This is a genomic window from Stenotrophomonas maltophilia group sp. RNC7 (genome assembly GCF_030910085.1).
GTDB lineage: Bacteria > Pseudomonadota > Gammaproteobacteria > Xanthomonadales > Xanthomonadaceae > Stenotrophomonas > Stenotrophomonas sepilia.
The window spans coordinates 1-43,797 of the sequence record NZ_JAVFVN010000667.1 but is presented as its reverse complement, the minus strand read 5'-3'; the positions used below and the strand labels follow the sequence as shown (position 1 = coordinate 43,797).

41 protein-coding genes, 2 pseudogenes and 1 riboswitch are annotated in these 43,797 nt (G+C 67.6%); of the genes and pseudogenes, 23 read left to right on the top strand and 20 right to left on the bottom strand.

Annotation, left to right across the window (positions count from 1 at the left end; all coding sequences use genetic code 11):
• Nucleotides 1–132: 132 nt before the first annotated feature.
• Nucleotides 133–2,982, bottom strand: a complete 2,850-nt coding sequence (locus RCF13_RS13845) for a pitrilysin family protein (RefSeq protein ID WP_134969144.1) — start codon at nt 2,980–2,982, stop codon at nt 133–135.
• A gap of 417 nt (nt 2,983–3,399) precedes the next feature.
• Between RCF13_RS13845 and RCF13_RS13840 the strand changes: the two genes are divergently transcribed.
• The gene (locus RCF13_RS13840) at nt 3,400–3,876 is read left to right on the top strand and encodes a hypothetical protein (RefSeq protein WP_126928900.1); all 477 of its coding nucleotides are present in this window, start codon (nt 3,400–3,402) and stop codon (nt 3,874–3,876) included.
• Between the two features lie 69 nt (nt 3,877–3,945).
• Nucleotides 3,946–4,425 carry a tRNA (cytidine(34)-2'-O)-methyltransferase gene (locus RCF13_RS13835; RefSeq protein WP_061479351.1) on the top strand — a complete coding sequence of 160 codons (480 nt, stop codon included), beginning with the start codon at nt 3,946–3,948 and terminating at the stop codon, nt 4,423–4,425.
• Nucleotides 4,426–4,598: 173 nt separating this feature from the next.
• Here RCF13_RS13835 and RCF13_RS13830 read toward each other — a convergent pair whose 3' ends face one another.
• Nucleotides 4,599–5,084, bottom strand: a complete 486-nt coding sequence (locus RCF13_RS13830) for a hypothetical protein (RefSeq protein ID WP_134969143.1) — start codon at nt 5,082–5,084, stop codon at nt 4,599–4,601.
• Between the two features lie 82 nt (nt 5,085–5,166).
• Entirely contained in the window at nt 5,167–6,330 is a 1,164-nt protein-coding gene (locus RCF13_RS13825) for an acyl-CoA dehydrogenase family protein (RefSeq protein ID WP_024956299.1), read from the bottom strand.
• Nucleotides 6,331–6,587: 257 nt separating this feature from the next.
• Between RCF13_RS13825 and RCF13_RS13820 the strand changes: the two genes are divergently transcribed.
• The gene (locus RCF13_RS13820) at nt 6,588–8,264 is read left to right on the top strand and encodes an electron transfer flavoprotein-ubiquinone oxidoreductase (RefSeq protein ID WP_134969142.1); all 1,677 of its coding nucleotides are present in this window, start codon (nt 6,588–6,590) and stop codon (nt 8,262–8,264) included.
• 65 nt (nt 8,265–8,329) lie between these two features.
• Nucleotides 8,330–8,731: a c-type cytochrome gene (locus RCF13_RS13815; RefSeq protein WP_231352449.1), complete on the top strand. Its 402-nt coding sequence runs from the start codon at nt 8,330–8,332 to the stop codon at nt 8,729–8,731.
• Here RCF13_RS13815 and RCF13_RS13810 read toward each other — a convergent pair.
• Nucleotides 8,725–12,324 (bottom strand): transporter substrate-binding domain-containing protein, encoded by a 3,600-nt coding sequence (locus RCF13_RS13810; protein ID WP_231352447.1) that lies wholly within the window; start codon nt 12,322–12,324, stop codon nt 8,725–8,727. The genes RCF13_RS13815 and RCF13_RS13810 overlap by 7 nt on opposite strands.
• A 75-nt stretch (nt 12,325–12,399) precedes the next feature.
• On the opposite strand from RCF13_RS13810, the gene RCF13_RS13805 reads away from it, so the two are divergent.
• The 5 genes from RCF13_RS13805 (at nt 12,400) to pnuC (ending at nt 18,130) form a co-directional block, all read left to right on the top strand.
• The gene (locus RCF13_RS13805; RefSeq protein WP_005420808.1) at nt 12,400–13,038 is read left to right on the top strand and encodes a response regulator transcription factor; all 639 of its coding nucleotides are present in this window, start codon (nt 12,400–12,402) and stop codon (nt 13,036–13,038) included.
• A 466-nt stretch (nt 13,039–13,504) separates the two neighbouring features.
• Complete coding sequence (locus RCF13_RS13800; RefSeq protein ID WP_053497758.1) at nt 13,505–13,897, top strand: glycine zipper 2TM domain-containing protein; 393 nt, start codon at nt 13,505–13,507, stop codon at nt 13,895–13,897.
• Between the two features lie 128 nt (nt 13,898–14,025).
• On the top strand, nt 14,026–15,150 hold the full coding sequence (locus tag RCF13_RS13795) for a phosphotransferase (protein ID WP_134968521.1): 1,125 nt from the start codon (nt 14,026–14,028) through the stop codon (nt 15,148–15,150).
• A gap of 43 nt (nt 15,151–15,193) precedes the next feature.
• A riboswitch (TPP riboswitch) is annotated at nt 15,194–15,289 on the top strand.
• 70 nt (nt 15,290–15,359) lie between these two features.
• The gene (locus RCF13_RS13790; RefSeq protein ID WP_134968522.1) at nt 15,360–17,549 is read left to right on the top strand and encodes a TonB-dependent siderophore receptor; all 2,190 of its coding nucleotides are present in this window, start codon (nt 15,360–15,362) and stop codon (nt 17,547–17,549) included.
• Nucleotides 17,550–17,557: 8 nt separating this feature from the next.
• Nucleotides 17,558–18,130 (top strand): nicotinamide riboside transporter PnuC, encoded by a 573-nt coding sequence (pnuC, locus tag RCF13_RS13785; protein WP_072167431.1) that lies wholly within the window; start codon nt 17,558–17,560, stop codon nt 18,128–18,130.
• A gap of 96 nt (nt 18,131–18,226) precedes the next feature.
• On the opposite strand, the gene RCF13_RS13780 is transcribed toward pnuC, so the two are convergent.
• From RCF13_RS13780 to RCF13_RS13770, 3 genes are all read right to left on the bottom strand, one after another.
• A complete protein-coding gene (locus RCF13_RS13780) occupies nt 18,227–18,643 on the bottom strand; it encodes a hypothetical protein (protein ID WP_061479358.1) in 417 nt (138 codons plus the stop codon).
• An 86-nt stretch (nt 18,644–18,729) separates the two neighbouring features.
• Nucleotides 18,730–19,704 carry a Dyp-type peroxidase gene (locus RCF13_RS13775; RefSeq protein WP_088496696.1) on the bottom strand — a complete coding sequence of 325 codons (975 nt, stop codon included), beginning with the start codon at nt 19,702–19,704 and terminating at the stop codon, nt 18,730–18,732.
• A 266-nt stretch (nt 19,705–19,970) separates the two neighbouring features.
• Nucleotides 19,971–20,546, bottom strand: coding sequence for an Ax21 family protein (locus tag RCF13_RS13770; protein WP_049416584.1), 576 nt, complete (start codon nt 20,544–20,546; stop codon nt 19,971–19,973).
• 161 nt (nt 20,547–20,707) lie between these two features.
• On the opposite strand from RCF13_RS13770, the gene RCF13_RS13765 reads away from it, so the two are divergent.
• The 4 genes from RCF13_RS13765 to RCF13_RS13750 all read left to right on the top strand — a co-directional run bounded on the left by RCF13_RS13765 (nt 20,708) and on the right by RCF13_RS13750 (nt 23,556).
• Nucleotides 20,708–21,703 carry a DUF2268 domain-containing putative Zn-dependent protease gene (locus RCF13_RS13765; RefSeq protein WP_231352445.1) on the top strand — a complete coding sequence of 332 codons (996 nt, stop codon included), beginning with the start codon at nt 20,708–20,710 and terminating at the stop codon, nt 21,701–21,703.
• A gap of 212 nt (nt 21,704–21,915) precedes the next feature.
• Nucleotides 21,916–22,188: a hypothetical protein gene (locus tag RCF13_RS13760; RefSeq protein ID WP_005420910.1), complete on the top strand. Its 273-nt coding sequence runs from the start codon at nt 21,916–21,918 to the stop codon at nt 22,186–22,188.
• A 156-nt stretch (nt 22,189–22,344) separates the two neighbouring features.
• Nucleotides 22,345–23,031, top strand: a complete 687-nt coding sequence (locus tag RCF13_RS13755; protein WP_134968523.1) for a hypothetical protein — start codon at nt 22,345–22,347, stop codon at nt 23,029–23,031.
• Between the two features lie 192 nt (nt 23,032–23,223).
• The gene (locus RCF13_RS13750) at nt 23,224–23,556 is read left to right on the top strand and encodes a hypothetical protein (RefSeq protein WP_231352443.1); all 333 of its coding nucleotides are present in this window, start codon (nt 23,224–23,226) and stop codon (nt 23,554–23,556) included.
• 28 nt (nt 23,557–23,584) lie between these two features.
• Here the strand turns inward: RCF13_RS13750 and arsH are convergent, their stop codons facing one another.
• Nucleotides 23,585–24,313 carry an arsenical resistance protein ArsH gene (arsH, locus tag RCF13_RS13745; RefSeq protein ID WP_134968524.1) on the bottom strand — a complete coding sequence of 243 codons (729 nt, stop codon included), beginning with the start codon at nt 24,311–24,313 and terminating at the stop codon, nt 23,585–23,587.
• Nucleotides 24,314–24,330: 17 nt separating this feature from the next.
• On the opposite strand from arsH, the gene RCF13_RS13740 reads away from it, so the two are divergent.
• The 5 genes and pseudogenes from RCF13_RS13740 to RCF13_RS13720 all read left to right on the top strand — a co-directional run bounded on the left by RCF13_RS13740 (nt 24,331) and on the right by RCF13_RS13720 (nt 27,528).
• Nucleotides 24,331–24,660 (top strand): metalloregulator ArsR/SmtB family transcription factor, encoded by a 330-nt coding sequence (locus RCF13_RS13740; protein WP_134968525.1) that lies wholly within the window; start codon nt 24,331–24,333, stop codon nt 24,658–24,660.
• A pseudogene (gene arsN2, locus RCF13_RS13735) lies at nt 24,620–25,081 on the top strand (arsenic resistance N-acetyltransferase ArsN2); the annotation flags it as partial. The gene RCF13_RS13740 and the pseudogene arsN2, both read left to right, overlap by 41 nt.
• A 36-nt stretch (nt 25,082–25,117) precedes the next feature.
• Nucleotides 25,118–25,621, top strand: a complete 504-nt coding sequence (locus RCF13_RS13730; RefSeq protein WP_231352772.1) for an arsenate reductase ArsC — start codon at nt 25,118–25,120, stop codon at nt 25,619–25,621.
• Between the two features lie 13 nt (nt 25,622–25,634).
• Complete coding sequence (gene arsB / locus RCF13_RS13725; protein ID WP_134968527.1) at nt 25,635–26,666, top strand: ACR3 family arsenite efflux transporter; 1,032 nt, start codon at nt 25,635–25,637, stop codon at nt 26,664–26,666.
• A 487-nt stretch (nt 26,667–27,153) separates the two neighbouring features.
• Nucleotides 27,154–27,528 (top strand): hypothetical protein, encoded by a 375-nt coding sequence (locus RCF13_RS13720; protein WP_061479364.1) that lies wholly within the window; start codon nt 27,154–27,156, stop codon nt 27,526–27,528.
• A 13-nt stretch (nt 27,529–27,541) separates the two neighbouring features.
• Here the strand turns inward: RCF13_RS13720 and RCF13_RS13715 are convergent, their stop codons facing one another.
• Complete coding sequence (locus RCF13_RS13715; protein WP_134968528.1) at nt 27,542–28,216, bottom strand: Ivy family c-type lysozyme inhibitor; 675 nt, start codon at nt 28,214–28,216, stop codon at nt 27,542–27,544.
• Between the two features lie 59 nt (nt 28,217–28,275).
• On the opposite strand from RCF13_RS13715, the pseudogene RCF13_RS13710 reads away from it, so the two are divergent.
• Nucleotides 28,276–28,562 (top strand): annotated as a pseudogene (locus RCF13_RS13710) (DUF4440 domain-containing protein); the annotation flags it as partial.
• Between the two features lie 142 nt (nt 28,563–28,704).
• Here the strand turns inward: RCF13_RS13710 and RCF13_RS13705 are convergent.
• From RCF13_RS13705 to RCF13_RS13685, 5 genes are all read right to left on the bottom strand, one after another.
• Nucleotides 28,705–29,730 carry an NAD(P)H-dependent glycerol-3-phosphate dehydrogenase gene (locus RCF13_RS13705; protein ID WP_061479367.1) on the bottom strand — a complete coding sequence of 342 codons (1,026 nt, stop codon included), beginning with the start codon at nt 29,728–29,730 and terminating at the stop codon, nt 28,705–28,707.
• Nucleotides 29,731–29,750: 20 nt separating this feature from the next.
• Nucleotides 29,751–30,269 carry a protein-export chaperone SecB gene (secB, locus tag RCF13_RS13700; RefSeq protein WP_005407596.1) on the bottom strand — a complete coding sequence of 173 codons (519 nt, stop codon included), beginning with the start codon at nt 30,267–30,269 and terminating at the stop codon, nt 29,751–29,753.
• Between the two features lie 100 nt (nt 30,270–30,369).
• Nucleotides 30,370–30,807, bottom strand: a complete 438-nt coding sequence (locus RCF13_RS13695; RefSeq protein ID WP_134968529.1) for a rhodanese-like domain-containing protein — start codon at nt 30,805–30,807, stop codon at nt 30,370–30,372.
• A 57-nt stretch (nt 30,808–30,864) separates the two neighbouring features.
• The gene (locus RCF13_RS13690) at nt 30,865–31,290 is read right to left on the bottom strand and encodes a hypothetical protein (protein ID WP_061479368.1); all 426 of its coding nucleotides are present in this window, start codon (nt 31,288–31,290) and stop codon (nt 30,865–30,867) included.
• 32 nt (nt 31,291–31,322) lie between these two features.
• On the bottom strand, nt 31,323–31,790 hold the full coding sequence (locus tag RCF13_RS13685; protein WP_061479369.1) for a YiiD C-terminal domain-containing protein: 468 nt from the start codon (nt 31,788–31,790) through the stop codon (nt 31,323–31,325).
• Nucleotides 31,791–31,825: 35 nt separating this feature from the next.
• On the opposite strand from RCF13_RS13685, the gene RCF13_RS13680 reads away from it, so the two are divergent.
• From RCF13_RS13680 to RCF13_RS13670, 3 genes are all read left to right on the top strand, one after another.
• Nucleotides 31,826–32,635: a uroporphyrinogen-III synthase gene (locus RCF13_RS13680; protein ID WP_231352441.1), complete on the top strand. Its 810-nt coding sequence runs from the start codon at nt 31,826–31,828 to the stop codon at nt 32,633–32,635.
• Between the two features lie 105 nt (nt 32,636–32,740).
• A complete protein-coding gene (locus RCF13_RS13675) occupies nt 32,741–33,718 on the top strand; it encodes a uroporphyrinogen-III C-methyltransferase (protein ID WP_134969523.1) in 978 nt (325 codons plus the stop codon).
• A 6-nt stretch (nt 33,719–33,724) separates the two neighbouring features.
• Nucleotides 33,725–35,020 (top strand): heme biosynthesis HemY N-terminal domain-containing protein, encoded by a 1,296-nt coding sequence (locus RCF13_RS13670; RefSeq protein ID WP_231352436.1) that lies wholly within the window; start codon nt 33,725–33,727, stop codon nt 35,018–35,020.
• A 121-nt stretch (nt 35,021–35,141) separates the two neighbouring features.
• Here RCF13_RS13670 and RCF13_RS13665 read toward each other — a convergent pair whose 3' ends face one another.
• Nucleotides 35,142–36,437, bottom strand: coding sequence for an acetyl-CoA C-acetyltransferase (locus RCF13_RS13665; RefSeq protein ID WP_152908679.1), 1,296 nt, complete (start codon nt 36,435–36,437; stop codon nt 35,142–35,144).
• A gap of 93 nt (nt 36,438–36,530) precedes the next feature.
• On the opposite strand from RCF13_RS13665, the gene RCF13_RS13660 reads away from it, so the two are divergent.
• A complete protein-coding gene (locus tag RCF13_RS13660; protein ID WP_134969467.1) occupies nt 36,531–37,418 on the top strand; it encodes a hypothetical protein in 888 nt (295 codons plus the stop codon).
• Between the two features lie 198 nt (nt 37,419–37,616).
• On the opposite strand, the gene RCF13_RS13655 is transcribed toward RCF13_RS13660, so the two are convergent.
• From RCF13_RS13655 to RCF13_RS13635, 5 genes are all read right to left on the bottom strand, one after another.
• Nucleotides 37,617–38,243: a superoxide dismutase family protein gene (locus RCF13_RS13655; RefSeq protein WP_053497798.1), complete on the bottom strand. Its 627-nt coding sequence runs from the start codon at nt 38,241–38,243 to the stop codon at nt 37,617–37,619.
• Between the two features lie 32 nt (nt 38,244–38,275).
• Nucleotides 38,276–38,845 (bottom strand): superoxide dismutase family protein, encoded by a 570-nt coding sequence (locus RCF13_RS13650; protein ID WP_049439225.1) that lies wholly within the window; start codon nt 38,843–38,845, stop codon nt 38,276–38,278.
• A gap of 93 nt (nt 38,846–38,938) precedes the next feature.
• Entirely contained in the window at nt 38,939–40,387 is a 1,449-nt protein-coding gene (ntrC, locus tag RCF13_RS13645; protein ID WP_134969483.1) for a nitrogen regulation protein NR(I), read from the bottom strand.
• Nucleotides 40,380–41,441 (bottom strand): ATP-binding protein, encoded by a 1,062-nt coding sequence (locus RCF13_RS13640; protein ID WP_061479397.1) that lies wholly within the window; start codon nt 41,439–41,441, stop codon nt 40,380–40,382. The genes ntrC and RCF13_RS13640 overlap by 8 nt, the downstream gene beginning before the upstream one ends.
• Nucleotides 41,442–41,612: 171 nt before the next feature.
• The gene (locus tag RCF13_RS13635) at nt 41,613–43,658 is read right to left on the bottom strand and encodes a TonB-dependent receptor (RefSeq protein ID WP_134968129.1); all 2,046 of its coding nucleotides are present in this window, start codon (nt 43,656–43,658) and stop codon (nt 41,613–41,615) included.
• Nucleotides 43,659–43,797 lie beyond the last annotated feature (139 nt).

Here is a 43,797-nt window from a genome sequence, read left to right as displayed (position 1 = left end):
CGGGGGGGGGGCGCGGGGCGGGGCCGCGCCCGGCGGGCCCCCCGCGGGGTTTGGGGGGCCGGCTCACCGCGGCGGGGCGGCCCCCGCCGCTACCACGGGAGACCTGCCCGCCGTGGCGGGCAGGCACATCCCTTATTTCTTGACCGGGTTGCCTTCGGCGTCGATCACCGTCACCTCGCCCAGGTTCAGCGCGCGAACGGCCGCTTCGGTCTGCTTGAGGTCACCCACCACCACCCAGGTCAGGGCCTGCGGCTTGATCTCGGCGGCGGCCAGCTGCACCTGCGCCGGGGTCATCGCTTCGATCTCGGCCTTGCGCCGCAGCACGTAATCGTCCGGGCGCTTGAACTGCACGATCGAACCGATGGTCGACGCCACCGCACTGGCGGTCTCGTAGGCACCGGGCAGGCTCAGGGTCTGGATGTTGCGGATGCGGTTGACCTCGGCAGCGGTGGCCGGCTTGCTGCCATCGGCGAACGCGGCGATTTCCTTGCGCATTTCCGCCAGCGCCGGGCCGGTCTTGTCGATCTGCACCGGCGCGCTGGCCATCCACGGGCGCTGGCCCACCGAATTGACCGCGCTGCTGCGCGCACCGTACGACCAGTGCTTGTCCTCGCGCAGGTTCATGTTCAGGCGCGAGGTGAAGTCGCCGCCGATCACGCCGTTGGCGATGTCGAAGCGGGTCGAACTGGTGGCGCTGGAAGGTGCCACCACCTGGCCGGCAAACAGGTTGGCCTGTACCGCGCCCGGCTGGTCGATCAGGAACACGCGCGGGCCCTTCGGCAGCGCAACGTCGGTGGCCGCCTTCACCTGCGGGGCCTCGCCACTGGCCTTCCAGTCGCCCAGCTGCTTGTCCAGCAGCGGCACGATCTCGGCCAGGGTGGTGTCGCCGACCACGATCAAGGTGCCGTTCTGCGGGCGCAGCCAGTCGTGGTGGAAGTCGACCAGGTCCTCGCGGGTCAGGCCGTTGATCGCCGCCTCGTCACCGCTACCGGTAAACGGAATGGCATACGGGTGGCCCTTGCCGTACAGCAGCGGGGGCAGCACGCGCATTGCCACCGCACCCGGGTTGACCTTCTCCTGCTGGATGCCAGCGATCCAGCTCGCCTTGACCCGGTCGATCTCGCCCTGCTCGAAGCGCGGCTCGCGCAGCAGGTCGCGGTACAGCGCCAGCGACGGCACCAGGTTCTCCTTCAGCGCCGACAGGTCCACGCTCATCGAGTCCAGGCCGGCCGAGGCATCCAGGCTGGCGCCCAGCGCATCCGCGGCGTCGGCGAAGGCCAGCGAGCCCAGCTTGCCGGCGCCTTCGGTCATCAGGCTCATGGTGAAGTTGGCGGTGCCCGGCTTGCGGCCCTGGTCGGCACTGAAGCCGCCCGGGAACTGGTAGCTGAACTGCACCACCGGAATCTCGTGGCGCTCGGCCAGGATCACCTGGGTGCCGTTCTTCAGCGTGGCGCGCTGCAGCGCCGGGAACTTCAGCTGCGGGAACTCGCGGGTCTGCGGCACGCCGGCCTTGCGGTCGACCTGCTCGGGCAGGGTGCTGTACTTCGGGTCCACCGCCGGCACGGTGAACGGCTTCGGCGCCTGGCTCGGGTCTTCCTTCAGCGCCACGCGCTCACCCGGTGCGATCACCAGGGTGTGGCTGCCCTTGTCCAGCCACTGCGCGCCGAGCCGGCTCAGATCAGCAGCACTGGCCTTCTCGATGTTGGCCAGCGAGGTGCGGAAGCAGCCCGGGTCGCCGGTGAACACCGCGCACTCGGCCAGTGCGTCGGCCTTGCCGCCGAAGCCACCAATGCGCTCGATGCCGCGGATGAAACCGGCGCGGGCACTGGTCTTGGCGCGCTCCAGCTCGGCCGCGGTCGGGCCCTGCTTGATCAGCCGGTCCAGTTCCTCGTCGATGATCTTCTCGACCTTGGCCGGGTCCTGGCCCTGCTTGACCGTCGCCATGATCACGAAGTTCGAGCCCAACTGCGAGGTCGACAGGCCCGACGCGATGCTGTCCACCAGCTTGTCCTGGTGCTGCAGGCGCTGGCTCAGGCGCGAAGACTTCGCACCGCCCAGCACCTGCGCGAACAACTGCAGCTGATCGACCTCGGTGGTGCCGACCTGCGGCACGTTCCAGGCGCGGTAGATGCGCGCCTGCGGCACCTTGTCGGTCATCGTCTCGCGCGTGTCGGCACTACGCTTGGCCACGTTCACCGCCGGCTGCGCCATGGTCGGGCCGGCCGGGATGCTGCCGAAGTACCTGGCGACCTTTTCCTTGGCGGTGGCCAGGTCGATGTCGCCGGCCAGCACCAGCACCGCGTTGTTCGGGCCGTACCAGGTACGGAACCAGGTCTTCACGTCATCCAGCGACGCCGCGTTCAGATCGTTCATCGACCCGATCACGCCGTGGTGGTACGGGTGGCCCACCGGGTACAGCGCCTTGTTGAGCTGGTCCCAGGCCTGGCCGTAGGGCTGGTTCTCGCCTTGGCGCTTCTCGTTCTGCACCACGCCACGCTGCTCGTCCAGCGCGGCCTGGTCGATCGCACCGACCAGATGGCCCATGCGGTCCGATTCCATCCACAGCGCCATGTCCAGCGCGGTGGTCGGCACGTTTTCGAAATAGTTGGTGCGATCGGTGTTGGTGGTGCCGTTCTGGTTGGTGGCACCCACCTGCTTGAACGGTTCGAAGAATTCGCCGTCGTGGTTTTCGCTGCCCTGGAACATCAGGTGTTCGAACAGGTGCGCAAAGCCGGTACGGCCAGCCGGCTCGTCCTTGCTGCCCACGTGGTACCAGACGTTGACCGCAACGATCGGCGCCTTGCGATCAGTATGCACGATCACGCGCAGGCCGTTGGGCAGGGTGAACTGCTCGTACGGGATATCGACCTTGGCCGGTGCCGCCGGCTTGGCGGCGAGCGCATGGGTGGGCGCGAGCGTGCCCAGGGCGGTGCTGAGGGCGACGGCCAGCAGTGCAGCGCGCGGGCGAAGGGCGAGAGACATATCCGGATCCTTGGTCACGAAGGTGAACCCCGATCCTAGCCTGCGCGCGCGGCGGCCGGAATCGGTCGCCAGTCACTGGGGGTGTTTGCCCAGATGGCCATCCTGCCCGACGCCCACGGGCGCTCTTGAAACGTCACAGACGCCGGCTGAAGGCGGTCCGGACAGTGTCCGCGGCTTATCGAATGGACAGGTGTCCGCCCACCGGACACTTTCGGGACCACATAAAAGCCTTGCAAATCAACAACTAAAAGTTGGCACGCGGATTGCTTGGTACTTCCTGCGCCAGGAAGGGCTTCAGACAAAAGCTGACTGAAGACTGAACAAATGCAGGAAATCGAAAATTTCTCTTGCATGCCCAGAATTGGTGTACTACCTTACTACCACACCACTGCTCACCAACACTAAACAGGCCCCGTCATGAACGCCAAGACCATTGCCATCGCCATCGCCCTGATCGCCGGCACCGCGGTTGTTTCGTCGGTGCAGGCCTCCGAATCCATCAAGACGCTGTCCACCGTGCAGGTTCGCCCTGCCGCCGACCAGCTGGCCCAGCAGGCCTGGGAACAGGCCAGCGGCATCCCGACCCTGGCCACCGTGGAAGTGCGCCCCAGCGCCGACCAGCTGGCTGAGCGCAACGGCTACGTCGCCGCCCCGGTCGCCGCCGCGATGCCGATCACCACCCTGGCCTCGGTGGAAGTGCGCCCGAGCCTGGAACAGCGCGTCGCCCTGGCCGCCGAACTGGAAGCCCAGCGCTACGCCGCCACCCTGGCCGCCGCCGCCACCAACGTTGCCCACTCGGTCATCGTCAACCTGCCGGCCCTGCAGGTACGCCCGAGCGCTGCCGACCTGCAGGCCCTGGCCACCGAAACCGCCCAGGTCCTGCTGCGCCCGTAACCGGTGCCGCCCTGCCCCGCGCAGGGCGTGCGCCGTAAAGGCGGCGGTCGTCGCAGGTACACTGCGCCGATGAATGCCGCGCCCCAGTTCCACGTGATCCTGTTCCAACCGGAAATCCCGCCCAACACGGGCAATGTGATCCGGCTCTGCGCCAACACCGGCGCGCAGCTGCACCTGGTCGAGCCACTCGGCTTCGCACTGGAAGACAAGCAGCTCAAGCGCGCCGGGCTGGACTACCACGAGTACTCGCGCCTGCAGGTGCACCCCGACCTGGACACCGCGCTGGCGCGGATCGCACCGAATCGGTTGTTCGCACTCAGTACCCGCGCCAGCGTGCGCTACGACAGCGTGGCCTTTGAAGAGGGCGATGCGTTCCTGTTCGGCCCGGAAAGCCGTGGCCTGCCGCAGGACGTGCTCGATGCACTGCCGGATGGCCGCCGCCTGCGCCTGCCGATGCGGCCGGACAACCGCAGCCTCAATCTTTCCAACACCGTTGCGGTGGTGATGTACGAGGCGTGGCGGCAGCATGGGTTTGCCGGCGGCGCGTAGCTCACGTGTGTTACTTTCTTTGCTCGCGCAAAGAAAGTAACCAAAGAAACGCGCCGCCATCGGCGAGCCGGTGCTGCGCACCGGTACCCTGCGCTCCTCGGCCCGCTTCAAGGCGGACCCGACAGCCGCGCGGTAGATCCACGCCATGCGTGGATGCGTTCCGCCTGGATCAATCAGGAGTGGGCGCCCTTGCGTTGCCCGGGGCGCGTGCGATTGCCGACAGAAGAAAACTCCAGACCATCAATATCGGCATGCGCACCGCACATGCCCAAGCCCGTCACCGTCGGGTCGATCCCGCCGGATGAGACTCTCAGCGCACCTGCATGTTTCTCGATAGCCACTGTGCCTAGTTCGGACTGATGAATCAGTTTTCCGCCTTCGGGCTTCATATGCAGCACGAAGGAGCAGACGTGCTGCATCGCCTGGGTACTGTGCAGCTCAACCCTATAGCCCAGTGATTCTTCGACAATCGACAGGCTGTCCCTGAACCCATCACGGCAACTGCGTCCGCTGCCCGGTTCGGTACACAGATCGCTCGCCTGCGAATAGCTGCCTGCCCATGCCCCATCATCCCTGTTGCCTGCCCACGCCATCTGCAGCACGGAGGCTTGGAAGAGCAGCGGGAGACACAGCAGCCTTACAGCGGAATTGTTCTTCATTCAGCTTGCATCTCCGGATAGGCGTCCCTTGCCGCCCACCCTACCCGGCGATGCCGGCAAGCGGCCGGCACTACCGATGCACTCAGAACGCGTTGATGCCGGTCAGTTCGCGGCCGATCACCAGCTGGTGCACGGTCTCGGTGCCCTCGTAGGTGATCACCGATTCCAGGTTCAGGGCGTGGCGGATCGCCACGTGCTCGGTGGTGATCCCAGCCCCACCGAGCAGATCGCGACACTCGCGGGCGATGTCAATCGCCATGCGGCAGTTGTTCCACTTGGCCAGGCTGACCTGCTGCGGCTGCAGCTGGCCGGCTTCCTTCAGGCGGCCCAGCTGCAGCGCCAGCAGCTGCGCGGTGGTGATGCGGCGGGCCATCTCGGCCAGCTTGATCTGCGCGCTCTGCGTGGCCGCCAGCGGACGACCAAACAGCACGCGCTCCTTGGCATAGCCCAGCGCTTCATCCAGGCAGGCAATCGCCGCACCGATCGGCCCCCAGCTGATGCCGTAACGGGCCTGGGTCAGGCAGCCCAGCGGCCCCTTCAGGCCCTTCACGTTCGGCAGGCGATGGCTGTCGGGCACGCGCACGTCATCGAAGAACAGCGCGCCGGTCAACGAGGCGCGCAGGCTCATCTTGTGCTTGATCTCCTGCGTCGTGAAGCCGGCCATGCCCTTTTCCAGCACGAAGCCCTGGATGCCGTCCTCGGTCTGTGCCCAGACGATCGCGAGGTCGGCCACCGGGCCGCTGGTGATCCACATCTTGCTGCCGCTGATGCGCCAGTCGCTGCCGTCGCGCACCGCGCGGGTCTTCATGCTGGCCGGGTCGGAACCACCGTGCGCCTCGGTCAGGCCGAAGCAGCCGATCAGTTCGCCGCGTGCCATCGCCGGCAGCCACTGCTGGCGCTGTTCCTCGCTGCCGTACGCGTAGATGGGATACATGCACAGCGAGCTCTGCACCGAAACGAAGCTGCGCAGGCCCGAATCGCCGCGCTCCAGCTCCTGGCAGATCAGGCCATAGCTGACCGCGCCGAGGCCACCGCCGCCGTACTCGGTCGGCAGGGTCGCGCCCAGCAGGCCCAACGAGGCGATCTCCGGCACCAGTTCGTCGGGGAAGCGGGCCTGATCGAAAGCATCGCCGATGATCGGCAGCACGCGCTCGTTGGTGAAGCGGGCGACGCTCTCCTGCACCGCGCGCTCTTCCTCGTTGAGCAGGGAACGGACATCGAACAGATCGTACGGATGCAAAGCCATGGCACTCACACGCAGTCAGGACCCGGCCATTGTCGGTCATCCGGGCAGCGCGTGCCGACCAAGGTCGGCACCCACCAGAGATGCACCGCTACGCTGCAATGCAGCAATCATGACGTGAACATGGCCGATCTAGCTCGATCACGCGCGGCCCGGTACCCTGACACATTCAAACAACCGTTTCGCCCGTGGCCGCACGCGCGATTCCCAGGCACCGCCGGTGGCCCCGATGCCGGCCCTACCCACGAGTCATGCAATCGATGAGCGCTGAAGCCAACGCCCTGCCCCCGCGTGAAGTAATGGAGTTCGACGTGGTGATCGTCGGTGCCGGCCCCGCCGGCCTGGCCACCGCGATCCGCCTGCGCCAGCGCGCGATCGAAGCCGGCCGCGAGCTGTCGGTGTGCGTGCTGGAGAAGGGCTCCGAACCGGGCGCGCACGTGCTGTCCGGCGCGGTGATGGATCCGCGCGCGCTGACCGAACTGTTCCCGGACTGGGCCGAGCGCGGCGCACCGCTGAAGCAGAAGGTCACCCGCGACGAATTCCTGTTCCTCAGCGAGACCGGCGCGCGCAGCACCCCCAATGCGCTGCTGCCGGAGTGCTTCCACAACGAAGGCAACTACATCATCAGCCTGGGCGAAGTGACCCGCTGGCTGGCGCAGCAGGCCGAGGCGCTGGAGGTTGCGATCTTCCCCGGCTTCGCCGCCGCCGAGGTGCTGTACGGCGACAACGGCGAGGTCATCGGCGTGGCCACCGGCGACATGGGCATCGAGAAGGACGGCAGCATCGGTCCGGCCTTCGAGCGTGGGATGGCGCTGCACGCCAAGTACACGATCTTCGCCGAAGGTGCGCGCGGCCACCTCGGCCGCCAGCTGATCGCCCGCTACAAACTGGACGATGGCAAGGACCCGCAGGCCTACGGCATCGGCATCAAGGAGCTGTGGCAGATCGACCCGGCCCGGCACGAGCCGGGCCTGGTGGTGCATGCCGCCGGCTGGCCGCTGGACAGCGACACCTACGGCGGTGCGTTCCTGTACCACGCCGACGGCGGCAAGGTCGCCATCGGCTACGTGGTCGGCCTGGACTACAAAAATCCGTGGCTGAGCCCGTTCGAGGAGTTCCAGCGTTTCAAGACCCATCCCTCCATCCGCAAGCACCTGGAGGGCGGCACCCGCATCGGTTACGGCGCCCGTGCGATCACCGCCGGCGGCCTGCTGTCGCTGCCGAAGACGGTGTTTCCCGGGGGCGCGCTGGTCGGCTGCGAAGCCGGCTACCTCAACGCCAGCCGCATCAAGGGCAGCCATGCCGCGATCAAGACCGGCATGCTGTGCGCCGACGCCGCGTTCGACGCGCTGGCCGCCGATCGCCAGCACGATGAACTGAGCGCCTACCCGAAGGCGTTTGAAGCCAGCTGGCTGTTCACCGAACTGCAGCAGGCCAAGAACTTCAAGCAGTGGTTCAAGAAGGGTCAGACCGTTGCCACGCTGATGACCGGCGTGGAGCAGTGGCTGCTGCCGAAGCTGGGCGTGCGCAACCCGCCGTGGACCCTGCACCGCACCCAGCCTGACCACGCCTGCCTGGAGCCGGCGTCCCAGCACACCCGCATCGCCTACCCCAAGCCCGATGGCGTGCTGACCTTCGATCGTCTCAGCTCGGTGTTCCTGAGCAGCACCAACCACGACGAGAACCAGCCCAGCCACCTGACACTGAAGGATCCGAGCATTCCGGTGAAGGTGAATCTGGCCGAGTACGCCGGTCCCGAAGCCCGTTACTGCCCGGCCGGCGTGTACGAGTTCGTCGGCGACGCCGACAACGCGCGCCTGCAGATCAACGCGCAGAACTGCGTGCACTGCAAGACCTGCGACATCAAGGACCCGACCCAGAACATCGTCTGGGTGACCCCGCAGGGCGGCGGCGGCCCGAACTACTCGGGCATGTGATCGCCCCGGGCTGCGACCACGTGTCGCAGCCCGGCCGCTCCACCGCACCGCTATCCTGCCCGCCCATGCGTGCCTCCCGCCTGCTCACCACCGTTGCCGTGGCCCTGCTTGCCACGGCCTGCCAGCGCACGCCTGCGGCGCCGGCCACGCCTGAACAGGCCCGGCAGCAGGCCATGCAGCGCGCGTTCGAACTGTGCGCCGGCTGCCACACCGTACAGCCTGGCGGCATCCACCGCTTCGGCCCCAACCTGCACGGCGTGATCGGCCGTCGCGCCGGCAGCCTGCCCGATTACGGCTATTCCGACGGCATGCGCCGCGCCGACATCACCTGGAGCGCGCAGACCCTGGACGCGTTCCTGCAGTCGCCCACCCACGTGGTGCCCGGCACGCGCATGTACAACGCCTTTCCCAGCGCCGAACGCCGCGCACTGGTGATCGCCTACCTGCAACAGCAGTCGGCTCAGTGACCCAGTCGCTGCAGCTGGTGCTGCAGGCGCTCCACGAACGCCGTTACAGCGGCCAACACCGGTGCCGGATCGGCCTCGGTCGCATCCTGCAGGCGCTCGACCAGCGCGTTGGCCTCCCCGGCCAGTGCGCTTGCCCCGATCGCCCCCAGACCGCCCGCCTGGCGATGCAGGTGGAGCGCCGCAGTCTCGCGGTCACCGGCCCGCACGGCGCGCTGCACCGCCGCCAGATCACTTTCACTGGCCTGCAGCAGGCTGTCGCGCAGCTGCTCGGCCACGGCGCGCGAGCCATAGCGCTGCTGCAGGGTGGCCAGATCAGGCAGCACTTCAGCGTCGTCGGCGACAGTCTCCTGCACGGGCGCATCGAACGACTGGCCCTGTGCCTGCGGCAGCCAGCGCAGCAGCGCGGTGCGCAGCGTGGCCAGCGACAGCGGCTTGGCCAGCACCTCGTCCATGCCGGCCTCGCGGCAGCGGCGCGCATCGTCGTCCAGCACGCTGGCGGTCAGCGCCAGCACCGTCAGCCGCGGCTGGCCGGTACGGCCCTCGCGCTCGCGCAGCAGGCGGGTGAAACCGAAGCCGTCGAGTACCGGCATGCGGCAGTCGGTAATGACCAGATCGAAGGCCTCCGATGACAAGCGGTCCAGTGCCTGCTGGCCATCGCCCAGCAGCACATGGGGTACGCCCAGCTGCTGCAGCCGCCACGCCATCATCGCCTGGTTGGTCGGGTGATCCTCGATCACCAGCACGCGTGCCTCGCGCAGCGCCGGCGGCAGCAGCGCCGCCTGCTCCTGCTCCGCAACCAGCGCTTCAACGTCACCCCTGCCTGCCTCCACCAGCGCCAGCCGCACCTCGGCGCGGGTGCCCTCGCCCAGCGTGCTGTGCAACTCCAGCTCGCCGCCCATCATCTGCACCAGACGCTGGCAGATGCTCAGGCCGAGGCCGGTACCACCATGGTCGCGCTGGATGTAGGCACCGGCCTGGGTGAACGGCGCAAACAGGTGCTGCAGCTGTTCCGGTGCGATCCCGGTGCCGGTGTCGGTGACGCTCAGGCACAGCGGCTGGCTGCCGTCTTCGGCGGTCGGGCCCAGTACCTCCAGCTGCAGCCGCACTTCGCCGCGTGCAGTGAACTTGATGGCATTGCTGAGCAGGTTGAACACGATCTGGCGCAGGCGCACGCCATCCACTTCGTGCGCTGCCGCCAGCTGAGGGTCGATCTGCACGTGCAGTTCCAGCCCGCGTGCACTGGCCTGCGCCGACATCAACCGGCACACGCTTTCCAGCAGGGGCCGCAGCGGTTGCGGCACCGGCTCCAGGCGCAGTGCACCCGCTTCCAGCCGCGAGTAATCGAGGATGTCGTCGAGGATCTGCCGCAGCATCTGCGCCGAATCCTCGATCACGCCGAGGATGCGCTGCTGCTCGCTGTCCAGCGGTGAGTGCGCCAGCACCTCCAGCATGCCCAGCACGCCGCTCATCGGCGTACGGATCTCGTGGCTCATCGTGGCCAGGAAACGCGATTTGGCCTCAGCGGCCTGCTCGGCGTCCGCCTTCGCCGCCGCCAGTGCATCGGCCTGCATCCGGGCTTCGCTTACATCCACCCAGTACCCGCTCCAGATCACCGCGCCTTCTTCGGCGGCGTAGGGATGGGCCTGGCTGCGCACCCAGCGCACGCCTTCCCCGTCGCTGCGCAGGCGGAACTCCAGGATCAACGGCGCGAACTGGTGCGCGGCCTGCTCGATGGAATGCAGGATGCGCGCGCGGTCCTCCTGCTCGACGCGTTCCAGCAACACCCTCGCATCCTGTTCGGCCTGCTGCCGGGTGATGCCGAACAACGCAGGCAGGTCGCCGGCGATGAACGGGAAGCTCAGCGTGCCATCGGCATCGCGACGGGCCTGGTAGACCACCGCCGGCAGGTTGTCGGTCACCTCGGCCAGGCGCTGCTCCAGCTGGCGGCGTCCTGCCACCTCACGGCGCAGCCGCCAATGGCCCACGCCATGCACCAGCAGTGCGGTCAGCAGCACCATCAGCACGGGCACGCCCCACCGCAGCAGATTGCTCCAGTCGACCCCATTGCGGTACTCCACCGCCAGCCAGGCGCTGCGCAGCGCCTCGCGCTTGCGTGGGGTCATCTGCAGCAGCAGGCGATCGAAGGTCGTGGCCAGGGCCGCATGGCGGCGATCCACTGCCAGCGCCAGCTGGTCGTTGAAACCGGCCGGAGCCGCGACCTGCATCCGCCCCGGGAAACGGCTGCGCAGCAGGTGATCGACCACGGCAAGGTTGCCGACATAGGCATCGGCTTCACCCTCAAGCAGGCGCTGCAGCGCCTGCTCGGCACTCCGCGCAGCAATGATCCGGGCCTGCGGCGCCTGTTGCTGCACATAGCCACGCACGCGCTCCGGGTCGGACAGCAGCACGCGCTTGCCCTGCAGGTCGGCCAGGCCCAGCAGCGACTCGCCATCGCTCCTGACCACAATCACGTTCGGCACGCTGATGAAGGGCTGGCTGAACACCCAGTCCGGGCCCAGGTAGCGCGAATCAACGGGTATGCCCATCACCGCCTGCAGTTCACCGCGGCGGGCCTTCTCACGCACCTCGTACCAGTCGTGGCTGTTCTCGACCTTCAGGTTGGCGCCGGCCTGCATCAGGCGCTGCAGGTACTCGCTGGCCAGGCCACTGGGCCGGCCATCCTCGCCGGTGAACGACAGGGGCGCGGCATTCGGCGCGAAACCGATCATCAGCGGCTGCTCCAGCACACGCTTCTCGGCCTGGCTCAGCGCCAGCTGCGCCGATGCCGACCAGTGCGGCGGTGACAACCAGCGTTGTGCGAGGGCATCGCGCTGGGCCTGGCTGGTCGCGGCCAGCGCCAGGTCCAGGGCTTCGGCCAGGGGTTGCTTGCTGTTGGGAATGCCGAAGTGCAACCGTTCAGGGGGCAGGTCGCTCGGCCGCAACAGCGCCACGCCCTGCAGGCGCCGGCTGGCAATCAGCTCGGTGGCGACGAAGGCATTGCCGATGTAGACGTCCGCTTTGTCGTCTCTGACCATCTGCAATGCGCTCAACGTGTCATTTGCGACAAGCTGGCGGGCACGCGGGAATCGGGCGCGCACCTGCGGACCGGTCAGGAAGTCCTGTTCGATCACCACCCTCAGCCCATCCAGGTCCGGCATGTCGGAGGCACGCAGGTCATCGGGCCGGCCCACCAGTGCGAGCGGCGCCTCACTGTAGGCGGCGGTATAGACCATGCAGCGGGTGCGGTCGGCACTGAGTCCGACATTCATCACCACGTCGATCTCGCCACGACATGCCGCATCCAGCACGGATGTCCAGTCCGGATAGCGGCGCGCCTCGACCTTCACACCGAGCTGGCGAGCAAGATGCGACAGGTAGTCCGGTCCCAGCCCGACCTGCTCGCCATCACGGAGGGACTCGAAGGGCGGCCAGCCGCTGTCATACTGCCCGACAACGATGGTCGGATGCGCCACCAGGTATTCGCGCTGCAACGGGCTGAGCGGCAGCAGGCCAGGGGCCGGCTGTGCCTGGGCCACGGGCAGCGCCAGCACCGCCAGCAGCAGGAGCAGCCCGCGAACAGCCCACCTACGCATCTGCGTCGATCTCCTAGAATCCTGCCAGGGACCGCGATGGTCGCGGTCCGGCGTGCCCGATGGCCATACTAGAGCATGAGCTTGCGCATCATCATCGCAGACGATCACCCCGTGGTCCGTATCGGTACCCGCGCCGTCATCGAGTCGAGCGGCGTCGGCCGCGTGGTCGGCGAGGCCGACAGCGCGCAGGCGCTGATGACCCTGCTCGCCAGCCAGCCCTGTGACCTGCTGGTCACCGACTACTCCATGCCGGGCAGCCCGCAGGCCGACGGCTTCGCCATGATCGGCATGATCCGCCGCCGCCATCCCGACCTGCCGGTGCTGATGCTCAGCGTCTCCAGCAACCTGGCGATCCTGCGCATGGTGCTCGACAGCGGCGTGCTCGGCCTGGTCGACAAGAGTTCGTCGATGGACGAACTGCCACAGGCCATCCAGTCGGTCTACCGCGGCCAGCCCTACATCAGCCGCAGCCTGCGCGAGCGGGTGGAAGCGGCCGGCAGCTGGCGCATGCGCGAGGGCGACGGCAAGCCGCTGTCCCCGCGCGAGGTGGAGGTGCTGCGCTTGCTCGGCACCGGCATGACGGTAAAGGAGATTTCGCTGCTGCTGCACAAGAGCGTCAGCACCATCAGCCGGCAGAAGGGCGATGCGATGCTCAAGCTGGGGCTGAAGGGCGATGCCGAATTGTTCGACTATCTGCGTGACGGCAAGATCTGAGACGCGATTCACATAATCGCCCCAGCAACAATGCGAGGTCGAAGGAATCGACCGGCGCATGTCCGGCCGCCAGCCGCGTCACCGTGGAGACGCGGGCCGCCAGCGGGCAGAGCCTGGCGCTTCGCCGCGGTGCGGTGCAGAGCGCGCCTGACGTGCTGCGGCCGCAGCAGGAGACCCCGCAGGAGCAGGCGCGGCAGGCCCAGAAGGCGATGGGCGTCGGACATGCCAACGCCTTGGCAGAGAAGGGAGGGGCCACCTCCGCGGCCCTTTTCCTTTCCGCCAGCTGAGCGGCCGCAGCCGCTTTCAGCCTTGCTTCATGCCGCCTGCCGCTAGATGAATGCGCAAGCCGCTCGGTGCACCAGGCAATGTTCCGGCAATGTTGGAACGCCAGCGTGGACATCACGGCAGCCGGGGCGCCCCGCGCCCTCCCTGCCCAGCGTGGCATGCACCTCACAGGAGAACGAACATGCTCAGTACTTCCACACTCAGCTTCCGTGGTCTGGCGATGGCTCTGGCACTGGTGGCCGGTGTCGCCGTGGTCAGCGATGCCAGCGCGATGTCGAGGAAGGACAAGCGCACCCTGGTCGGCGCCGTGGTCGGTGGCGTGGCCGGCAACCTGCTCTCCAACGGTGATCCTGCCGCCACCGTCGGTGGTGCCGTGGCCGGCGGCGCGATCGGCAATCTGACCACCTCCGACCGCCGCGACCGTCGTTATTACGACAATCGCTACGACCGCCGTTACGATCGCGGCTACTACCGCAGCGGCTACTACAACCGTGGCGACGACCGCCGCTGGCAGCGCGAGCGTTACTACGACAACCGCTACTACCACGACCGCGGTCGCCATCGCGGCTGGTAAGCGGCACGGCGGCGTTACCCTGCCGATGGCAGAGACGGGCGGGTCGATGACCCGCCCGTTTGCGTTGGCCGCGCGCATGGCGTTGAATGCGCAGCCTTGGATGTGACTTTCCCCTCTCGGGCTGCGGCATGACGTCTTCCTCCCACCGCGTGCAGGGCCTCAACAACGACGAGGTCGCTGCCGACTGGCCACCGATCAGCGCGGCGGACATCGCGTGGTTGCGGCAGTGCTATCCGCAGCTGCACAGCGGCAGCCAACCGCGCTGGCACAGCCCGCGACCGCTGTCGGCTGCCGCCATCGTCGATGGCACGCGCGGCGCGGTGTTCATCAAGCGCCATCACCACAGCGTGCGCAACGCGGCCTGCCTGGAGGAAGAGCACCGCTTCATCGCCCATCTCGCCACTGCTGGCGTGCCGGTGGTGCAGGTGCTTGCAGCGACCGATGGTCACACCGCAGTCGAACGCGGCGAATGGACGTTTGAACTGCACGACGTCGGCGTAGGCGACGACCTGTACCGCGACGCGGTGTCGTGGTCGCTGCTGACCGACGTCGCGCAGGCCCGTGAAGCCGGACGCATGCTGGCCCAGCTGCACCGTGCTGCCGACGGCTACCGCGCGCCCCAGCGCAGCACCCATCTGCTGGTCGCGCGCGATGATCTGATCCGCGCCGACGATCCGGTGGCGGCAATCAAGGCAGGGCTGCACGCGCGCCCCGGCCTGGCCCGCTATCTCGCGCGCATTCCGTGGGAAGCGCAGTTGCGGCGTGACGTGCTGCCGTGGCACACGGGACTGGCCGAGCGCCTGCGCGACGAACCACGGCTGTGGGCGCACAACGACTGGCATGTCTCCAACCTGCTGTGGCGCGACGGGCAGGTCAGCACCGTGCTGGATTTCGGCCTGGCCTCGCCCACCAGTGCACTGTTCGACCTGGCCACCGCCATCGAGCGCAACGCCGTGGCGTGGCTGGAGTTGGAGCGCGGCATGGAGGCGGTGCGCATCGATATCGCGCTGGCGTTGCTCGACGGCTACCGCCAGGTACTGCCGCTGTCGGCAGCACGCGTGCACCTGCTGGCCGACCTGCTGCCGATGGTCCATTTCGACTTCGCACTGTCCGAAGTGGAGTACTTCGAAGGTGTCACCGGCTCGACCGCGAATGCCGACGTGGCGTGGCAGCCCTTCATGCTGGGGCACCCGGCGTGGTTCCACAGCGCGCCGGGACAGGCATTGCTGCAGGCCCTGCACGCGGCAGCCTGAAGGGCGCCGGCTCGCAAATCCGTACCATTTGTAGTGAAATGGTCACCTGAAGCGGGGGTGCCTGGATCTGCCAGGCTGAGAGAGTCCCTTGGAACCTGATCCGGTTTGCACCGGCGTAGGGAGCTTTGAGCCGCAGCCACACCCCCGTCATGGGCCGGTGCACCTGCGCGCCGTCGCTTCGTCTCCCTTGTTGTCCGAAGACGAATCGAATGAACCGCTGCCTGCGCCCCACCCTGCTCTCCCTCGCCCTCTGCGCCGCGCTGCCGCTGCACGCCAGCGAGGCCGAGGCGTCCCCCGATGCGGCTGCCACCGGCGCCGAGCATTCGCCGACCGAACTGGCAGCGGTGCGCGTGCAGGCCGGCAAACCGAAGGCCGATACCTCGCGCGTGAACGACTTCGGTGGCGGTTCGTGGAAAGACACGCCGGCCTCGGTGAACGTGCTCGAGCGCGACTACCTCGAGCGCCGCCAGGTGCGCACGCTGTCCGAGCTGGCCAACAACGATGCCTCGCTGGGCGACGCGTATGCGCCGGTGGGCTACTACCAGAACATCGCCATCCGCGGCTTCTCCCTGGACGCCGCCACCGGCTACCGCTTCAACGGCCTGTCCATCGCCGGCGAACAGCGCCTGGCGCTGGAGAACGTGCAGTCGGTGGAGATCCTCAAGGGTGAAGCCGGCCTGGCGGCAGGGGTGATGGCGCCGGGCGGCATCATCAACTACATCGGCAAGCGCCCGGCCGAAGTGCGCACCGCCACGCTCGGCACCGATTCGGAAGGCTCGCGCTACGTCGCCGTCGATGTCGGCCACTGGATCACCCCGCGCTTCGGCCTGCGCCTGAATGCCGCATGGGATTCCAGCAAATCCTACGTCGAGCATGCCGATGGCCGCCGCAACTTCTACTCGCTGGCCGCCGACTGGCTGATCGGCGAGCGCGGCAAGCTGGAAGTGGATGCCAACTACCAGACCAGTTCGCAGCGCTCGGTATCGGGCTATCAGCTGCTGGGTGCGCGCGAACTGCCGCGTGGCGTCGACCGCGAGCACCTGCTCGGCTACCAGCCGTGGCAGCGCCCGGTGGATATCGCCAGCACCAACATCACCGCACTGCACACCTACGACTTCAACGAGGCCTGGCAGTCGCGTGTGTCGGTCGGCCACAGCCGGTCGGTGATCGATGACAACGTCGCCTTCGCCTACGGCTGCTACTACGCCGTGCAGTGCGCCGATGGCAGCGTGCCGGGCAACTACTTCGCGCCCAATGGCGACTATGACATCTACGACTACCGCAGCCCGGACGACACCCGCCAGAACCAGCAGGCCCGTGCCGAACTGCGTGGCCGCTTCGAGACCGGCAGCATCGGCCACCAGCTGACCCTCGGTGCCGACTACTTCCGCCGCACCGTGGACAGGCGCCCGAGCGTCAACGAGTACGTCGGCACCAGCAACATCCACGACGCACCGGTGCCGGTGTTCGCGCCGTCGCCGAAGATGCCGGGCCCGTCCGCACGTCGCCTGGACAGTCGCCAGACCGCGTTCTTCGCGCTGGACCGGATGAGCTTTGGTGACGACTGGCAGTGGCTGGCCGGTGGCCGCTTCGTGCGCCTGGACGAGCGCGCCTACGACAAGCGCGGCATCCCGCAGCGGCACAGCCGCCTGTCGCGCTTCCTGCCACAGACTGCGGTGGTGTGGAAAGCCACCGACCAGCTCAACGCCTACGCCAGTTACGTGCGCGGCATTTCGCTGGGCCAGGAAGCGCCGTTCTGGACCAGCAATGCCGACACTTTCCTGCCGTCGGTGCAGTCGCGCCAGCTGGAAGTGGGCGTGAAGTACGTGCCGGTCGAGGCGCTGACGCTGGGCGCAGCCGTGTTCCGCATCTCGCAGCCGTACCAGTACGCCAAGCCGGACAACAGCGACGTGGGTTACACCTTCGTCGAGGAAGGCACGCAGACCCACACCGGCCTGGAGCTGACCGCCAACGGCCAGCTGACGGATGCATTGCAGATCGTGGCCAGCGCCAGCGTGCTGCAGGCGCGCGCGCGCGACACCGGCACGCCGGCCTATGAGGGCCATCAGCTGGTGAACGTGCCGAAGGTGCGTGCCAGCGTGCACGTGGCCTATGCACTGCCGTTCGTGCAGGGCCTGGATGTCACTGGCGGGTGGCGCTATGCCGGTGCCAACGTGGCACGCGCCGACGGCGCCGTGCGCGCGCCGGACTACTCGGTGTTCGATGCCGGCCTGCGTTTCCAGCACCGGCTGCACGAGCGTGCCGTGACCTGGAACCTGTCGGTGGACAACGTGTTCAACCGCTTCTACTGGCGTGACACCGGCAGCAGCGGCGGTGACTACTACCTGTTCCCCGGCGCACCGCGACAGGCGCGCCTGTCGGTGACGTTCGCGCTGTGAACGGCGTCGTGCTCGAGTGGACCGCCGCGCTGTGCAGCGTGCTCGGCGTCTGGCTGATGGCCCGGCGCCGGTTGTCTGCATGGCCGGTGGGCCTGCTGTCGGTCACGCTGTATGGCCTGGTGTTCGCCGAGGCCAAGCTGTACTCGGACACCCTGCTGCAGGTCGCCTTCGGTGGCTTCCTGGTCTACGGCTGGCTCAACTGGCGCCAGCACGCCGCCGATGAGGGCAGCATCCGCATCGTGCCACTGGCGCGAGGCAAGCTGCTGCGCGACCTGGCCTTCGGCCTGTGCGGTGGCGTGGCACTGGGTGCGGCCATGCACACCTTCACCGATGCCGCGCTGCCGTGGCTGGACGCGATGCTGACCGCACTGAGCCTGGTCGGCCAGTGGTGGCAGGCGCGCCGCCACGTCGCCTGCTGGTGGGTATGGATCGCCGTGGACGTGGTCTATGTGGGTGCGTACCTGTTCAAGTCGCTGCACGTAACTGCCGCGCTGTACGTGTTCTTCCTCGGCCTGGCCGTGTTCGGCCTGCGCGCATGGAGCGCGGCCGCGCGCGAACCGCAGGTGGCGCCGGTTCGTTGATGCGGATGGCCGGGCTGTGCGCTGGCCATCCACAGTAGAGCCACGCCATGCGTGGCTGAAGGGTCACCGGTAGGCCCATCCACGCATGGCGTGGATCTACCGGTCAAGCACCAGACCCAATCGCAGCGGTTGGCGCATGTCGGCCGGCGGTGCGGCCTGCAACGGCGCTGCCTGCAACGTCGCGCGCAGGTCGGCATCGACCTGGGCGTCACCCAGGCTGTCGAACTCCAGCTTCGAGATGCGGCCGTCCGCCGCAATCCACAGGCTCACAGGCAGCGGCGTGGGTGTATCCGGGTGTGCACGCAACCACTCCACCACGCGCTGCGCCTGCGGGTCCTGTTCCTGCTGCAGGCGCTGCTGCAGCTGGCCACCCACGGCGGCGGCGTAGGCCATCCAGTGCGCAGGGGCTTCGTGTGCGGACGCCGCCGAACTGCCCAGCGCCAGCGCGGCGAACAACGCGGCCAGTGGCCGCCACCAGCGGCGGATGCCGGTCCTGTTTGCTGACATGACCATCGCCTGCCTCCTGCGCTCCCCTCCAGCGCGCCATGGTCGGCGCCATAGATGACAGGCAGATGGCGGGCCGTGATGGCCCGGCGCGATCACTCGCCCAGGTCGGCCAGCACCTTGCGCGAGGGCGCGAAGAAGGTCACGCCGGTGGTGGCGGTGGAGAAGTCGAGGATGCGGTCGTGCAGCGGCGCAGGATTGCCGATGAACATGCGCTCGAGCATCTTCTCGATCACCCACAGGCGGCGCGTGTAGCCGATGAAGTAGGTGCCGTACTCGCCGCGACCCGGGTTGGCGAACGGCATGTTGTCGCGCAGGATTTCGTGCTCGCCGTCGGCGTCTTCGATGGTGCACAGCGTCTTGTGCGATTTCTGCGCATCGGCCGGCGCATCATCCAGCTCGATGTTGTCGTGCTTGGTGCGGCCGATGATCGCCTCCTGCGCCTCGGTCTTCTGCGCGCGCCAGGCATCGAGGTTGTGCAGGTACTTCTGCACCACCACGTAGCTGCCGCCGGCATGCTCCGGGTCTTCATCGCCAACAATGGTGGCTTCCGGCAGCGACAGTCCTTCCGGGTTGGCGGTGCCGTCGACGAAGTCGAGCAGATCGCGGCCATCGAAGTAGCGGAAGCCGGCCACGTCATCGACCGCTTCCACCGCATCACCGAAGGCCATCAGCAGGTTGCGCTCGAACGCCACGATCAGGTCCATGGTACGTGCGCGGATGTGGTACAGCAGGTCACCGGGCGTGGCCACAGCGGTGTGGGTCGCGCCCTTGATCTCGCGGAACGGCTTCAGCTCGCGTGGCGGCGTGGAGCCCACCAGCGGCTGCCACACGCGATGGCCGATGGCCACGTTGCAGGTGAAAGTGCGCTCGATCTCGCGGATGGCGGTGTTCTTGATCAGATCATCGGTGCTCGCCAGCACCTCCCGCGCCTTGGCGATCGACGCCTCGTCGTCCTTCACCTTCAGCACCAGGAACGCCGCCGAATGGGTGAGCGGCGCGGTGATCTGCTGCGGCTCGTTGTCGAGCGTATGGTTGAGGGCGGTGATCGGTGCGGGCTGGGAATTCACGGCAGTTCCTGCTGGCTTGAGGCGGGTGCATCGTCAATGGCGACGTGCCGGGATCATAGCGGAACCGCCTGGCCCGGGACGGAGCGGTTCTCGTTCCGTCCTGCGAGCAGCACCGTGCATTCCCGCGCTACATGGAACTGCTGCGGCCCTGCACTCTCCGGACGCACACAAAAGAAGAAGCCCGGCGCGAGGCCGGGCTTCGGTTGGCGTGTGGGAGAGAGAGAGAGTCACACGCCAGCACAACACGCTCTAACGACAGGCGTTTGTTACCAGGTGAAGCGCGGGCCCACGAACCACTCGCGGTCGCCGGCCTTGGCCAGCTTCACTTCGCCACTCAGGCCCCAGTTCTGGTTGAACTTGGCGGTGGCGCCGACGCGGCCGTAGAACTCGCCGTCCGGGTTGATACCGTGCTTCTTGGCGTAGTCCTCGTAGCCGGCCATCACGTAGCCTTCCACGTACGGGTTGAACGCGGTACGCACGCCGACTTCGGTCGAGTAGCCGTTGAAGTCCAGGCCGTGCTTCATGTCGAACTTCTGGTACGCGACACGGGCCACCAGGTCGGTGTTCGGTGCGATGCCGTAGTTGTAGCCGGCACCGATGCGCCACTGGTCGACGTCATTCTTGAACGTGTCGGTCTCCTGCGCGCTGTAGTCGCCGAAGATGTGGAAGTTCGGGTGCACCGCCACCGAACCCTTCACCTTCCAGCCATCGGCGTCGCCGCCCTTGGCATCGGTGTTCACGTAGCCGCCTTCAACGTAGTTGTACGACAGGCCGTCGGTTGCCGATGCAGCGAACGGCAGGGCAGCCAGAAGACCCAGGGCGAGCAGCGAATTCTTGTTCATCGGGACACACCTTTAATTATTTTGGTTTCGTCGGCCGCCTCCCGGGAGGGGGAGAGAGAGGAGGCGGTCGACAGGTGTGAATTATCCGTTAGGGGGGCCAATCGACCCTGAATATTGAACTGACTGGTGTATAAATAAGGCTGGCGTTCAGGGAACTCCTCATGCCGCACGCATCAGTCGCGTCACTGCTGTTTCCACTTCATGCCCGGCGCACAGTGCGGGCTTTGCTGCTCTTCGCCCTGCCGATGATGCTGCAGGTAGCCAACGCAGCCGAGCGTACCCGCCCTTCCGGGCGCATCGTGATTCAGACCGACGATGTCACGCGCTTCTTCAGCGTGCTGGATGCAAGCGGAGGGAAGCCGAATGCCGACGATCTGCAGCGCGGCTATCTGCATGCGGGTACGGATGCACTACGCAGCTTCACTGACAGCCGTATCGGCTCGATGGATCGTCTTGCAGATGCGATCCAGCGCAGACCTGCGCTGTTTGCCAAAGCACGTACCTGTGCGACGGCGCTGCCGGAGATCCGCGAGGGGGTTGCCAAGGCACTCGATCGGTTGGGCACTCTGCTTCCCTCCGCACGTTTTCCGCCGGTCACCGTGCTGGTGGGTCGGGGAAACAGCGGGGGTGTCACCACGCCCGACGGCGTGGTGATCGGACTGGAGGCACTGTGCAACGCCGACTGGATGCAGCCCGATGTGGGCGACCGTTTCGTGCACCTGATCGCCCATGAGTACGTGCACGTGCAGCAGCCCGGTGCGAGCGTTGATGTCGCGCAGCCCACCCTGCTCTATCAGACGTTGCTTGAAGGCGGCGCCGAGTACGTGGGCGAACTGATCTCGGGGCAACCGGCCAACGCGCATCTGCGTCGTTGGACGCAGGGCCGCGAATGCGCCCTGGAACGCCAGTTCGCCCGGGACAGCGCTGGTACTGAGCTGTCGCAATGGCTCTACAACGGCGCCGGCGACGAAACGCGCCGCGGCGATCTTGGCTACTGGATCGGCTACCGCATTGCCGCTGACTACGTTGCCCGCGCCGATGACAAAGCCGGTGCCGTCGCCACGCTGCTGGCGGTGCGTCCGGAAAGTGCGCCGGCACTGTTTGCCGCAAGTGAATGGCGCCCGGCGTGTGGGCCAGTGGAAAACGGGCAGGAATGAGGCCGTCTTCAGGCTGATGAATTGGGCGATTCAAGCAACTGCAAGGCAATCGCCTCTGTGCACATCAGCTCGCCTGATCTCACTCGTTAAGCTTTGCTGATGAACATATTTCACAACCCTTCCACGTCTTCCAACTTCAGCTGAAAGCGCTTGTCAGCGTGGGGAACAAACGCCGCTATATTCCAGCTTCCCCAGACGAAGGAGGGAGTGCAATGAACCTGAACCCGCAACACATGAAGACGGCCCGCGCACTTGCTGTGGCGCTCATCGCCACCGTAAGCCTTGGCGCTTGTGCCACCTACAAGGACGAGTTCGCAACCATCAACTCGCGCCTCGATCAGCTCGATGTAAAGGTGCAGGGCGCTGCACAGAGTGCCGAGTCCGCCAACCAGTCGGCACAGCAGGCCAATCAGCGCCTGGATCAGATCGAAGGCCGCGTGCAGCAGCTTGAAAGGGCACCCGTCGGGCGCAAGCCGCGCGGCTGATCGCTCCCTCACCGTTTGAATTGATCCACCTCTGTATCGGGAACCAGTGGCCCTCGCCGGCCACTGGCCTCCTTCCACCAGGATTGCATTGCCAGGAGCCTTCCCATTCGTACCTCCTCCTCCCCTGCGCGCCGCGCCCTCCATGTCGCTCTGGCCATGGCACTGGCCGTTGCATGCAGCGGCGTAGCCAACGCCAGGGACAAGGACGCACCCGCACCACCGGCGGCCGCCGTTGATGAACTTCCGCCCGACCAGAGCGTCTCCGAAACAGTGATCGCGCTGGCCGGCTGGGTGGTCGCCAGCAAGGACAACCAGGGCTATCCGTTCGCGATCATGGACAAGGCGGCCGCGCAGGTCCTGGTCTTCGGCGGCGACGGCAAGCTGCGCGGCGCCGCGCCGGCGCTGTTCGGTTCGGCCATCGGCGATCATTCTGCACCCGGCGTCGCCAAGCTCGCCCTGAGCGCGATTCCCGGCCACGACCGCACCACGCCGGCGGGCCGCTTCATTGGTGCCTATGGCCCCTCCGACGATGCCGGGCGTGTGCTGTGGGTGGACTACGATTCCGCCGTGTCGATGCATCCACTGCCGCCGGGCAGCCCGAAGGAAATGCGTGCCGAACGACTGGCATCGCCCACGCCAGACGACAACCGCGTCACCCACGGCTGCATCAACGTCTCACCCGCGTTTTACGAGCAGATCGTGCACTCCACGTTCGAGAAGGGCGGCGTGTTCTACATCCTGCCGGACAAGGATTCGATCGCGAAGACGTTCCCGGAATTCGCGCAGAGCCGTGCCGCCGCAGATGGCGACGAAAAGAAGACCGCACAGCACGCTGGCGAGTAGTGCGTTTGTGCGTCCGCCCTGGGCGTTGTGGGCACATGCCTGGGCCTTGCCCGGCCGCCGGGGCGGCCGCGATGCACGGTCTGCTCGTGGAAAGCCGCCTGCCTATGAGACCTGGTGCCCCCCGAGGCGCGGCGCGCTGGCATCCTGCGACGATCCTGCGAGGCAATGTCTGCCTCGTCCATGAGGCCGCCGGTGGACCCACTCTTCCAGTTTTTGCTGAGCAAGATGGGTGGCGTATTCGTCTTCCTGTTCTTCGTGGGACGTGAGTACCTGCGTGGCCTTGGATGGCTGCTCGGTTCCTGGGATCCGAACATGGGGTGCGCGACAGAAGATGAACTCATTTCGAAGGCCAACCGCAGCGCCTTGCTGATTGCGGCGGTGCTTCTGGCGTGGGCCTTCATGGGCCCTTCTCCCTACCGCCGCAACTGGGAAATCGAAGTAATGGGCATCGGTACCGGCATGTTGCTTGCCTATGTGGTGATCATCCGCCTTGCAGCTTCAAGGGTGAAGAGGCTGCTCGGGTGAGCGTGCCTCACATCGGCACCCATGAGGATCAGGAAGCCGTAGCCCCTGCAGCCCGCGCCAATGCCGCGGCGTGCGCGTCGCCCTTCCGCTCGCTGTAGCGGTCCACCAGGTAGTCCGACCGGCCCCGCGTCAGCAGCGTGAACTTCACCAGTTCCTCCATCACGTCCACCACCCGGTCGTAGTACGGCGAGGGTTTCATCCGGCCGTCGTCATCGAATTCCTGCCAGGCCTTGGCCACCGACGACTGGTTGGGGATGGTCAGCATGCGCATCCAGCGGCCGAGCACGCGCAACGTGTTGACGGTGTTGAACGACTGCGAGCCGCCGCTCACCTGCATCACCGCCAGCGTCCTGCCCTGCGTCGGCCGCACGCTGCCATCTTCCAGCGGCAACCAGTCGATCTGGTTCTTGAACACGCCGGTGACCGTGCCATGCCGCTCGGGGCTGACCCAGACCTGCCCTTCCGACCACTGTGACCATTCGCGCAGTCGCTGCACTTCGGGGTGATTCCTGTCCACGCTGTCCAGCATCGGCAGCGCATGCGGATCGAACACCCGGGTTTCGCACCCCAGGTGGCGCAGCAGCCGCTCGGCTTCCAGCGCCAGCTTGCGGCTGAACGACTGGGGCCGCAGCGAGCCGTAGAGCAGGAGAATGCGTGGCGGCCCCAGATCTGCCGCGGCGAGCTGATGATGATTGGGCTGGGGCAATGACGATTCCGCCAGGTTGGGCAGGTCCAGGCTTGTGATTGGCTTATTCATTCGATTATTCTAGAAATATGGAAACGTCGAATGCAATCGCTGCCCTGACCGCCCTCGGCCATGCCACCCGCCTGGCTGCCTTCCGCCTGCTGGTGGAGGCGGGCCCGGCAGGGCGTATGGCGGGCGACATCGCCACGGCCCTGCAGGTGCCTCCCGCCACGCTCAGCTTCCACCTGAAAGAGCTGGTGCAGGCCGGGCTGGTGGAGAGCGAAAGCCAAGGCCGCCACGTCTGCTACCGCGCCAACTTCGATGCGATGAACGGCTTGATCCAGTACCTGACGCACAACTGCTGCGCGGGCTCCCCGGATGAGCGGTGCGCGGTCACCGAACCGGCATGCAGGTGCTGAGATGAAACCCGATCCGGTGATTCGTGCAGGCACGCGCGACGACCTGTGCTCCATCCGTGACCTTCTGCAGCAGGCGCAGTTGCCCGTGGCCGATCTGGAAAGCAGCGAGGTGGCGTTTCTCGTCGCAGACCTCGACGGCATTCCCGTGGGTGCCGTTGGATTGCAGATCTTCGGCGCGTCGGCCCTGCTTCGCTCCCTGGTGGTGTCCGATGACCGACGCAATACCGGCCTTGGGCGCGCGTTGCTGTCAGCGGCCGAGGACATGGCCCGCCGCATGCAGGTCAGGGAACTGGTGCTGCTGACAACGTCGGCAGGCCCGTGGTTCGCGCGGCACGGCTATGCCGGATGCGATCGCGCGCAGATAGTGGAGGCGATCCGCAGCTCTGCCGAGTTCACTAGTCTCTGCCCGGCCAGCGCGCTGTGCATGTCCAAGCCACTCCCTGACCACGGAAGCCACATGACCCGCAATGTCCTGTTCCTCTGCACCGGCAACAGCGCCCGCAGCGTGCTCGCCGAAGCCACCCTGCGCGCCTGGGGTGGTGATCGCTTCACCGCGTTCAGCGCCGGCAGCCACCCTGCCGGCCAGGTCAATCCATTCGCGCTGGCCCAGTTGCAGGCCGAAGGAATGCCCATTGACGGGCTGCGCAGCAAATCATGGGACGAATTCGTGGATGCAGCCCCGATGGACCTGGTCATCACCGTGTGTGACGCGGCCGCTGCCGAAGCCTGCCCTGTGGTGTTCGGTGACTTCATCCGCAGCCACTGGGGCCTGCCTGATCCGGCCGCCGTGGCAGGCAGCGATGCCGACAAGGCCGCAGCCTTCGCACTGGCCCATGCCATCGTGAAAACGCGCCTGCGTGCGCTGCTCGCACTGCCCGAATCGGTGTGGTCTGAACGCGAAGCGCTGCAGCACGCGCTGGACCGGATCGGCCAGCTGCTGCCGACCGACGGCGCGCAGTGACGGTGCCACTGCCATGAGCCTGTTCGAGCGACACCTGACGCTGTGGGTTGTGCTGTGCATTGCGATGGGCACGCTGCTGGGCCACGTCCTGCCCGATGCCTTCGCGGTGCTGGCCTCCGCCGAAGTGGCCAAAGTCAACCTGCCGGTTGCGGTGCTGATCTGGCTGATGATCATCCCGATGCTGCTGAAGGTTGACTTCACTGCGATGCGCCAGTTGCAGCAGCACTGGAAGGGCATCGGCGTGACGCTGTTCATCAACTGGGCCGTGAAGCCGTTCTCGATGGCGCTGCTGGGCTGGCTGTTCCTGCGCCATGCCTTCGCGGACTGGCTGCCCGCAGCACAGATCGACAGCTACATCGCCGGTTTGATCCTGCTGGCGGCCGCGCCCTGCACCGCCATGGTGTTCGTGTGGAGCAACCTGTGCCGCGGTGATGCCAACTTCACCCTGAGCCAGGTGGCCTTGAACGACGCGATCATGGTGGTTGCCTACGCGCCGGTGGTTGCACTGCTGCTGGGCCTGTCGGCGATCAGCGTGCCGTGGGACACCCTTCTGTTGTCGGTTGGCCTCTACATCGTGGTGCCCGTGCTGGTGGCCGCGTTGCTGCGGCGCTGGATCCTTTCGCGTGGCGGCGAGGCGAGGCTGCAGCGTGCGCTTCGACGGCTGGGCCCGCTGTCACTGTCCGCCCTGCTGCTGACGCTGGTGCTGCTGTTCGGGTTCCAGGGCCAGCAGATCGTGAAGCAACCGCTGGTGATCGCGCTGATTGCGGTGCCGATCCTGATCCAGGTCTATTTCACTTCGGGCCTGGCCTACCTTCTGAACCGCCGTCTGGGCGTGGCGCATTGCGTGGCCGGCCCGTCAGCGCTGATTGGCGCCAGCAACTTCTTCGAACTGGCGGTGGCGACTGCGGTGGGACTGTTCGGCGTGCATTCGGGTGCTGCGCTGGCGACGGTGGTGGGTGTGCTGATCGAGGTGCCGGTCATGCTGTCCGTGGTGCGGATCGTGAACCGTACTCAGGCTTGGTACGAAGGACCCGAAGAGCGCTGACAACCAGAGTGGGGCGAGTTCGATCTACGTTCTTCGCTCCGCACTGTCGTCATCGGCTTGGTGGGGTACCCATATCCCTGTCATCAAGTTCGAACCATGTCGCATATTCCCCATGCTGCTACGGACGTTGCGGCACCTGCGTCAGCGACGGCTTAGCAGGATGCAAGAATGCTGAAAGCGTCTTCGATCAAACGCTGTTTGCAACTCGTCTGATTGGCGTTGCGCAGCGACAGCGGTACAGATGGCGGGCCACCGGAAAATCGGTGGCCGGGCCTCGAAAACCCGTTAGATCACGAACGTTGTTTGCGCTTGCCAGCCGGCGTCACCCCGCGTGGCGCCGGCTGGCATTCCGTCTGCCGGCTATGGCGGGCGGAGCGTGGAGGCCTTGCGCCTGCCGGTCTTGTTCGTGATCTCCCGGTTTTCGAGCCACGTCTCCGCCCGCCACCTTCGCGTGGCGGCTACCGTCTGTCCTGCACGGAGCACTGCCATGACCTCACCGGACTTCCCCCGCCTGCATCCGCATCGCTCGTCCGCCACTGGCGGTGAGCCCTCAGAGCACGCGGCTGCGACCGACCCGAACGCCTTCATCGCCACGCTTCACCGCATCGGCAAAGGCGCGGCCGCCGATGGCCAACCTTGGCCGGAGCGTCACCAGATGCCGGGCCGTTGCATGGCGCTGGGCGATGCGGACTGTGCACTGGCCGGCCAACGCGTGACGTTGGAGCTGCTGCTGGCGGCCGAGCGCGTGCGCCAGAACGGCACGGAGGCCGAGTACGTGGGCGACCGGGTGATGGAAGGGCTGATCATGGCGTGCCTGACGATGAACGCACAGGCCAGCGCGCGCATGCAGCCGGACGGGTGACGCCGGCGCCACATCACTCGCAGAGCGCGCTGTCTTCCTTCAACGCGGCATCCTGCAGTGGCTGGCGCTGTTCGATCTGCTCACGCTGTTCCGCCGTCGGCTCGCCCAGCCACCACACACGGCAGCGCGCGGTAAGACGGCCGACCATCTTCGCCTGCGTGGGTGAGTACAGCATCGCCAACGCGGTGCCGGGGCAGTCGTGGGCCTGGCAGGCGGTGTAGAACCACCACGGCTCGCCCTGCAGCACCAGCAGCTCGCCAGGGCCGCTGGGTCCGCTCAACAGGCGTTGGCGCAGCGACGGCATATCCTTGTCAGTGGATTCGGCGTCCTGCGTGTCCTTCATCAGCGCATCGAACGCGGCCAGCACCTTCGGGTCCTTGCGGCCGCAGTCGTCCACGGTACTGCCGCCGACCAGGGTGAAGAAGTGGGTCGCCAGCGGATTGTCCGCGCAGGTCAGTTCGCCGCCGGCGCCCGGGTCTTCCGGTTCGCCCTCGCTGTCCCACACCGCGGGGGCCACGCCGTCTTCGGCGGACGGTTCCTCCTCGACCACCGTCGCCGCGGCGGCCGGCGCTTCGGCGGTCGGCGCTGGCGCCACAGCAGGTGCAGTCTCGCCAGTCTTTTCCGGTGCCTGTCCGCAGGCTGCCAGCAGCGCGGCCATCATCGCCATCCCTGTGATTCGCATCTTCATCGCGTGTCCTTGTCTGATCTGCGCTGCGTCCGCCGAATCGACGGCCGCGTGATTCTAATGCGCTGTTCGCCGAAGATGGCTTTGTGCTGCAGAGCAACCAGCTGCCGATGCGCGGCCGCAGCGCGATCGAGGCCGCGTATGCCGGCCGGGATGGCAGTCCGTTGCGGCTGCGTGCGTTGCCGTATTCGATGGAGGGCAGCACGGCTACATCATTGGTGCGTACAGCTACGGCAGCAACGTGAGGGATACCGGCAAGTTCACGCTCATGCTGAAGCGCGAGGGGGATGGGCCGTGGTTGATTTTATCGGACATGGACAACAGCAACGCACGGCCGCGCGCGCGGTGATGAATGCCGCCGGGCATGGCCCGGCGCTACCGGGCGCCAACCAAGGTTGGCCGCTACCAGAAGCGGGGTCCGTCGTAGATCCACGCCATTCGTGGATGGGGCGCGCACAAAAAACCCCGGCACCTGGCCGGGGTTTTTCGATTCACTTGAACAGCGTGTCCGGATACTCCGGTTTCTGTTCCCGCGCCAGCAGTGCGCGCAGGCCTTCTTCCGGGGTCTGCTCGCCATGCAGCACGGCACGCACACCGTCGGAGATCGGCAGGTCGATGCCATGACGGCGCGCCTGTCGCATCACTTCGTCGGCAGTCTGCACCGACTCGACCACCTGGCCGATCTCGCGCACGGCATCCTGCAGCGTCTGGCCGCGGCCCAGGGCCAGGCCCAGGCGGCGGTTGCGCGACAGGTCGCCGGTGCAGGTCAGCACCAGATCGCCCAGGCCGGCCAGGCCCATCAGCGTTTCCGGCTTGGCGCCGATCGCAGCGGCCAGGCGCAGCATTTCGTTCAGACCACGGGTGATCAGGCCGGCACGGGCGTTGAGGCCCAGCTGCATGCCATCGGCCACGCCGGTGGCCACGGCCAGCACGTTCTTCATCGCGCCGCCCAGCTCGGCACCGACCATGTCGTCGCCGGTGTAGGCGCGGAACGCCGGGCCATGCATCGCCTCGGCCACCGTCTGCGCGAACTCGGGTACGTCGCCGTGCACGGTGATCGCGGTCGGCAGGCCCTGGGTGACTTCCTTGGCGAACGACGGCCCGGTGACGACGGCCAGCGGCACATCCTCACCCAGCACTTCGCGCGCCACTTCATGCAGGAAACGGCCCGAACCGGGTTCGAAGCCCTTGGTGGCCCAGGCCACGCCGGCACCGGGCGGTCGCAGCGGCGCCAGCGCACGCACGGTCTCGCCAAACGCGTGCGACGGCGTCACCACCAGGATCCAGGCCGCGCCCTGCACCGCCGACGCCAAGTCGGTGGTGGCACGCAGGCTGTCCGGCAGCGGGATGCCCGGCAGGTAACGCGGGTTCTCGTGGCGCTGGTCGATGGCCTCGACCACGGCAGCATCGCGCCCCCACAGCACGGTCGGGTGACCGTGCCGTGCGAGCAGGCTGGCCAGCGCGGTTCCCCAGGAACCGGCGCCGAGCACGGCGATCTTGTCAGCGGGAGTGCTCATCCGTGACGTCGCGGCAGGAATCAGGCGTTGCCGGCCGGCTCGGAGTCAGCCAGCGACGGTGCGTCGCCCTGCTCCTGGCGCTGGCGCAGGGTTTCTGCGTACAGGCCTTCGAAGTTGATCGGCTGCAGGAAGAACGGCGGGAAGCCGCCGGCCTGGATCAGATCGCTGATCAGCTGGCGCACGTAGGGGAACAGGATGTTCGGGCACTGGGTGCCGAGCAGCACGTCGATCGACTGCGGGTCCAGGCCGACCAGGCCGAACACGCCGGCCTGCTTCACTTCGGCCACGTAGGCGGTGCGCTCACCGGCCTGGCAGGTCAGGGTCACGGCCAGCACGACTTCGAAGGCGTTCTCACCCAGGCGCTGCACCTGCTGGTTCAGGTTCAGCTGCAGCTCCGGCTGCACCTGGTCATTGAAGATGGTCGGCGCGTTCGGCGACTCGAAGGAGACGTCCTTGACGTAGATCTTCTCGACGGTGAAAGCGGGGCCGGTAGCGGCATCGACCGGCGCAGCGGCGCCGTTGGTGATCTCTTCGGACATTTCCAGTAACTCCAGGTGAATGCAATGAAAACGATGGTCGAATTACTGCGATGGGGGCGGGACCCGGCCCATACAAGGCCGGATCCGCCACCTGCGACAATCAGTTGCGGCCCTTGACCAGCGGCAGTTCGGCCTGCTGCCAGGCAGGAATGCCGCCGTCGAGCACGTAGACCTTTTCGAAGCCGGCCTTCTTCAGCGCCTTGGCGGCGGTTTCCGAGGCGTTGCCGCTGCGGCACACCAGCACCACCGGCGACTGCTTGGTATTGGCCACCAGCTTGTTTTCCGGGCCGAAGGCACTGGCCTGGGCATTGCGGCTGCCGGCAATGTGGCCCTTCTCGAAGTCACCGCTGGCCGACAGGTCGACCACCACCGTGCCGCCCGCGTTGATCAGCTGGGTCAGTTCGGCGGGCTTGATGCCCTTGAAGCCCCGGAACAGGCGGCGGATCTCGGTGACGATGATGGCCACGGTCAGGCCGACCAGGGCCGCGGACAGCATCGGGTTTCGGCCTGCAAAGGCCAGCAACTCTTCGTAATTCACTCAGGTCACGGGTCGATTAAGCGGGCGCCGATTGTCGCACAAGCCGGACGCGGCCCGTCACTGCCCCTTCCACAGGTCCGGCAGGCCGGCGGTCTGCCACCAGCGCTTGGCCTCCGGGTCCCAGCGCCAGCGCTCGACCACGACCACGGTGCGCTCGGCCTGGGTGTTCTGGTTGATCACCCCGATTTCCACCCGGCGCTCGACCAGGCCACCGTCCAGCGAGGCGCTGCTGCGCTCGCGATAGGACGACACGCGCAGCTGCGCGTAACGGTTGAGCTCGAACTCGGTCGGCGGCTTTTCCTTGCGCAGCTTGGGGTCGAGGTAGCCGATGGCATCGTCCATGCTGCCCCAGCGGATGGTCGCCCCGTAGGCGATCTGGGTCTCTTCCAGCAGCTTGCGCTGCTTGCGGCTGAGGTCGTCGGCCGAGGCCACGGCACTGGCCAGCAGCAGGGAATACATCAGGAACTGGATGAGGCGGCGCATCGGTGGTTTCCCCAGAACGTCAGCCTGCCATCCTACCCTTTGGCGAAGGCAACAAAGCGACCGCTGAACTCGGCGGCGGGCCTGCCATCGGCGCCGGGCTGGGTGGCGATGATGCTGATGCGGGCCTTGCGGCGCTGCCGGAAGGTATTCAGGAAGGCGTCCCAGCCGGTGGCTTCGGCCGCTTCGGCGTGGGCATGCAGGTCCTCATAGACCGGCGCCAGGTAGCGCAGGTTGCTGTCGGCCACATAGACCTCGGCATCGTGGCCGGCCAGGCGCAGGCGCAGGCTGACCAGGGCCCAGCCGGACAGGGTCAGCACCGAGGCCAGGCTGCCGCCGAAGGCGTTGCCCTTGTCGTTGACGTTGGCCGCCAGCGGCGCGGTGATGCGCAGCACGCCATCGGCATAGCCGTCGAGCTGGATCTGCATGGCGCGCACCGCCGGCATGCAGTCCAGCACGTCCTGCAGGGCGGCCAACGAGGAAGTCAGGGCATCAACGGACATCGGAGCAGCGACCACGACAACGAAGGGCCCGCATAATGCAGGCAATGGTCGACCATACGATACCCACTGGCGCCACCCGTTCCGGCCCACGCTGGACCCTGATCTCGCTGCGCCCGCGGGGCCAGAACGTGGCGCTGCGCCGCGCCGTTGCCGGGCTGGGCGGGAATGTCCTGGCCCTGGCGCCCTGGCGCCTGCAGCGCCTGCATGGCACGGCTGTGGTGCGCCAGCTGCAACGCGCGCTGAACTGCGATCGGGTGGTGTTCACCAGCCCGGCCGCCGTTGCCGCAGCCGCGTCCCTGCTGCCGCTGGCCGACGTGCAGCGCAGCCCGTGGCTGACCGTGGGCGAAGGCACTGCGCGCGCATTGCGGGCACACGGCATCACCGAGGTGCACGCGCCGCAGCGGATGGACAGCGAGGGGCTGCTGGCGATGCCGGTGCTGGCCGACGTACGCGGCCTGCGCATCGGACTGGTGACCGCGCCCGGCGGGCGTGGCCTGATTGCCGCGCAGCTGCAGGCGGCGGGCGCCACGATCGAACGTGCCGACGTCTACCAGCGTCGCCTGCTGCGACTGCCCCCGCGAACGCTGGCGCGATTGGCGCATTCAGCACAGCCGTGGGTACTGGCCGTGAGCAGTGGCGAAGCGCTGCAGCATTTCTGGCAACAGCTTTCGCCGGCCGGGCAGCAGCGCCTGCGGGCGTCTGCCCGCGTGGTGGTTGCCAGTGACCGCCTCGGCGAACAGGCGCAGGCGCTCGGCCTGCAGCGCATCACACGCAGCGCCGGCCCCACCGCTGCGCAGCTGGTGGCGGCCGCACACGCCACGCTCACCGTCCCGGCAGCGACCTGAACAGGGACGTGGATCACGCTTGCCGCTGTCGTCGGCAACGGTGATGCTGTGCACAACGCAGCCTGCCGGCACCCCGACCGGCGACGTTGCCGACAAGGAAGCCCGATGAACGATACTCCGCCCGCACCTCCACCCCATCGACCCGTGCGCTGGCTGCTGCCGCTGGCCGCCGTGGTCGTGCTCGGCGCGGGCGGTTATGCCGGCTGGTACGTCTGGCAGCAGCAACAGCGCGAACAGCAGGCGCAGGCACAGACCACGGCCGTACAGCTGAAGGGCCTGGAGGCCACGCTGGATGCGCTGCGCCGTGACCAGCGCGCGACCAGCCAACGCCTGCAGGATGCGGCGACCACCAACCGCGTGCTGCGCGACGAGATGCTGGGACTCTCACAGCGCAGCGCGCTGCTGGAAGAGAACGTGGCCAAGCTGGCCGACAGTGCCAACCAGGGCCGCCAAGCGGTGCAGCGCGATGAGGCCGAGCTGTTGCTGACCCAGGCTGCTCAGCGCCTGAACTACGCCGACGACGTGGACGGCGCACGCCGCCTGTATGCACAGGCCGCCACCGCGCTGGCCGATCTGCCCGATGCCGACGGCCTGAACCTGCGCCAGGCGCTGGTGCAGGAGCGCGAGGCACTGGATGCGCTCGGCAGCGGCCCGCGCGTGCAGTCGCTGCAGCGCCTGGATGCTGTGGCCCGGGCGCTGCAGGGCCTGCCCTCGCAGATCACCGGTACGACCGGCAGCAGCACCGCCAAGCCCTGGTGGCAGGCCACGCTGGCACCGTTCGTGGACATCACCCCGAGCCGCCAGAACGGCCCACTGACTGCCGCCGAAAAGCGCAACGCCGACGATGCGCTGCAGCTGGAACTGACCTTGGCGCGCGCCGCGATCGAGCGCGGCGACCGCGCGGGCCGCAACACCGCATTGGACCGCGTGGAGCAGTGGGCACAGCGGCGCTGGCCGGATTCACCGGCCCTGCGCGCGCAACGTGCTGAACTGAAGGCCTTGCGCGAACTGCCGCTGCAGGCCAACGACGCTGTCCTTGGCAGCACCCTGCAACAACTGCGCACCCAGACCGACCGGAGGTAAGCCCGCATGAAACCCCTGCAATCCCTGGTCGTGCTGTTGCTGGCCGTGGCCATCGGCGTGGTCGCCGCGCAATGGCTCGGCGCCGATGACCTGAACCGCTTCGGCGAAGTGACCCTGCGCTACGGCGGCTACGACTATCACAGCAACCTGCCGAAGGTAGCGCTGCTGGCGGTGATCACGGTGCTGGTGCTGTGGCTGCTGTGGAGCCTGATCGCTGCACCGTTCCGTGCCTGGGGCCGCTACCGCCGCAAGCAGGGCCGGGTGCGCCTGATCGACGGCCTGCAGGCCTACGAGCATGGCCAGTGGCAGCGTGCGGAGAAGCTGCTGGACGGCGCCGCCAAAGACCCGGAAGTGAGCGCGGTGGCACTGGCCACCGCCGTGCGCAGCGCGCAGGCACGGGCCGACGGCCCCGCCGGAGAGGCGCTGCTGCAGCGCCTGGGTGAAAGCGACGCCACCCTGCAGGCGCTGCTGCGCGCCGAACAGCTGCTGGCGCGCGATCTGCCGGTCGATGCGATCAATGCGCTGGACGTAGCGGCGATCCAGCCGCTGCCGCCGCGCGGCCTGTGGCTGCGCACCGAAGCACTGGCACAGGCCGGCCGCGCCCACGAGGCGTATGGCCAGCTGGGTGCACTGCGCCAGAGCAAGGTGCTGCCGGCCGACGCGAACAGCGAACTGGAAGCACGCCTGGCCGCACAGGCGCTGCTGGAAGCGGCCGACGTCAACGCGCTGGCCGCGCAGTGGGAAGCCACGCCGAAGGCGCTGCGCCCCACCCCGGACGTGGTCGGCGCGTATGCCAGCCGCGCGGTGGCCCTGAACTGGGACGAGCCGGCGCTGCTGGCGCTGGAACAGGCCCTGGACCATCGCTGGGACGACGAACTGGTGGCGCTGTATGGCCGCCTGCCGGCCGAGCGCCTGGCCACCCGCCAGGCCAATCTGGCGCGCTGGCGCAACGTGCATGACGGCTCGGCCGCGCTGCGCCTGGCACAGGGCCGCGTGGCCCTGGGCCAGCAGCAATGGGATGCCGCCGATGCGTTCCTGCACGAGGCCATCGCCGCGGGCGCCGGTGCACCGGCGTGGGAAGCGCTGGGTGAAGTGTTCGCGCAACGTGGCGAACACGCGCTGGCCGCGCAGTGCCTGGCCAATGCGCTGCGCCTGCAGCGCGGCGAGGACAGCGTGGAACTGGTGCGTGGCACCGAGACGCCGCTGCGCACCACGGTGGAGGAGCAGCCCATCGTTGCACAGCCGCCGGTGTATGACGCCAACGAAGAGCGCGACGAGTTCGGCAACCCGCGGTTGCCGTAAGCATGGCTGAGGTGTGCCGACCAACGGTCGGCACCCACCGGAGCAACCAACGAAAACGCCGCCCATTGGGCGGCGTTTTCGTACCAGCGCTGCCGGCCAGCGGCCGGCACTACCGTGATGCTCAGCGTTCGACGATCGCCACCACGCCCATGCCGCCGGCGGTGCAGATCGACACCAGTGCGCGGCCACCGCCGCGTTCGGCCAGCTGCTTGGCTGCCGTGGCGATCACGCGTGCGCCGGTAGCGGCGAACGGGTGGCCGGTGGCCAGCGACGAGCCCAGCAGGTTGATCTTGTCCGGGTCGATGCGGCCCAGCGGCGCGTCCAGGCCCAGGCGGTTGCGGCAGTAATCCTCGCTCTCCCACGCACGCAGGGTGCACAACACCTGCGCGGCAAAGGCTTCGTGGATCTCGTAGATGTCGAAGTCCTGCAGGGTCAGGCCGTTGCGCTTGAGCATCTCCGGCACCGCGATGGTCGGTGCCATCAGCAGGCCTTCGCCATGCACGAAGTCCACTGCCGCCACGTGTGCGTCACGCAGGTAGGCCTGCGGCTCATGGCCATGCGCGCGCGCCCACTCTTCGCTGGCCAGCAGTACCGCAGCGGCACCGTCGGTCAGCGGGGTGGAGTTGGCGGCGGTGAGCGTGCCACGCCCGGAAACCTTGTCGAAGGCCGGCTTCAGCGTCGCCAGCTTTTCCAGCGAGGTATCCGGGCGCAGGATGTTGTCGCGCTCGACGCCACGGAACGGTGCGATCAGGTCGTTGAAGAAGCCACGCTCGTAGGCCGCGGCCAGCTTCTTGTGCGACGACACCGCCCACTCATCCTGCGAGTCGCGCGAGATGTTCCACTCCTTCGCCATGTCCTCGCAGTGGTCGCCCATGCTCTTGCCGGTGCGCGGCTCGGCCACGCCCGGGAACTCGGGCTTGAGCTCGGAGAACTTGAAACCGGAGGTGAGCGCACGGATCTTGTCGCCGGTGCTCTTGGCGCGGTTGGCCGCCAGCAGGCGCGCACGCAGTTTCTTGCCGTAGACGATCGGCACGTCGGAGGTGGTGTCCGAACCACCGCCGATGCCCGATTCGATCTGGCCCAGTGCGATCTTGTTGGCCACGGTGATGATGCTGTCCAGCGAGGTGCCGCAGGCACGCTGCAGGGTGATGCCCGGGGTCAGCGGCGACAGGCCGGAAGACAGCGTCGCTTCGCGGCCCAGGTTCCAGTCGCTGGAATGCTTGATCACCGCGCCCATCGCCACTTCACCCAGTTGCTGACCATGCAGGCCGAACCGTTCGACCAGCGCGCCCAGCGTACGGACCGACATGCCGAGGTTGCCGACATCCGAATACGCGGTGTTCTGGCGGCAGAACGGAATGCGGACGCCACCGAGGATGGCGACGGGACGAGCGTTGGGCATGGAGATACCTGGCATGGATGAGGGTGTCTGCAACATGGCCTGCACGACGGAGCAGGCATAATGGAGCCAAGTGTAGCTGCCGCCCTGTGATGGGCCAACCGTGGAACCATGAGCAAACCCGACCCCGCGATGAATGCCCTTGGCGTGCTGGCCCTGGAACTGGCCGGCGGTGAAATCCCCCGCCAGGCGGTACTCAGCGCCGAACAGGCCGGTGAACTGGCCGATCGCGTCGGCCGCGACCTGTCCAAGCTGGTGCCGCAGGTGGCCGAGCTGGACCTGGTGTTCGCCGCCGCCCATTTCGACCCGGCCGAGGTGCTGCGCCCGGGCTGGCCGATCCATCGCCGCCTGGAAGAACTGCAGATGCGCGCCCCGGGCCGCAACCAGGGCCCGCGCCTGCTGGCCTTTGGTACCGATGCCGAGGGTGACGTGCCACTGCCGTTCCAGGCCGATGCCACGCTGGTGGGCGGTGGCCTGCGCGTGGTGCCGTTCCTGCTGACCGGCAGCGATGTGGCCACCACCAACGCGGTCGCCGATGCGCTGGAAGAAACACTGCTGGCCAACGGCATGGCGCATGCCGACACCGCGTTGATGGCACAGAACAGCTTCGGTGCCCGCATCGAACACGCGCGCTATTTCACCGTGAACGACCTGGCCGCGATGATGTCGATGCAGTACGACAACCAGGGCCTGGCCGCACTGTGGCCGCTGATCGAGACCGCGATCATGGCGCCGGGCGAGGACGAGTGGCTCAATGCCGCGCCCGAGCCGCTGCTGCGCTATACGCATGGCGAAGCACGCATGGCGCTGTTCGACCCGGCCGGTTGGTGCGCGCACTACAGCCACAGCAAGAACGATTGCGACCGCCTGAAGGGCATCTACGAGCAGTTCCTGATGCGCCAGCGACAGATGGCTGCGGTGCTGGAAGCACATGGCGTGCCGGTACTGTTCGTGCACTGCGAGGCCGGGCAGGACGCGCGCGAGCTGCTGGCGCGCTGATCTGCGGATCCGCACCGCCGGGCATGGCCCGGCGCTACCGTGCAATTGCGTTTCGCCGGGGCGCGACCGCCGTGCGTATTGCTGTAGCGCCGAGCCCATGCTCGGCTCAGGCCGCCGGAAGAGCAGCCGAGCGCGGGCTCGGCTCTACAGAAAGCGATGCAAAGAAAAACGCCGGCTTGCGCCGGCGTTCTTTGTTTCTTACGGGGCCTTCTGGATCACCGCACAGGCCAGGCGCGCGCCGGCGTTGCCGGTCGGCTGGGTCTTGTAGTCGTCCGCATCGGCGTGGACGATCAGGCCGCGGCCGATGATGTCGAAATCATCACCCTTGCCGATGTTGACGTTGCTCGACACCGGGCCGTCGATGGTGGCCACGCCCTTGTCGTCGGCCTTGATGTTGGGCATGTCGCCGCCGTGGTGCGGATCGGTGGCGACGTTGCCGTGATCCTGCTTGCCCGGGTTGAAGTGACCGCCGGCGCTCATGCCGTCCGGCGCGCTGCAGTCGCCCTTCTCGTGGATGTGGAAGCCATGTTCGCTGCCCGGCTTCAGGCCGGTGATCTGGCCGGTCACGTGGACCTTGCCATCAACCACCTTGAAGGTGACGCTGCCTTTGGTCTCGTTGCCCTGGGTCGGTGCCAGTTCGGCCGTTGCCGAAGCATCGCCCGTCGGTGCAGCCGCCGGTGCCGGGGCTGCAGCCGGCTCGGTGGTGGCGCCGTCAGCCGGCGCGGCCGGCGGGGTTTCAGTCTGCGGCGCGGCGGGCTGCTGGTTGCAGGCCGCCAGGCCCAGCGCGGCGATGGCCGCAAACAGCGAAGTGTGGATCAGACGCATTGGAATCTCTCCCTCGATGATGCCTGCAGTGATCAGCGGACGACCCGGATCACGCCACAGGCGATGCGGACGCCGGCATTGCCGGCGGGCTGGCTGCGATAGTCGTCGGCGTTGGCATGCACGACCAGTGCACGTCCGGCGATATCGGTGGCGGCGCCTCCGCCAAGGGTAACCCCCTTGAGGTGGATATCGACGTTGGCGCGGCCCTGGGCATCGGCACGCAGATTGTCCATGTCGCCCAGGTGGTGCTTGCCGGTACCGGCGCGGCCATGCGCAGCACCACCGGGATTGAAGTGATTGCCGGCACTGCTGGCATCCACTGCACTGCAGTCGCCGCGCTCATGGATGTGGAAGCCCGCCTGCTGCATCGGCTGCAGGCCACCGACCAGGCCGGTGATGTGGATGCCACCAGGCTCCACCATCAGTGCGATGCGGCCACTGACGATGCTGGCCGAGGCCGGCGCGAGATTGGCCTCGCCCTGCTTCGCAGCACTGACCACGGTCGGCGGTGGCGGCGTGGGTTCGGCCTTCTTCGGCGCACTGCCACAGGCAGACAGCAGCACGGCGGCGGACAACGGCAGGATGGCAAAGGACAGACGCATCGAAGACTCCTTGCAGGTGACACTAAGCATTGCATCGTCCATGAACGATCAACGGTTCGGCAAGCGGGCGCGAGGATCGCGTGCAGGGACCGTTCAATGGCCCCCGCGGCGGCGTCCGGCGCCCAGCTTGCGGGTAAGGGTATTGCGGCCAAGGCCCAGGCGGGCCGCGGCTTCGGCACGGCGGCCGTGGGTGATCTGCAGAGCGGCCTCCAGCAGGGCATGGTCGACCCGCTCGCGCACCTGCGCGTGCAGCCCTTCCACACCTTCGGCCAGCTGACGGCGTGCCCATTCGGCCAGCAGCGCTTCCCACTGCCCCGGATCGGCGATGGTGGTGCTGCTGCGACGACCGCGCGTACGGTTGAGCGCGGTATCGACGTCGGCCACGCCGATGGTGTCAGCGGCGGCCAGCGCGGCCATCCGCCAGCACACGTTTTCCAGTTCGCGCACGTTGCCCGGCCAGTCGTGTTCGCGCAGCGCCTGCAGCGCCGCGGCGGTGAGGCGCTTCGGTGGCGTGTCCAGCCTGCGTGCGGCGGCGGCCAGGAAGGTGCTGGCCAGCTGTGCGATGTCCTCGCGGCGCTCGCGCAGCGGCGGCAGCTGCAGGCGCACCACGTCCAGGCGATGCAGAAGGTCGGCACGGAACTTCCCCTGCGCGACCAGCCCTTCCAGGTCCTGGTGGGTGGCGGCCACCACGCGCACATCGACGCGGATCAGTTCGCGGCCACCGACGCGGAAGAACTCGCCCTGCGCCAGCACGCGCAGCAACCGGGTCTGCAACGGCAGCGGCATGTCGCCGATCTCGTCAAGGAACAGCGTGCCACCGTTGGCCTGCTCGAAGCGGCCGATATGGCGGCGCTGCGCACCGGTGAAGGCACCGGCCTCGTGGCCGAACAACTCGCTTTCCAGCAGCTCGGATGGGATTGCAGCGGTATTGAGCGCGACGAACGGACCCTGCGCGCGCGGCGATTCGCGATGCAACGCATTGGCCACCAGCTCCTTGCCGGTGCCGGTCTCGCCGGTGATCAGCACCGCCAGCGGTGCCTGCGCCAGGCGTCCAATGGCGCGGAACAGCGCGCGCATCGGCGGCGTATCACCCACCAGTTGCGGCGGCTGGTCGCTGGGCGCTTCGGTGGCGGGGCTGGGAGCGGCCAGCGCGGGCGCCACCGCCGGCAGTACCCGCTGCGCCAATGCCACCGCATCGTCCAGGTCGAACGGCTTGGACAGGAATTCATGCGCGCCGCCGCGGAACGCACCGGCCGTGCTGGCCACATCGGTATAGGCCGACATCACGACCACCGGCAGCTGCGGCAACGCGGCCTTGAGCTTGTCCAGCAGCACCAGGCCATCGTCGCCGGGCATGCGCACATCGGTGAACAGCAGCGCCGGCGGCGCGCCTTCGCCCAGGGCCTGCAGGGCAGCCGCAGCGCTGTCGAAATCGACAACCTGGTAGCCCGCCTCGCGCAGCGCGGTGCACAGCACGAAGCGCACGGCACGATCGTCATCGACCACCCAGATGCGCTGCGCGGTGGTGGGGAACTCAGACATCGCGCGGGGCCTCCTCGGCCGGGGCGGCGCCGTTGCCGATCGGCAACAGCAGGGTGAACACGGTATGGCCCGGGCGCGAGCGGTAGGTGAGCGTGCCGCGATGCTCGCGCGCCACCTGCTGGGCCAGCGCCAGGCCCAGCCCGGTGCCTTCGGCGCGGCCACTCACCAAGGGCAGGAACAGGTGTTCGGCCAGTTCCTCCGGCACGCCACGGCCGTCGTCGGCGATCTCCAGGCGCAACGCCAGCGTGTGCAGCTGCTCAGCGATGCGCACGCCATGCTCCACGCGGGTGCGCAGGGTGATGCCGCCGGCACCGGCCTGGATCGCGTTGCGCACCAGGTTCCACACCGCCTGGGTGAGGCGGTCGGCATCGCCATGGAATTCGGGAATGCTGGGGTCGTAGTCACGCTGCAGGCGTACCGCCCAGCCGGCCTCGTTCTCGGCCAGGCGCAGCACGCGCTCGAGCGCGGCATGGATGTTCAGTTCGGCGTGCGGTGCGGCCGGGGCCGGCGACAGCAGCTGGTCGAGCAGGCCGTTGAGGCGCTCGATCTCCGAGCCGATCAGCTCGATCAGCTCGCGTTCGCTGGCCTCGCGCTGGGCCGCGCGGCGGGCCAGCAGCTGGGCCGCACCCTTCAACCCGGCCAGCGGGTTGCGCAGCTCGTGGGCCAAGCCCTTCAGCGCCGCGCTGAGCGCGCTGGGCAGGGCCTGGGTCGGGTCCAGCCCGGGGAATTCATCGACCGGATGCGCCTCCAGCAGCCAGCCACCATCGTCGCGGCGACTCATCCAGCCCTCGGCGAAGCGCGGCGCTTCGCCGGGCACCGCCAGCGCCAGCCGGTTCAGGCGCAGGCTGTCGCGCTCATCGCGGGCAAGGAAATGGGCCAGTGCCTCACCCTGCACTTCCAGTGCGGCCAATGGCTGGCCCAGCAGGCGGCGCCCGCTGACGCCCAGCCAGCGCCCGAAGGCCGGATTGCAGCCGATGATGCGGCCATCGGCCCCGGCCCAGGCCAGCGGCGTGCCCAGGGCATCGAGGGACGGCGGGGGAGAGGGGTCGGACATTGCACCAATGTAGTGCAAAACGCGGGGTTCGGGGTCAGAGCCCTTTCCTCGCGGAAAGGGATCTGACCGCATGCGCTGCGGGGTCCGGGGTCGGATCCCTTTCCGCCTGGAAAGGGCTCTGACCCCTGCCGCAGGTCGAGCAAGCTCGACCACGACCACATGCGTGGCCGGTTACAGCTTCATGTTGAGGCCGACGAACACGCTGCGGCCCGGGGCCGGCGAGAACATCGGGCGTGCGCTGTCCCAGAAAAAGCTGTCGTACCAGGCGTAGGCGTACTCGCGGCCGGTCACGTTCTTCAGCTGCAGGTCCACGCTGAAACGCGGGGTGAGTTGGTAGGCCGCGCTGAGGTCGAGCACGGCGAAGCCTCCGAACTTGCCGGCCACGTTGCGCTCTTCCAGGTAGTAATCGCCCTGTGCACGCGCCTGCAGGCCCAGCCGCAGCGCATCCGTGGCGCGGTAGTCCACGCCCAGATTGCTGATGTGGCGCGGGGTGGCGGCCACTTCCCGGCCCTGCAGGGAAATGCTGGCATCGCGGTCGTCGCGGGTGATCTTCGCTTCCTGGTAGGCGTGCGACGCCCATACCGTCCAGTCGTCGCCCAGCTGCAGGCTCAACTGCGCATCCACCCCGCGCCGGCGGGTCTTGCCCAGGGTGACCGTGGTGCCGGTGGCCGGCATGTTGGACACCTCGTTTTCCGCGTCCTGCTGCCACACCGCCAGGCGTGCCTGGCTGCCGGCAAACGGCTGGAATTTCAGGCCCAGCTCCATGCCGGTGTTGGTGGACGGCTGCAGGGGCGCCTGCCCCGGGGTGAGGTAGGCCGGTGCGGTGGAGCCGGTCAGCACCTGGAAGGTGCGGCCCCAGTTCGCGTAGACATGGGTGGTCTGGCCCAGGCTGTGGATGACGCTCAGCTTGGGCTGGCCGATGCTGCCGTAGTCCTGCAGGCGGCCGCTGACGCCGTTCATCAGGTGGGTGCGGCCACTGAAGCGATCGATACGATAGGCCGGCACGATCTTCCAGGCCTGGACGGGCTGGTAGACGGCCTGCACGTAGGCGCCCCAGTTGTCGAAGCTGTGGCGATCGTTGTTCTGCACCCGCGCTGGCGGCTGGCTGAAATCAGTGGGTTCGGCGTAGGCGTAGCGCTCGCGGAGGTAGCCGTTGTCCTGCTGCTCGTAGTTCAGGCCACCTTCGACGGTGAGCGTGGGGCTGGCCTGCCAGGTGAGCGTGCTGAGCAGGCCATGCTGCCGCTCGTCCCACACGCGGCGCTGGCGCGGCAGGTTGCCGGTGGGCAGGTTGCTGAAGGTCACGCGGCGGTCGTCTTCGTAGCGGTTGTAGTACAGCCGCGTGCCAAGGGTGAGTGCGTCGGACAGTTTCATGTCCAGGTGCGCGGCAAGCTGGCGCATGTCGCGGTCATCACCATCGTTGCCGTTGCGCAGGTCGCTGCCACGGCGGTGCGTGCGCAGCTCGTCGGCGGTCATGAAGCCGGGTTCGTCGGCTTCGTGGTGGTACGCACGGGCGGTCAGGCCCACGCGCAGGCCGTCGTCCAGCGAGCCGTAGAACCACTTGCCGCCCAGCGAATATTTCTTCGAGGTGTCGTGGTCGCGGTAGCCGTCGCTGGCCTGGGTGCCGACGAAATAGTTCTGCGCGAAGCCATTGCCTTCACGGCCGACTGCCAGCTGCGCATCGCGGGTGTTATAGCTGCCGTAGGCCAGGCGCGCATCGGTGTAGCTGCCACCCTGGCGCGTACCGAAGTTCACGTTGCCGCCGATGTTGTGCAGGCCGTAGCGCGGGTCGTTGGTACCGCGCACCACTTCGATGTAGCTGATGTCCAGCGGGAACAGCATGTCGATGAAGCGCTGGTTGCCGCTGTTGACGTTGCTGGGGATGCCATCGATCAGCGTCTTGATGGCATTGAGGTAGCCCTCACCGTTGAAGGCGCGGAAGCTGACCTTGCCCGATTCGGCGCCCTGCCGGGTTTCGGTGAGCTGGATGCCGGGCATCTGCCCGAGCAGTTCCCAGCTGTGCGAGACGTTGCGGTTTTCGATCTGGTCTGCACCCAGGACGTCCACCGAGGTCAGTACCTGATGCGCACTGAGCTGGCCTTCGCCGTGCTGGTGCACCTGCACCTTGCCGAGAGTGAGCGCGGCGTCGGCGGACTGTGCGAAAGCTTCAGGAGCAAACGGTGCGGCGGCGAGGGCGGCCACCAGGGTGGGAGTCTTCATGGGAAGGGACGGCTACGATAAAATGTAATTATATAACATTTCACATGTAGCCGTTGTAGAGTCGAGGGCCCCCCCCCCCCTGCGGGGGAAAACCCGAAACCGGGGGGGCGGCAAACAAAAAACCGGTGGGGAGGGGGGC

Excerpts from the sequence above, each read along its gene's own strand:
- RCF13_RS13845 (WP_134969144.1), bottom strand. The coding sequence starts at position 2,982 with ATGTCTCTCGCCCTTCGCCCGCGCGCTGCACTGCTGGCCGTCGCCCTC.
- RCF13_RS13840 (WP_126928900.1), top strand. The coding sequence starts at position 3,400 with ATGAACGCCAAGACCATTGCCATCGCCATCGCCCTGATCGCCGGCACC.
- RCF13_RS13835 (WP_061479351.1), top strand. The coding sequence starts at position 3,946 with ATGAATGCCGCGCCCCAGTTCCACGTGATCCTGTTCCAACCGGAAATC.
- RCF13_RS13830 (WP_134969143.1), bottom strand. The coding sequence starts at position 5,084 with ATGAAGAACAATTCCGCTGTAAGGCTGCTGTGTCTCCCGCTGCTCTTC.
- RCF13_RS13825 (WP_024956299.1), bottom strand. The coding sequence starts at position 6,330 with ATGGCTTTGCATCCGTACGATCTGTTCGATGTCCGTTCCCTGCTCAAC.
- RCF13_RS13820 (WP_134969142.1), top strand. The coding sequence starts at position 6,588 with ATGAGCGCTGAAGCCAACGCCCTGCCCCCGCGTGAAGTAATGGAGTTC.
- RCF13_RS13815 (WP_231352449.1), top strand. The coding sequence starts at position 8,330 with ATGCGTGCCTCCCGCCTGCTCACCACCGTTGCCGTGGCCCTGCTTGCC.
- RCF13_RS13810 (WP_231352447.1), bottom strand. The coding sequence starts at position 12,324 with ATGCGTAGGTGGGCTGTTCGCGGGCTGCTCCTGCTGCTGGCGGTGCTG.
- RCF13_RS13805 (WP_005420808.1), top strand. The coding sequence starts at position 12,400 with ATGAGCTTGCGCATCATCATCGCAGACGATCACCCCGTGGTCCGTATC.
- RCF13_RS13800 (WP_053497758.1), top strand. The coding sequence starts at position 13,505 with ATGCTCAGTACTTCCACACTCAGCTTCCGTGGTCTGGCGATGGCTCTG.
- RCF13_RS13795 (WP_134968521.1), top strand. The coding sequence starts at position 14,026 with ATGACGTCTTCCTCCCACCGCGTGCAGGGCCTCAACAACGACGAGGTC.
- RCF13_RS13790 (WP_134968522.1), top strand. The coding sequence starts at position 15,360 with ATGAACCGCTGCCTGCGCCCCACCCTGCTCTCCCTCGCCCTCTGCGCC.
- RCF13_RS13780 (WP_061479358.1), bottom strand. The coding sequence starts at position 18,643 with ATGGTCATGTCAGCAAACAGGACCGGCATCCGCCGCTGGTGGCGGCCA.
- RCF13_RS13770 (WP_049416584.1), bottom strand. The coding sequence starts at position 20,546 with ATGAACAAGAATTCGCTGCTCGCCCTGGGTCTTCTGGCTGCCCTGCCG.
- RCF13_RS13765 (WP_231352445.1), top strand. The coding sequence starts at position 20,708 with ATGCCGCACGCATCAGTCGCGTCACTGCTGTTTCCACTTCATGCCCGG.
- RCF13_RS13760 (WP_005420910.1), top strand. The coding sequence starts at position 21,916 with ATGAACCTGAACCCGCAACACATGAAGACGGCCCGCGCACTTGCTGTG.
- RCF13_RS13755 (WP_134968523.1), top strand. The coding sequence starts at position 22,345 with ATGGCACTGGCCGTTGCATGCAGCGGCGTAGCCAACGCCAGGGACAAG.
- arsH (WP_134968524.1), bottom strand. The coding sequence starts at position 24,313 with ATGAATAAGCCAATCACAAGCCTGGACCTGCCCAACCTGGCGGAATCG.
- RCF13_RS13740 (WP_134968525.1), top strand. The coding sequence starts at position 24,331 with ATGGAAACGTCGAATGCAATCGCTGCCCTGACCGCCCTCGGCCATGCC.
- RCF13_RS13730 (WP_231352772.1), top strand. The coding sequence starts at position 25,118 with ATGACCCGCAATGTCCTGTTCCTCTGCACCGGCAACAGCGCCCGCAGC.
- arsB (WP_134968527.1), top strand. The coding sequence starts at position 25,635 with ATGAGCCTGTTCGAGCGACACCTGACGCTGTGGGTTGTGCTGTGCATT.
- RCF13_RS13720 (WP_061479364.1), top strand. The coding sequence starts at position 27,154 with ATGACCTCACCGGACTTCCCCCGCCTGCATCCGCATCGCTCGTCCGCC.
- RCF13_RS13715 (WP_134968528.1), bottom strand. The coding sequence starts at position 28,216 with ATGAAGATGCGAATCACAGGGATGGCGATGATGGCCGCGCTGCTGGCA.
- RCF13_RS13705 (WP_061479367.1), bottom strand. The coding sequence starts at position 29,730 with ATGAGCACTCCCGCTGACAAGATCGCCGTGCTCGGCGCCGGTTCCTGG.
- secB (WP_005407596.1), bottom strand. The coding sequence starts at position 30,269 with ATGTCCGAAGAGATCACCAACGGCGCCGCTGCGCCGGTCGATGCCGCT.
- RCF13_RS13690 (WP_061479368.1), bottom strand. The coding sequence starts at position 31,290 with ATGCGCCGCCTCATCCAGTTCCTGATGTATTCCCTGCTGCTGGCCAGT.
- RCF13_RS13685 (WP_061479369.1), bottom strand. The coding sequence starts at position 31,790 with ATGTCCGTTGATGCCCTGACTTCCTCGTTGGCCGCCCTGCAGGACGTG.
- RCF13_RS13680 (WP_231352441.1), top strand. The coding sequence starts at position 31,826 with ATGCAGGCAATGGTCGACCATACGATACCCACTGGCGCCACCCGTTCC.
- RCF13_RS13675 (WP_134969523.1), top strand. The coding sequence starts at position 32,741 with ATGAACGATACTCCGCCCGCACCTCCACCCCATCGACCCGTGCGCTGG.
- RCF13_RS13670 (WP_231352436.1), top strand. The coding sequence starts at position 33,725 with ATGAAACCCCTGCAATCCCTGGTCGTGCTGTTGCTGGCCGTGGCCATC.
- RCF13_RS13665 (WP_152908679.1), bottom strand. The coding sequence starts at position 36,437 with ATGCCAGGTATCTCCATGCCCAACGCTCGTCCCGTCGCCATCCTCGGT.
- RCF13_RS13660 (WP_134969467.1), top strand. The coding sequence starts at position 36,531 with ATGAGCAAACCCGACCCCGCGATGAATGCCCTTGGCGTGCTGGCCCTG.
- RCF13_RS13655 (WP_053497798.1), bottom strand. The coding sequence starts at position 38,243 with ATGCGTCTGATCCACACTTCGCTGTTTGCGGCCATCGCCGCGCTGGGC.
- RCF13_RS13650 (WP_049439225.1), bottom strand. The coding sequence starts at position 38,845 with ATGCGTCTGTCCTTTGCCATCCTGCCGTTGTCCGCCGCCGTGCTGCTG.
- ntrC (WP_134969483.1), bottom strand. The coding sequence starts at position 40,387 with ATGTCTGAGTTCCCCACCACCGCGCAGCGCATCTGGGTGGTCGATGAC.
- RCF13_RS13640 (WP_061479397.1), bottom strand. The coding sequence starts at position 41,441 with ATGTCCGACCCCTCTCCCCCGCCGTCCCTCGATGCCCTGGGCACGCCG.
- RCF13_RS13635 (WP_134968129.1), bottom strand. The coding sequence starts at position 43,658 with ATGAAGACTCCCACCCTGGTGGCCGCCCTCGCCGCCGCACCGTTTGCT.